Origin of the sequence: Blastococcus tunisiensis (assembly GCF_900112815.1) — a bacterium.
GTDB lineage: Bacteria > Actinomycetota > Actinomycetes > Mycobacteriales > Geodermatophilaceae > Blastococcus_B > Blastococcus_B tunisiensis.
This window is the reverse complement of record NZ_FOND01000006.1, coordinates 66,216-122,728: the sequence shown is the minus strand read 5'-3', so window position 1 is coordinate 122,728 and position 56,513 is coordinate 66,216. Positions and strand designations below refer to the sequence as shown.

Here is a 56,513-nt window from a genome sequence, read left to right as displayed (position 1 = left end):
GCCGGACTCGGCCTGGTGCTGCGCCGGCTGGCCGGGGGCCCGCACGAGCTGCGGGCGGCCTCGCCGGCGCCACCGGGCGTCCTGCTCGGCGCCGGCCTCACCCTGGTCGCCGGCTACGCCGCCACCGGGGTCGTGGTCGCCGGCGAGCTGCTGGCCGGGGCGGTCTGGGCGTTCGACGCCGGCGTCCTCGGGCACGTGGAGATCCCGTCGTCCGTGCTGTTCGAGACCGGCACCGCGTTGATCATCGTCGGGCTCACCCTGGACGTCGTCCGCACCCTGGGCGCCGACGAGCCCGCCGCCGAGGACGCCGAGGAGGACGTGTGAACGCCTCCAACGTGACGCTGGCGCTCGTCGTCGGCGCGTTGTTCGCCGGTGGGAGCTACCTGCTGCTGCAGCGCAGCCTGCTGCGCATCGTGCTGGGGTTCGTGCTGCTCGGGCACGCCGCCAACCTCGTGCTGCTCGTCGCCGGCGGCCCGGCGGGCCCGGCCCCGGTCGCGGGGGAGACCGGCGTCCCGGAGGCGGCCGATCCGCTGCCCCAGGCCATGGCGATCACGGCCGTGGTCATCACCCTGGCGGTGACCGCGCTGCTGCTGGCCCTCGCCGACCGCAGCGTGACCCTCCGGGGGGACGACGACGTGCCGGATGCGGTCGAGGACGCGCTCGCCGACCGGGAGGACACCGGACAGGTGGAGGAGAGCAGATGATGCAGACGGTCCTGCTGCTCTCCGTCCCCGTCGTGCTGCCGCTGCTGGCGGCGGGGGTGTCGCTGCTGCTCAGCCCGTTCCCGATCGCCCAGCGGGTGCTGGGGACGGCCGTCCTGGCCGCCGTCCTGGTGGACGCCGCCGTCCTGCTGTCCCTGGTCGACTCCTCCGGCCGGCAGGTGCTGCAGGCCGGCGGGCACCCGGTGCCCCTGGGGATCACCCTCGTGGCCGACCGGTTCTCCGCGCTGGCGCTGGTCGTCGCCGTGGTGGTGTGCCTGGCGGTGCTGCTCTACGCGATCGGGCAGGGCAGTGCCGAGCGACGGATCGAGAACGTGCCCTCGGTCTTCCACCCGACCTATCTGGTGCTGGTGGCCGGCATCGCCCTGGTGCTCCTGACCGGCGACCTCTTCACGCTCTTCGTCGGGTTCGAGGTCATGCTCATGGCCAGCTACGTGCTGACCACCCTCGGGCCCACCGTCGAGCGGGTGCGGGCCGGCATGATCTACGTCAGCTCCAGCCTGACCGCCACGATCCTGCTGCTCACCACGATCGGGCTGGTCTACGCCGTCACGGGCACGGTCAACCTGGCCCAGCTCAGCGAGCTCGTCCCGCAGCTGTCCCCGGGCCTGCGCGACTTCCTGGCGCTGCTGCTCCTCGCGGTGCTGGGCATCAAGGCGGCGATGGTGCCGCTGCACTGGTGGCTGCCCGACAGCTACCCGGCCGCACCGGCCCCGATCACCGCCGTCTTCGCCGCGCTGCTCACCAAGGTGGCCGTCTACGCGATCGTGCGCACCCAGACGCTGCTGTTCCCGCGGGAGGAGCCCTGGACGCTGCTGCTGGTGCTCGCGGCGGTCACGATGCTCGTCGGCATCCTCGGCGCGCTGGCCCAGCACGACCTCAACCGGGTCCTGTCCTTCACGCTCGTCTCGCACATCGGCTTCATGCTCTTCGGCCTGGCGATGTCCTCCGTGCTCGGGCTCACCGGGACGATCCTCTACTTCGTCCACCACATCACCGTCCAGGCGGCCCTGTTCCTGGTCGCCGGCCTCGTCGAGCAGCGGCGCTCGACCACGGAGCTGTCCCGGCTGGGCGGCCTGGCCACGGCCGCTCCCGTCCTCGGCGCGCTGTTCCTCGTGCCGGCGCTGAGCATCAGCGGCATGCCGCCGCTGGCCGGCTTCCTGGGCAAGCTCGCGCTGCTGCAGGCCGCGGTCGCCGACGGGACGGCGCAGGTGCTCGCGGTGGCCGGGATCGCGCTGCTGACCAGCCTGCTCACGCTCGCGGCCATGGGGCGGGTCTGGGCGGCGGTGTTCTGGGGCCCGCCCCCCGCGCAGCGGGCACCGGCCGGCCAGGAGGAGGACGGCGCGCACGAGGGTGACGAGGCGGAGCCGCACCGTCGGACGACGACCGTCCGGCGGGCCGGCCGGCTCCGGACCGTCGCGGCCGCCCTCGCGGTGTCCAGCGGACTGGCCGTCGCCGCGGGCGCCGGGCCGCTGTCGGCCTTCGCCGAGCGGGCGGCCACCGATCTGGCCGACCGCGCGGGTTACCGCACCGCGGTGCTGGACGAGGGGAGCAACCCGTGATTGACCGGCTGCTGCTGACCGGCTGGCTGTTCGTCGTCTGGGTGCTGCTGTGGGGCAGCCTGACGCCGGCGGTCCTCCTGTCGGGCGTGGTGGTCGCCCCGCTGTGCCTGGCCGCCAGCCGGCTGCCGGCCGTGCGGCTGACCTCCCGGTTGCGCCCGGTGACGATGCTGCGGGCCCTCGCCGGGTTCGTCGTCGACGTCGTGCGGTCCACCGCGGGGGTGGCCTGGACCGTGCTCCGCCGCGGCCGGGCGACCCGGTCGGCGGTCGTGGCGGTGCGCCTGCCCGCCCCGGGCCCCGCGTCGGACCTGGCCGTCGCCCTGGCCGCGAACCGGCTGTCCCTGGTGCCCGGCACGCTGGTCGTCGACATCGACCGCGACCGCGACACCTTCTACGTCTACGTGCTCGACGTCCGGTCCGACGAGGACGTCCAGGCGGCTCGCCGCGACGCCGAGAGGGCGGTGGCCGACGTGCTCGCCGCAGCCGGCCATCCGGCCACCGGCGGCCGGGAGGTTCCGCGATGACCGCCGTGCTGACGATCACGGCCGCGCTGCTGTTCGTGGCCGCGGCGCTCACCCTGATCCGGCTGCTGCGCGGACCGACCACCCACGACCGCCTGGTCGCGCTGGACCTGCTCGTCGTGGTGCTGCTCGGGGGGATCATCGTGGAGGCGGTGGCCCGGGACGCCGGCGCCCACCTGATCCTGCTGGTGGTCCTGGCCCTGCTGGGTTTCCTCAGCACGGTGTCGGTGCTCCGGTTCGGAGTCGAGGAGCCCCGGTGAGCGCGGTCGAGATCGCGGCCTCGGTCCTGCTGCTCTCCGGGAGCCTGCTGGCCGTGCTGGCGGCGGTGGGCCTGCTGCGGCTGCCCGACGTGGCGTCCCGGCTGCAGGCCGCCACGAAGCTCCAGGTGCTGGGGCTGGTCCTGCTGGGCGGTGGCGCCGCACTGCTCGGCACGGCTGCGGACGCCCTGAAGGTGTTGCTCGTGGTCCTGTTCCAGGCCGCGACGGCACCCGTGCTCGCCCAGCTGGTCGGCCGGGCGGCACACCGCGCCCGGATCGGCGACGCGCTCGTGCGCGACGACCTCCAGGCTGCCGTCGAGGGGTCGGGACTGGAGGACCGGAGCGACCGGGACGGCTGAACCGGGGTCCGGAGGCGCTGCCGTCAGCCGGTCGCGGGCGGAGGTGTCGACGTCGCGGCGCGGACGTCCTCGCGCACGCCGGCGACCGCGGCCTCCGGCACGAGCGGCCAGGCGGTGCGCAGCTGCTCCAGCCCCGCGGCGGCGAGGGCGCCGGCCGCACCGGCGTAGACGCCGGTGGCCAGCAACGCCGCGGTGGGCCGGGAGAAGCGCTGCTCCAGGAGCCGCAGCAGCAGCGCGGCCGACGTCCCGGCGGCCAGGGTCCCGAGCAGCGCGGCGGCCCCCAGCAGCGCGCCGGCCTTCCCGGCCTGACGGGCCTTGGCGGCGAGCTCCTGCTGCGCGCTCTGCAGCTCCTGGCGGACCAGCGCGGCGACGTCGGCGCTGACCGACTGCAGGAGGTCGGCGGTGGACTGACCGGGGTTGGGCGAGGCCATGGTGTTTCCTCTCCGACGCGCGGACGGTGCTCTCGGGGCCTACCCGTCCGGCCTCCGGTCAACGCCGGGAAGGCGGGAGCAGCCGCGGCTTCTCCCGGATGCCGAACACCTCGCGCAACGCCACCCGGGCCGCGTTGTCCCCGGCCATCCCGTGGACGGCCGGCCCCGGCGGGGTGGCCGCCGAGGCCAGGAAGACACCCGGCACCGGCGTCCGGTAGGTGTTCCACCGCGGCACCGGCCGGGCGATCATCTGCCACAGCGACGGCCGGCCGTTGGAGATCTCACCTCCGACCTCGTTGGGGTTCCCCTCCGCCATCTGCGGCGCCGTGAAGGTGTGCCGGTCCAGCACGGTGTCCCGGAATCCCGGCGCGAACCGTTCGATCTGCGCCTCGATCCGCCCGGTCATGTCCACGTCCGACCCGTGCGGGACGTGCACGTAGGCCCAGAGCACGTGCCCGCCGGACGGGGCCCGGGTCGGGTCCGCCACCGTGGGCTGGACGGCGAGCACGAACGGCCGCTCGGCGACCCGTCCGGCCGCGGGCGCGGACTCGGCGGCGACCATCTCCTCAAGCGTGCCCCCCACGTGCACCGTGCCGGCCCGGCGCACCTCGGGGTCGACCCAGGGCACCGGGTCCGACAGCGCCCAGTCGACCTTGAACACGCCCGGGCCGTACCGGTACCGGGAGACCCACCGGCGGTAGCCCTCGTGCACCCGGTCGCCGGCCATCTCCACGAACGCCTGGGGGGTGGTGTCCAGGAGGACCGCGCGGACGCCGGCGAACTCCCGCAGGTCGGTGACCTCGTGGCCGGTCACCACCTCGCCGCCCTGCTCCGCCAGGGCCGCCGCCATCCCGTCGGCCAGCCGCTGGGACCCGCCCTCGACCACCGGCCAGCCGACGTGGTGGGCCAGCATGCCCTGCAGGAGCCCCAGGCCGCCGGTGACGGCGCGGGTGAGCGGCATCATGCCGTGCGCCGCGGCGCCGGCCAGCAGGGCCCGGGGAGCCTCGTCGTCGAACCAGCTCCGGGTGAGCCGGCGGATGCTCGGCAGGCCGAGCACCCCGAACCGGGCCACCGCGAGCGGGCTGCGGGTCGGCGGCCGCCGGAAGGAGCTGCCGAGGAAGAAGTCGACGACGTCCTCCCCGTGCTCGAGGAGCGGGCCGAGCAGCCGCCGGTAGGCGCCGGCGTCGGCGCCGAAGGCGGCCGCCGTCTCGTCGAGCGACGGTCGGGCGACCGCGGCGGGCCGGCCCTCGAGCGGATGGGCGTAGGGGAACTCCGGATGCCGGAGCCGGATGCCCCGCGCGGCGAGGTCCCATTCCCGGAAGAACGGGGACGCGGCGGCCATCGGGTGCGCCGTGGCGCAGACGTCGTGCACGAACCCCGGCCGGGTGAGCGCCTGGGACCGCAGCCCGCCGCCGATCTGCCCGTTGCGCTCGACGACCCGGACCCGCAGTCCGGCGGCGGACAGCCGCAGCGCGGCGGCCAGCCCGTTCGGGCCGGCGCCCACGACCACGGCATCCGGGGTCCCGTTCACGCCGATCATGGTGCGCGAGAGGGAGGACGGCGGCCAGCCGGGCGGACGGGCAGCCGGTGCGGTCGGGTTCCGGATGCGGTCCGGCCGCCCTCCTGGTTGAGTCGACCCCGACGGTTGCTGGACAGCAACAGTGGGGGTGGAGGATGCCGACCAGGGACCAGGTCCTCGCCGCTCTGGACGGCGGCACCGACTACCCGGCCGCCGCCCGACGGCTGGGCATCCACCCGGGGCTGGCCTACCTCATCGCGACGGGCTTCCCCGCGGACGGCAGCGACGTCGTCACCGAGGCGGAGAACCGGCGTCCCGGGGTCCTCCCCGGCAGCAGCCAGCACCTGGCCAACCCGCGGCTGCACGAGCCCGATGCGAGCTCCGTGGTGCACCCGTGGCTGCGCCGGCGGGCCGGGGCGGACCCGCAGATGGTCGCCGCCGCCCGCGCCCGGACGGCCACACCCGGCCCCGTGAACGACCCCGGTGCCACCGCCGACGTCGTCACGGTCCTGACCCGGCAGCACGACGCGGTCGTCTCGCTGGTCAAGCAGCTGTCGGCAATCCCGGGCGCGAGCACGGGCGGCACCCCGGCGCAGGCCTCGGAGCGGGAGTCGATCGTCGACATGATCAGCATGGCGCTGGCCTCCCACGAGACCGCCGAGGAGGAGCACCTCTGGCCGGCGGTGCGCCGCGTCCTGCCCGACGGCGACGACTGGGCCGAGCGGGGGATCGCCCAGGAGCAGCAGGCCACCGAGACCTTCCTGGCGCTGTCCCGCGCGGATCCGCAGAGCGAGGAGTTCGACGACCTCGTGGAGGAGGTGACGTCCCAGCTGCACAAGCACGTGGCCCACGAGGACCAGGTCTTCCTCCGCCTGCGCGACGCGCTCTCCGACGACGAGCGGGCGGAGCTGGGCCGGCGCGTCCTCGACGCGCAGGTGCACGCACCCACCCGGCCGCACCCGCACGCCCCGCGCCGGCCCGGGCCGGTCGTGGCGGCGGCAGCGACGTCGGCCGTCCCACTGGACGAGGCCCGGGACGCCACCGGGCGGCCCGCGGACCGTGCCGGCCACCCCGACCCCGAGACGGAGCAGTGAGGAACCGATGGGCCTGAAGACATTCATCGAGTCCTGGCCGGTGTACCGGCAGCTGACCGGGGACGACCCGCTCGGGCGGGGGAGCGCCGCCTACAGCGCGACCACGAGGAACCTGGTTCCCCGGACCGCCACGGCCGACAGGGTGGTCAAGTCGGTGTGCCCGTACTGCGCGGTGGGCTGCGGCCAGAACGTCTACGTGCAGGACGGCCGGGTCACCCAGATCGAGGGCGACCCCGACTCGCCGGTCAGCCGGGGGCGGCTGTGCCCCAAGGGGGCGGCCACCAAGCAGCTGGTGACCAGCTCCGGACGGGAGCACCGGGTCCTCTACCGGCGGCCGCACGGGACGGACTGGGAGCCGTTGGACCTGGACACCGCGATGGAGATGATCGCCGAGCGGGTGCTGAGGAGCCGCCGTCAGGGCTGGCAGGACGAGGACGAGGGCAAGAAGGTCAACCGGACGCTCGGCTTCGCCTCGCTCGGGGGAGCGACCCTCGACAACGAGGAGAACTACCTCATCAAGAAGCTGTTCACCTCGATGGGCGCGGTGCAGATCGAGAACCAGGCACGCATATAGCACTCCTCCACGGTGCCCGGTCTGGGCACCTCGTTCGGTCGCGGCGGGGCCACGACCTACCAGCAGGACCTGCAGAACTCCGACTGCATCGTCATCGAGGGTTCGAACATGGCCGAGTGCCACCCGGTGGGCTTCCAGTGGGTGATGGAGGCCAAGGCGCGGGGGGCCACGGTCATCCACGTCGACCCCCGGTACACCCGTACGTCGGCGCTCGCGGACATCCACGTGCCGCTGCGCGTGGGGACCGACATCGCGTTCCTCGGCGGGATCATCAACCACGTCCTGCAGAACGAGAAGTACTTCCGCGAGTACGTCGTCAACTACACCAACGCGCCGAACATCCTGCGGGAGGGGTTCCAGGACACCGAGGACCTCGACGGCGTCTTCTCGGGCTTCGATCGCGAGGGGCGCACGTACAGCACCGGTTCCTGGCAGTACGAGGGCGCGCAGGTGCAGGCGGCCTCGGGCAAGCGCGACCAGCAGTACGAGAAGCTGCAGGAGAAGCACTCGCGCGGTGAGTCGGCCGGCTCGGGCGGTCCCAGCGGGGCGGAGGGCAGGCCGCAGCGCGACGAGACCCTCCAGCACCCACGCTGCGTCTTCCAGGTGCTGAAGAAGCACTACGCGCGCTACACGCCGGAGATGGTGGAACAGATCTGCGGCATCCCGCAGGAGCTGTTCCTGAAGGTCTGCCGGGCACTGGTGGACAACTCCGGCCGCGACCGGACCAGCGAGTTCGTCTACGCGGTCGGCTGGACCCAGCACACCGTGGGGGTGCAGTACATCCGGGCGGCCGCGGTGCTGCAGCTGCTGCTCGGCAACATGGGCCGGCCCGGTGGCGGGATCATGGCGCTGCGCGGGCACGCCTCGATCCAGGGCAGCACCGACATCCCCACCCTCTTCAACATCCTGCCGGGCTACATCCCGATGCCCCACGCGCACGCCGACGAGGACCTCGACTCCTTCATCGAGGGCGAGCGGGCGGACAAGGGCTTCTGGACCGAGATGCGGGCCTACACGGTCAGCCTGCTCAAGGCCTGGTACGGGGCCGCGGCCACCCCGGAGAACGACTTCTGCTTCGGGCACCTGCCCCGGCTGACCGGGAGCCACAGCACGTACGAGACCGTGCACGCCCAGCGGGAGGGCACCTGCACCGGCTACTTCCTGCTGGGCGAGAACCCCGCGGTCGGGTCGGCCAACGCGGCGATGCAGCGGCTGGGGATGGCCAACCTGGACTGGCTGGTCGTCCGGGACTTCTCCCTCATCGAGAGCGCGACGTGGTGGAAGGACGGACCGGAGATCGAGAGCGGGGAGCTGCGGACCGAGGACATCGGGACGGAGGTCTTCTTCCTCCCGGCGGCCGCGCACACCGAGAAGGACGGCAGCTTCACCAACACCCAGCGGATGCTGCAGTACCACCACCAGGCCGTCGAGCCGCCGGGCGATGCGCGCAGCGAGCTGTGGTTCATGTTCCACCTGGGCCGGATCGTCCGGGAGAAGCTGGCCGGGTCCACCGATCCCCGGGACCGGCCGATCCTCGACCTGACCTGGGACTACCCGACCAAGGGGAGGATCGCGGAGCCCGAGGCCGAGGCCGTCCTCGCCGAGATCAACGGCTACGACGGCGAGGGCCGGCCGCTGGCCAGCTACGAGCAGCTGGAGGAGGACGGCTCCACCGCCTGCGGCTGCTGGATCTATTGCGGGGTCTACGCGGACGGGATCAACCAGGCCGACCGGCGCAAGCCGGCCAAGGAGCAGGACTGGGTGGCCAACCAGTGGGGCTGGGCCTGGCCGGCCAACCGGCGCGTCCTCTACAACCGCGCCTCGGCCGATCCCGACGGCAAGCCGTGGAGCGAGCGCAAGGCCCTGGTCTGGTGGGACGAGGACAGCGCGACGTGGACGGGGCACGACATCCCCGACTTCGACGCGCACATGTCCCCGTGGCACCGGCCACCCGAGGACGCGACCGGCGGTGAGGCCCTGTCGGGCGTCGACCCGTTCATCATGCAGTCCGACGGCAAGGGCTGGCTGTTCGCGGTGGCCGGGCTCGCCGACGGGCCGCTGCCCACCCACTACGAGCCGCAGGAATCGCCGTTCGACAACCTGCTGTACGGGCAGCAGCGCAACCCGGCCCGCCAGGTGCTGCCGCCCGGGGACCACAACAGGTACCACCCGACCGGTAGTGCGCCCGGCTCGGACGTCTTCCCGTTCGCGGTGACGACCTACCGGCTGACCGAGCACCACACGGCGGGCGGGATGAGCCGTGGGCTGCCGTACCTGGCGGAGCTCCAGCCGGAGATGTTCTGCGAGGTCTCCCCGGAGCTGGCGCGGTTGCGCGGTCTGGAGCACTTGGGCTGGGCCACGGTGGTGACCGCCCGGGCGGCGATCGAGGCCCGGGTCCTGGTCACCGAGCGGATGACGCCGCTCACCGTCCAGGGCCGCACCCTGCACCAGGTCGGCCTGCCCTACCACTGGGGCGGCAACGGGCTGACCACGGGCGACGCCGCCAACGAGCTCAGCCACCAGTCGCTCGACCCCAACGTGCACATCCAGGAGGTGAAGGCGCTCACCTGCGACATCCGCCCGGGCCGTCGGCCCCGGGGGCCGGCACGCGGCGCACTGGTCCGCGAGTACCAGGAACGGGCGGGCATCACCGAGCAGACCGGGACGGAGATCTGACATGGCGGTGACCTCGTGACCAGGGTCTTCCTCGACGCCCCCGTGCTGCGCACGGGCCTGGACCGGGCGTTGCGCGGCGACGCGGACCCGGCGACGCTCTCCGGGCACGCCGACCACCCGCCGCGGATGGGCTTCTTCACCGACACGTCGGTGTGCATCGGCTGCAAGGCGTGCGAGGTCGCGTGCAAGGAGTGGAACGCCATCCCGGAGGACGGCATCGCCCTCACCGGGATGTCCTACGACAACACCGCCGGCCTCGGCGCCGACACCTGGCGGCACGTCGCCTTCATCGAGCAGCGCAAGCCGCTGGCCGGCCAGGAACCCGGTGTCGACCACTCGTCGGTGAACGTCCTGGACATGGCGGCGGCGGGGTCGGGAACGGCACCGCAGGCGGCCGCGATGACACCCACCACGGCCGGCCCGGACGGTGCGCCGGCGGGGACGGGGGACCTGCGGTGGCTGATGGCCAGCGACGTGTGCAAGCACTGCACGCACGCCGCCTGCCTGGACGTCTGCCCGACCGGTTCGCTGGTGCGCACCGAGTTCGGCACGGTGATCGTCCAGGAGGACATCTGCAACGGGTGCGGGTACTGCATCCCGGCCTGTCCCTACGGCGTCATCGACCAGCGCAAGGACGACGGCCGGGCGTGGAAGTGCACCCTCTGCTACGACCGGACGTCCGTGGGGCAGGAGCCCGCCTGCGCCAAGGCCTGCCCGACCGACTCCATCCAGTACGGCGTCCTCGACGAGCTGCGGGACCGCGCCGCGGAGCGGGTGGAGCGGCTGCACGGCCAGGGCGTCGCCGATGCCCGCCTCTACGGCCACGATCCCGACGACGGCGTCGGTGGGGACGGCGCGTTCTTCCTGCTGCTGGACGCGCCGGAGGTCTACGGCCTGCCACCGGACCCGGTGGTGACCACCCGCGACCTGCCGGACATGTGGCGGCACGTCGGCCTGGCGGCGCTCTCCCTGGCCGGCATGGTCGTCGGTGCGCTGGTCGGGAGGCGAGGATGAGCGAGTCGGAGGTGACCCGGGAGGGCGTGCAGCCGAAGATCCCCGGCCGCGGCGCGCTGACCGGGGCCAGGGGTGGCCGGCGGCGCCGTGGCGGGGAGCAGCCCGTGGTCCCCGACGCAGCGTTCACGTCCTACTACGGCAAGCCGATCCTCAACTCCCCGGTGTGGGAGACGCCGGACATCCCCGGGTACTTCTTCGCCGGGGGGCTGGCCGGCGCCTCGTCGATGCTGGCGCTGGCGGCGGACGTCACCCGCCGCCCGGGTCTGTCCCGGGTCACCAAGGCCGGCGCCGTGGCCGGCCTCGGCCTCTCCCTGGCCGGCCTGGTCCACGACCTCGGCCGGCCGGGCCGCTTCCTCAACATGCTGCGGGTCATCAAGGTGACCTCGCCGATGAGCGTCGGTTCGTGGTTGCTCGCCGGGTACGGGCCGCTGGCCGCAGCAGCGGCCGGCAGCGCGGTGACGGGTCGGCTGCCGCGGCTGGGGCTGCTCGCCACGGCCGGGTCGGCGCTCCTGGGCGGCGGGGTGGCCACCTACACGGCGGCCCTGGTGTCGGACACGGCGGTGCCGGCCTGGCACGACGCCTACCGGGAGATGCCGTTCGTCTTCGCGGGGTCGAGCGCGGCGTCGGCCGGGGGGCTGGGGCTGCTCGCCGGGCCGGCGGCCGAGGCGGGGCTCCCGCGCAGGCTTGCGGTCGCGGGCGCTGCGACGGAGGTCGCGGCGACCCGTCTCCTGGAGAAGCGGCTGGGGATGGTCGGCGAGCCCTACTCGCACGGCCGCTCCGGCCGGCTGGTGAAGCTGGGGGAGAAGCTGCTGATCGCCGGCAGCGCCGCCGCCCTCGCCGGGGCCCGCAGGCCCTGGCTGGGACGGGCCGGCGGTGCGCTCCTCCTCACCGCATCGGCGCTGACCCGCTGGGGGGTGTTCGAGGCCGGGATGGCCTCGGCGGCCGACCCGCGGTACACCGTGGAGCCGCAACGGGCACGGCTGGCGGCGCAGAGCCCGGCGCACGCGCCGGCGGAGAGCCCGCGATCGCCGGCCTGAGCCGGATCACGGGAGGCGCGGCCGGAGTTCCCACACCGACGTCGCGGTCTCGCCGGGCTCGAGCGTCCGGAGACCGTCGCCGCTGCGGAAGGCGTCCGGGGCCGCGGTCATCGGCTCCACGCCGAGGGATCGCCGGCGCTCCGCGGGGTCGGGCAGCGAATCGCCGGTGAACAGCTCGACGTAGCGGTAGGACCCGTCCAGCCACAGCTCCGCCGCGCGGCCGTCCGGTGCGCAGATCCGTACCGTGCTGCCCCCGTCGGAGTCCCGGTCGAGGTCGGTGAACGCGGTGTCGAGCTGCAGGTCCCCGATCCGCCGCGGCTCCCGCAGGTCGTGCCCGGTGCCCTCGACGGACCGCCGTCCGGTCGGGATGCCGCGGTCGTCGGTCGGGTACCACGTCGCGGCCGGCAGGGTCACCGTGAGGTCGTCGACGCGCTGCACGCCGAGGGAGACGTAGGGGTGCGCGCCGGTGGCGTAGGGGCACGGGCCGGCCCCCTCGTTGGTCGTGCTGGTCTCCACCCGCAGCCCCTGCGGGAGGAGACGGTAGGTGAGCCGGCAGCGCAGCGGGAACGGATAGCCCGGCTGCGCGTGCAGCCGGTGGGTCAGCCGGAGGCTGACGTGGTCGTCGTCCGCGAGCTGCCAGCTCGCCCACCGCGTCAGCCCGTGGATCGCGTTGCCGGCCCCCGGCTCGCTGAGCGGCAGCTGGTGCTCCCCGCCGGCGAACGAGTAGCTGCCGCAGCCGATCCGGTTGGGCCAGGGCACGAAGGTCTGCCCGCGTGCCCCGGTGCACATCCCGTCGGCCGCGAAGCCGTCGAGGACGTCGACGTCGCCGACGGCGTAGCGCCGCAGCGTGCCCCCGGCCTCGGTGACGACCAGGTCCTGGTCGCCGAGGGTGAGGGCGTGCTGCTTGCCCGAGGGGGCGGTGGCGTCCATGGCTCCTCCTGGTCGGGACGGCGCGCTGCCGGTCGGTCGGTGCGATCGCTACGGCAGGACCGCCGCGCACTCCAGCAGGAGCGCGTGCACGAAGGCCTGCGGGAGGTTGCCGCGCAGCTGGCGCTGCCGCACGTCGAACTCCTCGGACAGCAGGCCGGGCGGGCCGCACGCGGCGCGGGTGCGCTCGAAGGCCCGGGCGGCGGCCACCGCGTCACCGGCGGCGTGCTCGGCGAGGGCGAGCGCGAACCCGCAGAGCAGGAAGGCGCCCTCCTGCTCACCCAGCGGCGCCGGGTCGGGACGGAACCGGTACACGTAGCCGTCCTCGGTCAGCTGGTCGCGGACGGCGGCGAGCGTCGCGCGCGTGCGCGGATCACCGGCCGGCAGCGCACCGCGCACCGGAGGTAGCAGCAGGGAGGCGTCCACGTCGCCCGCCGTGGGGCTGCGCTGCCACCAGCCCTGCGGGTGCAGGCACCGCCGGCCGGCCTCGGCGAGGATGCCGTCGGCCAGCGTCTCCGCGCGGCCGGCGTCCCCCGGGCCCGGTGACACCTCGGCGATCCGGCGCAGCCCGGCCACGACGGCGAGGCGGGACTGGGTCCACCAGTCGTCGTGGAGCTCCCAGATGCCGGCCTCCGGCTCGTCCCAGCGTTTCGCCACCACGTCGACGGCCAGCCGTGCGGCGCTCCATCCGTCGGCGTCGAGGCGGTCCAGTGCGGCTGCGGCGGCGAAGAGCTGCAGCAGCTCGCCGACGGAGTCCAGCTGGAACTGGTCGTTGATCCGGTTGCCCGCGACGGCCGTCCCGCCGGGATACCCGGGGAGGTCGAGGTCCCGCACCCCGGGCACGGGGCCGCCGTCGACCCGGTACGCAGGGCAGATGCGGTCGCCGTCCTCGAGCAGCCGTGCCGTGGCGAAGCGGACGGCGTCGTCCACGGCCGGGAGGAGGCCGTGCGCCGCGGCGGCCAGGCCGGCGTAGGCCTGGTCCCGGATCCAGACGTAGCGGTAGTCGTAGCTGTTGTGCCGCTCGGCGCGCTCGGGGAGCCCCGTGGTCGCGGCGGCCACCATCCCCCCGCTGCCGCTGGTGAGCCCGCGGAGCACGGCGTAGGCGTGCTCCGCGTCACGGTTCGCCGAGCCCGTGGACAGCTCCGGCACGCTCTCGGACCAGGAGGTGGTCGTCTCCGACCACAGCCGGTCGGGGTCCGGGGCCCGGCCGGGCTCATCGGGACCGATCTCCAGCACCAGGTCCACCGCGTCGCCCTGGGCCACCTCCAGGTCGGTCCGCAGCACGCCGTCCCCGTCCGGGCGGGCCTGCGGTGCACCGCTCCAGCGCCAGCGCAGCGGCCCGGACCGCCCCGTCCACCAGCGCTCGGCGCGGTGCAGGTCGCGCACGGTCTGACGCCCTGCCCCGGCGCGGACGTCGAGGGCCACCGTGACGCGCGCGGTCCCGGAGACGGCCTGGACCCGGCGCAGCACCACGGCGGTGCGCGGTCCGGCGGGCCGGGCCAGCGCCTCCCGGCACTCGATCACCGCGCCGTCCTCGACGACCCACCGGCTGCGCCAGATCAGCGATCCCTGCTCGTAGTAGCCGCCCCAGACGAACCGGGCCGTGGGCGTGACGGTGTAGGCCCCGGGCCCGCCGAGGAGGTCGCTGAACACGGGGTCGTCGTGCCACCGGGGCAGGCACAGCCAGCTGATGTCCCCACGCGGACCGACCAGCGCGCCTCGCTCGCCGTCGGCGATGAGCGCGTACTCGCGCAGGACGTGCGGCGAGACGGTGATCGGCGCCTCGGCTGCGACGCGGGTCATCGACGCCCCTTCCGGGCCAGCGGCGCTGCCGGCTCCCGGGTCGTCCTCACCGCCTGGCCCACAGCGAGGCCAGACCGGCGAGTCCGACCAGGCCGGTGGCGGCGAGCGCACCGTGGTGCCGGCTGGCCCAGATCTGCGGGTCCCGGGTCCAGGCCCGGTCGCTGTACCGGCCCTCGGCGCCGAAGTCCCGTCCGCCGGCACCGTCCGCAGGCTCCCAGAGGTTGACCGGCGCATCGGCCGGGCGGTCCGTGCCGGACATCTGGCCCTGGTACCCCGACCCCGCCAGGTAGCGGTCCATGAACTGCGGCCAGAGCTCGGCGCCCAGGATCGTGTAGACGGTCGGGATGCCGATCCACCAGGCGCGCCGCCGCGGGTGCTCGCTGGCGTGGACCATCGCCCGGCCCATCAGCTCCGGCTGGTAGACCGGCGCGACCGGCTGGGGGATCTTGGGCAGCTTGTTGAGCACCCACTCGAACTGGGGGGTGTTCACCCCAGGGAAGTAGAGCTGGCTGATGTGCACGTCGCTGCCCTCGTGGCGCAGCTCGGTGAGCACCGACTCGGTGAAGCCCTTGATGGCGTGCTTGGCGCCGCAGTAGGCGCTCTGCAGCGGGATGCCCCGCCGGCCCAGCGCGGAGCCGGCCTGCAGGATGGCCCCGCGGTTGCGCGGTCGCATCCGGCGCAGGGCGGCCATCGTGCCGTGCACGAACCCCAGATAGGTCACCTGCGTGGCCCGGGCGTACTCCTGCGGGGTGATGTCGGTGAACGGGGCGAAGACGGTGCTGAACGCGATGTTGCACCACACGTCGATCGGGCCGAGCTCGCGCTCCACCCGGTCGGCGGCGGCCTCGACCGCCTCGGCGTCGGACACGTCGGTCGGCACGACGAGCGGGGTGCCGCCGGCGGCCCGGACGTCGTCGGCCGCGGCCGCAAGCCCGGTCTCGCCCCGGGCCAGCAGGGCGACGGCGTCCCCGCGCCGGGCGAAGGCGACGGCCGTGGCCCGGCCGATCCCGCCGCTGGCCCCGGTCACGACGACGACCCGCCGGCTGTGCTCCTGCTGTGTCATGGTCATCCCTCCCTCGACCGGCCCTGTTCGGCCGGCCGGTCGATGTGTGTGCCTCAGTGGCGCCGTCGCACGCCGGCGGCGACAGCGCCGGCCAGGCCGGCCAGCCCCATGAGCGGGAGCCCGGTCCGGACCGACCGGACGGCGCCTCCCGGGCGGGGCCGCTGGTCGACGACGCGGTCCTCCGGGCGGGCATCTGCCAGCGCCGTGCGACCGTGGACCTGGGCGAGCCGGATGAGCTGCGCCACGTGCAGCGCGGCCCGCCCGGTTCCGGCGTCGGAGATCTGGGTGGTGCAGGAGAACCCGTCGGCCACCACGGCGGTGCGCCCGTCGGCCGCGCGCACGGCGGGGAGCAGCGCCTGCTCGCCGCAGTCCAGCGAGATGTCGTACTTCCCCTTCTCGAAGCCCCACGACCCGGCCAGCCCGCAGCAGCCGCCGCTCACCGGCTCGACGGTGAGGCCCATCCGCTCCAGGACCCGCTGCTCGGGATCCATGCCCCCGGTGGCCCGGTGGTGGCAGTGGCCCCACATCAGCGCGGTGCCCTCCAGCCGCGGCAGGTCCACGTCGTGGCCGTCGAGGAAGTCGGCGAAGTGGTGGGCGTTGCCGGCCAGCCGCCGCGCGTCGTCGTCGTGGGGGAGGAGGTTGACCAGCTCGTCGGTGAAGACGGCCAGGCAGCTGGGCTCCATGCCCACGACCGGTGTGCCCGCGCGGACCTCCTCGCGGAGCACGTCCAGCGTCCGGTGCAGGTAGCGCTCGGCCAGGTCGAGGAAGCCGTAGTCGTACAGCGGACGGCCGCAGCAGACGTGCCCCTGGGGCATGACCACCTGCCAGCCGGCGCTCTCGAGGGCCTCCACGCAGGCGACCCCGACGTCGGTGCGCAGCCGGTTGGTGAAGGTGTCGGGCCACAGCACCACGCGGGGGCCGTGCGGGTTGGCGGTGCCGCCGCGCTCGGCGAACCACCGCTGGAGGGTCAGCGGGGCGAACCGTGGCAGCGGTCGGCGGCGGTCCAGCCCGGCCGCCACCTGCGCGAGCCGGCGCAGCCCCGGCGTCTGCGTCACCAGGTCGGCCAGCTCGGGGACACGGCTCGCCAGCCGGGACGCCTGGTCGATGAGGCCGAGGGCGTAGGCGTGCCGCCCCCGCCACCGCCGCAAGGACTTGTAGTGGTGGTGACGGAACTCGGCCTTGTAGGTCGGCATGTCGACGTCGACCGGGCAGTCGTTCGTACAGCCCTTGCAGGCCAGGCACAGGTCGAGCGCTTCGGCGACCTCCCGCGACTGCCAGCCGTCGGTGATGACCTCGCCACGGAGCATCTCGAACAGCAACCGGGCCCGCCCGCGGGTGGTGTGCTTCTCCTCGCGGGTGACCTGGTAGCTCGGGCACATGGTCTGCGCCGGCTCGGGGTCGCGGCACTTGCCGACGCCGACGCAGCGCAGCGTGGCGTGCGCGAAGTCGCCGCCGTCCCGGGCGTAGGCGAACCGCACCTCCGGCCGCCACGGGTTGTAGTCGGTGCCCAGCTTCAGGTTCTCGTCGAGGCGGTAGGGCTCCACCACCTTGCCCGGGTTCATCTTCCAGTCCGGGTCCCAGATCAGCTTGAACTCGCGCATGGCCTGCATCAGCCGGGGGCCGTACATCTTCTCCAGGAGCTCGGCCCGCTGCTGCCCGTCGCCGTGCTCGCCGGACAGCGTGCCGCCGTAGGAGACGACCAGGTCGGCGGCCTCCTCCAGGAAAGCCCGGTAGGTCCGCAGGCCGTCGGCGGTGCGCAGGTCGAACCCGATGCGGGAGTGGATGCACCCCTCGCCGAGGTGCCCGTAGATCTGCCCGCGGGTGCCGTACCGGTCGTAGAGAGCCAGCAGGTCGCCGATGTAGTCGGCCGCCCTGCCCGGGGGGACGGCCGAGTCCTCCCAGCCCGGCCAGTGGTCCCTGTCGTCCGGCGGGAAGGCGGTGGACCCGAGGCCGCTCTCGCGGATGGCCCACAGCTGCTCGCTGCCGCCACCCTCCTGGGCGCTGCGGGCGACGGTGACCCGGTCCTCGGCGTAGCCCTGGTCCTCGCGCAGCCAGTGGACGAAGTCCTGGCAGCGGGCCTCGGACTCCTCCGCGGTGTCGGCGCCGAACTGGACCATGAGCCACGCCCCGCCCTGCCCGAACCGGGGCAGTTGCTGCAGGCCCTGCACGTTCAGCGACTTCAGCTGCTGGTCGTGCACCAGCTGGTGGTCGACGGTCTCCAGGCCGATCGGCTTCCATGCCTGGATGTCCTCGATGTGCCGCGCGGCCTCGACGACGTCCGGGTAGTGCACGAGCACCGTGGTGCGCTCGAACATGGCCGGGGTGAGCAGCAGGGTGGCCTGCAGCGCGACCGCGCACGTGCTCTCGGTGCCGACCAGGGCCCGGGCGACGTTGAAGCCCTTTTCCGGCAGCAGCTCGTCGAGGTTGAACCCCGACACCCGCCGGGGGAGGTCCTCCACCGAGGGAAAGCCGGCCCGGATGTCGTCGGCGTACCGGTCGCGCAGGTCCCGGAGCTTCGCGTAGATCTCGCCCTTGCGGCCCCCCGCCGCGACGATCTCGTCGAGCCGGTCCTCCTCGCCGACGCCGACCCAGAACCGCTCGCCGTCGTAGGTGAGCACCTCGAGGGCATGGGTGTTGTCCGAGGTCCGCGGACCCGGACCGTAGTGCCGGGACTGGACCGAGTGGATGCCGCAGGAGTTGTTGCCGATGTTCCCGCCGATCGTGCACCGGGAGTGCGACGACGGGTCCGGGCCGAACACCAGCCCGTGCCGGCCGGTCGCCTCGTTGAGCTGCTCGTTGATCACCCCGGTCTGGCAGGTGACCCGGCGCGCCACGGGATCGATCGCACCGATGCCGGTCAGGTACTTGGAGAAGTCGACGACCACGGCCCGGTTGACCGTCTCGCCCGAGAGGCTCGTCCCGCCGCCGCGGCAGGTCACCGGGGCGCGGTAGGCCGAGCAGGCCTTCATCGTCTGCACGACGTCGCCCAGCGTCCGTGGGAGGACGACGCCGATCGGCACCTGCCGGTAGTTCGACGAGTCGTTCGCGTACATCGCCAGCGATCCCGCGTCGAAGCGCACCTCACCGGTGACGTGCCGGCGCAGGTGCTGCTCCAGGCCACGGACGTTGATCCGCTCGGTGGCCGTCATCCCCGTGGCGAACCGGGGGTCGCCGTGGGCGGGGACGACGGTCTCGGTCCCCGCGGTCATCAGTCCCGGTTCCCCGGCAGGGCGTCCTTCACCGACTCGGTGAACTCGTGCATCTTGCCGCGGGCGCCCTTGGTGATCACCCCGACCTCCTCGGGGTCGCCCTTGAGCATGGCCTTGGCCGACTTCTTGCCCAGCTCGCTCTTGATGTGCGGAGGCATCGGCGGGATCTCCGGGTCGGTCTTGACCTCCAGCACGCAGGGCCGGTCCGCGGCGAGCGCGCGCTCCCAGGCGGCGCCCAGGTCGGCGGGGTCGTCGACGAAGATGCCCTCCAATCCCAGCATCCGGGCCCACTCGGAGTAGCGGACGTCGGGGATGTACTGGGTGGACATGTTCTTCGGGTCCGCCGACTCCGCGCGCTGCTCCCAGGTCACCTGGTTGAGGTCCTGGTTGTTGAAGATGCAGAAGATCAGCGTCGGGTTCCCGCTCGTCAGCCGCTCCCAGTAGCGCTTGATCGTGATCAGCTCCAGCATCCCGTTCATCTGGAAGGCGCCGTCACCGACGAAGGCGATCACCGGCCGGTCGGGGTAGGCGAACTTCGCCCCGATGGCGTACGGGGTGCCACCGCCCATCGTGGCCAGGGTGCCGGGCAGCGAGGCGCGCATGCCCTTGCGCAGCTTCAGGTGGCGGGCCCACCAGTTGGTGCCGGATCCGGAGTCCGCGGTGAGGATGACGTCGTCGGGCAGCCGCGGGGACAGTTCGTGCGCCACCAGGAGCGGGTTGACCGGGTCGGCCGGGTCGTGCGCGCGGTCGTCCAGGACCCGCCACCACGTCTCGACCTCGCTCTCGATCTCCTCGCGCCAGGAACGGTCCTCCTTGCGGTGCAGCAGGGGGATCAGGGCCTTCAGGGTCTCCTTCGCGTCCCCGACGAGGTTGGCCTCCATCGGGTAGCGGACGCCGATGAGCCGCGGGTCGAGATCGATCTCCACGCCCCGCGCCTGCCCCTCCTCGGGCAGCCACTCCGAGTACGGGAAGCTCGTGCCGACCATGAACAGGGTGTCGCAGCCCATCATCAGCTCGTAGCTGGGCCGGGTGCCGAGCAGCCCGATGGACCCGGTGACCCACGGGAGGTCGTCCGGCAGGACGTCCTTGCCGAGGAGCGCCTTGGCCACCCCGGCGCCCAGCAGCTCCGCGGCCTGCACCAGCTCGTCGGCGGCGCCGGCGGCGCCCTGGCCGACCAGCATGGCGACCTTGCGGCCGGAGTTGAGGATCTCCGCGGCCTTGTGCAGCTCGGTCTCCGGCGGGAGAACCCGCGGCTGGGTGAGACCGACACTGGTGAAGACGGCGCCGTGCTCGCGGGGCGGGGACGGCTGCGCGTCGGCCTCCTGCACGTCGACCGGGAAGATCACCGTTGCCACGGTGCGCTGGGAGATCGCCACCTTGAGCGCCCGGTCGATGACCGACCGCGCCTGGGCGGGGTGCATGACCGTCTCCACGAACTCGGAGACGTCGGCGAAGAGCAGCTCCGGCTTGATCTCCTGCTGGTAGGCCGCACCCAGCGAGAAGCGCTTCTGCTGGCCGACGATGGCCAGGACCGGTTGGTGGTCGAGCTTGGCGTCGTAGAGACCGTTGAGCAGGTGGATGGCCCCGCCGCCGGAGGTGGCCATGCAGCAGCCGACCTCGCCGGTGAACTTGGCGTGGGCGGTGGCCATGAAGGCGCCCATCTCCTCGTGCCGGGGCTGGATGATCTCGGGGTCCCCGTCGGCGCGGTCCAGCGCCCCCAGGAAGCCGTTGATCCCGTCACCGGGATAGCCGTAGATGCGGTGGATGCCCCAGTCGGACAGGCGGGACAGGACGTAGTCGGCGACCTTCGGCATCGGTACCTCCCGAGAACGGTGGGTGCGGACGTTCCCGCGCCGTACCCCTGCCTGCGCTCGACACACATTTGCCGTATGGCAACAATGGGGGGATGACCGGGACGAGCAGCCCGCCGGTGGTCGAGGCCGTGGAGGCCGCCGCCTACACGGTCCCCACCGACGCGCCCGAGTCCGACGGCACGCTGCAGTGGGGGTCGACCACGCTGGTCGTCGTCACCGCACGCGCCGCCGGCAGCACCGGTCTCGGCTGGACCTACGCCGGTCCGTCCGCGGTCGGGGTGGTCGGCGGTCACCTGGCGGACGTGGTGCGGGGCAGCGACGCGACCACGCCGGTGGCGTCCTGGGCGGCCATGCACGCCGCCGTCCGCAACCTGGGCCGCCCGGGGCTCGTCGCCGAGGCGATCTCCGCCGTCGACGTGGCGCTGTGGGATCTGGCCGCCCGTCTCGCCGGCCTGCCGCTGAGCGTCGCCGTCGGTGCCGTGCACGACGCCGTGCCCATCTACGGCAGTGGCGGGTTCACCTCCTACGACGACCGCACGCTGGCCGACCAGCTGGCCGGCTGGACGGCCGACGGCATCCCGCGGGTCAAGATCAAGGTCGGACGGGAGCCCGATCGCGACGCGCACCGCATCGAGGTGGCCCGCGCGGCGATCGGGGACGGCGTCGAGCTGTTCGTGGACGCCAACGGCGCGTACTCCCGCAAGCAGGCCCTGGCCTGGGCCGACCGCTTCGCCGCGGCCGGCGTGCGCTGGCTCGAGGAGCCGGTCAGCAGCGACGACCTGGCGGGGCTGCGGCTGCTGCGCGACCGCGGCCCCGCCGGGATGGACATCGCGGCGGGGGAGTACGGCTACGACCTGCCCTACTTCCACCGCATGCTGCAGGAGGAGGCCGTCGACTGCCTGCAGGCGGACGTGACGCGCTGCGGCGGGATCAGTGCGCTGCTCCGGGTCGCCGCGCTCTGCGACGCACGCAGCCTCGACCTGTCGCTGCACTGCGCGCCCCAGCTCTCCGCCCAGGTCGGGACGGCGGTGTGGCACCGGCGCCACCTCGAGTACTTCCACGACCACGTGCGCCTCGAGGGGATGGCCTTCGACGGGGTGCTCTCCCCGGAGCCACCAGGCGTGCTCCGGCCCGATCGCTCCCGGCCGGGCTCGGGCCTCGAGCTCCGGACGGCCGACCTGGCGCGCCACCGCGTCGCGTGAGCCCGCCGGCCCCGGTCAGACGGCCAGCTCCCGGCAGGGTGCGCCGAACAGCCCGTAGCGGATCGTCACGTGGCCCCGCTGGTGCGGGAAACCCCGCACCACGGCCTCCATCGAGCGCCACAACTGCTCCGCGTCCGGTCCGTAGGCGAACAGCGTGACCACCGAACCGTGGGTCTGGTGCCCGTCGAGCTCGCCGGCCCCGGCCGCCAGGATGGCGTCCTCCACCGAGTCGCTCAGCACCGTGACCTCCGGCTGCCCGCGGAGGGTCGAGGGACAGAGCGTGACGAGGACGGCCTGCTCCTCCGACTCCGGCGGCGGCGCTGCGACGTCCGTCGAGCGCACGACCGGGGACAGGTGCACCGTTCCCATGGCAACCCTCTCGCGGGACGAGGCGGGAAACGTGCCGGTGGTTGGACACTCACCCCGAGGATGGCACCTGCGGCCCGATGTGGCGAGCGTGGTCCGCGCGATGTCACCGGACCGACACCGCCCCCGCGCCGCAGGCCCCGAACGGGTGTCCGGCCGGTGCCACCGGGGGCCGTCCGGGATGATGGGCGGGACGGCCGGCATCCCCACCGGCCGCGATCATGGAGGGCGCCGCCGTGGATGACGCCGATGTCGACAGGACGCTGCTCGGCGCCGTCCGGCTGGCCATGGCGGTGTCGGTGCGTGCGGCGGACGCGGTCGGGGACGTCTCTGCGGTGCAGCTACGGGCCCTCGCCGTCCTCCGAGGAGGGCCCGGTGCCAACCTGGGCCGGCTGGCCGAGGGGCTCGGGATCACCATGTCGACCAGCAGCAGGCTGGTCGACCGGCTCGTCGCCGGCGGCCTGGTGGAACGCCGCCCCTCGCCGCAGACCCGTCGCGAGATCAGCCTGTTCCTCACCCAGGTGGGGAGGACGACGCTGGAGAGGTACGACCGGCTCCGGCTGGAGCAGGTGCACGAGTGCCTGCACCGGGTGCCCGACGTCGAGCGCGAGGGCGTCGTCGCGGCCCTCGCCGTGCTGGTCGGTGCCGGGGACGCCGGTCCGGCCCTCGATCCGCCCGGGTGAGCACGTGGTTCAGTCGGGGGAGAGCCCCAGCCGGCGGCGCAGCCGGACCCAGGTGACCTCCTCCAGCTCCTGCCCGGGCCGCAGGGGAGGCCCGATGATCGGCGCACCGGGACCCGGCCGCTCCGGAGGCGTGTCCTCGTCGGGAACCCGGCGGCCCTCGCGCCACAGCCGCACCACGCCGACCACGGTGAGGACGGCGAAGGCCAGCCACTCCAGCGCATAGCTGTAGTTGACCAGGGATCCGCCGGCACGGGCGCGGCCCCACTGCCACGCCGACAGCCGGACCATGACCGCGACGACCGCGACCAGGGCGAGCACCACCAGCGCGGTCCGCAGGGTGCGGCCGAGCCCTGTGGCTGGACGGGCCGGGGGAGTCACGAGCCGCTCCCGCGCGCGTCCGCCCGCCGGCGCGCCCGTGCCGCGACGGCCACTGCGGCGACGGCGAGCAGGACCAGCACCGGCAGGCCGCGCCGGCGGACGGCGACGAGGAGCAGCACCAGCGCCGTGCCGGCCCACCGCACGAGGTGGCTGCGCCCGGCCGTGCCGTCGGCGGTCTCGTCCGAGGGACGGTCGACGACCACGGTCAGGTCGGGGTAGGCGGTCCGCGCGGCCTCGACCGCCTCCTCGCAGGTGGCCTCGGCGGAGTTGCTGAGCAGCTCCAGGAGCTCGCCGCCCTCGTCGGCGACGAAGCGCCAGCGCCAGCCGCCGTCGGGCTGCCGCCACACCTCCACGTGCTCGCTCACGGCACCGGCCCCGCATCCACCCGCACCGGCTCCGACTCCTCCTCCTCGTCCCGGCCTCCCGGGCCGCGGGGGCTCTCCTCCGGCGTCGTCGCCGGGGGCTGCCCGGCGTCCTCCGACGGCTCCGCGGGCTCGGCGGCGACGCGCCGGTGCCGGCGCAGCGATCCCCGCAGGTCCGGCCAGGTCAGCGCCAGCAGCCCGTCGGCGTCGCTGTCGCGCAGCGCGCGGGCGAGTGCGAAGGCGACCGCCCCGGTGACCAGGGGAGCGAGCAGGACCGCCACCCGGAAGACGTACACGAGGGTGAACACGGCGATGCCGGTGTACTGGCTGACGAGGTCGAGGCTGAAGGCGACCAGCAGCAGGGCGTAGAAGGTGAGCGCGGCGACGCCCACGGCGGTCCGTCCCGGGCAGTCCCGTGGCCGCTGGAGCACCTGGTGCTCGCGGCGGTCCCGGGTCACCAGCCGCTCCAGCCACGGCCACAGGTAGAGCACCAGGAAGGTGAGGCCGGGGAGCACCACGGCCGGCAGGAAGACGCTGGGCAGCCGGTGGCCGAACACGGTCGGTTCCCAGGGCGGCATCAGCCGGAGGGCGCCGTCCACCCAGCCGACGTACCAGTCCGGCTGCGCCGGGGCGGTGGCCGCACCCGGCTCGAACGGTCCCCAGTACCAGATCGGGTTGATCTGGACGAGCCCACCGAGGGCCAGGGAGAGCGCGACGACGAAGAACAGCAGCCCCACGCTGCGCACGGCGTAGGCCGGCCACAGCCGGGAACCGACGACGTTGGTGTCGGTGCGGCCCGGACCGGGGAACTGGCTGTGCTTCTGCCGGATCAGGATCACCATGTGCGCGGTGATCAGCGCCACGATGAGCGCCGGGACGACGAGGATGTGCAGCACGTACAGCCGCGCGATCATCGCCTCGCCGGGGAACTCCCCGCCCCAGGCGAGGAACGCCAGCCAGTCGCCCACGACCGGGATGGACAGCAGCACGGCGTTGGCCACCCGCAGCCCGGTACCGGACAGCAGGTCGTCGGGCAGGGAGTAGCCGGCGAACCCGTTGACGATGGCGAGCAGCAGCAGCGTGAGCCCGACGACCCAGTTGATCCCGCGCGGGCGGCGGAACGCACCGGTGAAGAAGATCCGGCAGAGGTGCACGACGATCGCGCCGGTGAACAGCAGCGCCGCCCAGTGGTGGGACTGCCGGATCACCAGCCCCATCCGGACGTCGTGGCTCAGCTGCAGCGCCGACGCGTAGGCCGCCGACGTCTCCGACCCCCGCATGGCGTCGTAGCTGCCCTCGTACACGGTCCGCGCGGTCGAGGCGTCGAAGAACAGGGTGAGGAACACGCCCGAGAGCACGAGGTACACGAAGCTGTACAGCGCGATCTCGCCGATCATGAACGACCAGTGGTCGGGGAAGACCTTGTTCAGGCCGGTCCGTGCGGTCGAGGAGAAGCCCAGCCTCTCGTCGGCCCGCTTCACCGCCCAGCGGGTGATCACGCCGGCCGCCAGAAGGTCGGGCCCACCTGACCGCGGAACTCGCCGCGCGCCACCAGGTAGCCCGCGTCGTCCACGCCCAGCGGCAGCTGCGGCAGCGGGCGCACCGCGGGGCCGGCCGTGGGCTCCGCGCCCCGGAGGACGTCGAAGACCGACTGGTGGCAGGGGCAGAACAGCTGCCGGGTGGCCTGCTCGTAGAGCCCGACGGGACACCCGGCGTGGGTGCACAGCTTGGAGAAGGCCACGATCCCGTCCACGGCGAACCGGGCCGTCTCCTCGGACAGCAGGGGGATGTCCTCGGGTGGGAGCCGCAGCAGCACGGTGGAGGCGTCGTCGGCGCGCAGCTCACCCTCGGGGAACACGGTCAGCTCCGTGCCGCTGGCGAGCTCGTCGGGACGGATCAGGTCACCGGCCCGCGTCATCACGCGGGCGCCACGCTCCCACGGGCTGTGCCGCAGCGCGTATCCCGGCGGCTCGCTCCGGGGCAGGAGCAGGCTCCGCAGCGGGACGACCAGGGCCGCCCCGATCCCGAGCCCGGCCAGGAGCAGCGTCCGGCGGACCACACCGGGCGTACCGCTCCCACCTCGCTCCAGGGTGTCCACGAACGAGTCCTGCGCCGCCGGTGCCGAAGCCATCGGCGGCCGCTCCTCGACGTAGGTGCCCTGCGGGAGCAGGGTCCGCGACCAGACGACCAGGCCGAGGGCGAGGAGCCCGAAGGCGCCGGCGAGCAGGCTCCCCATCCACTGCGGGGAGGAGCCGACGACGTAGGCCGCGATGAACCCGAGCGCGCATGCGGCCGCGCCGAGGAAGGCCCCCGCGATCCAGGCCTCCGCCGGTCCGCGCCTCACGGTGCCCGCTTCCCGAGCAGCCGGACCACGACGACGAGCAGCGCCAGGCCGGCGAACCCGACGACCGTCTCGGCCACCGGCCCGATCCGGCCGATGTCGGCGCCACCGCGGCCGTCGAGGCGCTGCAGCTCCTGCACGTATGCGACCACGGAGTCCAGCTGCTCCCGGTCCAGCGCCTCCTCCGGCCAGACGGGCATGAGGCCCGGTCCCACGCGGACCGCCTCCGCCACCTGCTCCGGGTCGGTCTCCATCAGCGACGGCGCCTGCCGCCCGCCGACCTGGGTGTACCCGGTGCCGCTCGCGGAGTGGCAGGCGGCGCAGTTCTGCAGGTACAGGTGGAGTCCCTCGCCGAGGTCTCCCGGCCCCACGTCGGGAATGCCGGGCCCGCCCGGCCCGAAGGACCCGACGTAGTCGACGAGGGCTTCGATGTCCTCCTCGACGAAGGCCGGCTCCCCGCGCTCGGGGTCGGCGTCCTCCTCGCGGAGCGGCATCCGGCCGGTCTCCAGCTGGAAATCCACCGACGCCTCGCCCACGCCGATCAGCGACGGGCCCCGCTGGCTGCCTTCGCCGTCCTGGCCGTGGCAGGACGCGCAGCTGGCCCGGTAGAGCTCCTGGGCACGCGCGACCGTGCCCTCCGCGCCCGGGTCCGGGCGCGGGGGCGGGGGCGAGGCCGGGACGTCGGCCGGGCCGGCGGCGACCGGCCCGCTCAGGGCGACCCCGGCGAGGAGGAGGGCCAGGAGCAGCAGGACGGTCGGCCAGGGCCGGGCGCGGGAGCGGGTGGCGGTCATTCGAGCGTCAGGAGGTAGGCGGCGATGTCGCGGGCGTCGACCCGGGTGACCCCGAGGTCGGGCATGGCCGTGCCCGGCTCCACCTCCTGGGGCTCCCGGATCCAGTACTGCAGGTTCTCGGCGTTGTTCGGCAGGTTGCCGGCGATGTACATCCGCCGGCCGAAGCTGGTCAGGGGAGGTCCGACGAGGCCGTCGGCCTGCTCCACCCCCGGGACGACGTGGCAGGAGCTGCAGCCGTAGTCGTCGATCAGCACCGCACCGCGGTCGGGATCGCCCAGGTCGGACTCCGCCGGGGGGAGGTCCGCACCGGGGACCGAGCAGGCGGCCACGGCGACGGCGGTGGCCAGACCCGCCAGCCACGCCGCTGCTCCGGACGGGAACCGGTTCACCGCCGCACCTCCGCGTCGATCGGCCTCCCGGACCGCGCCGGGACCGGCAGGGCGTCCAGCGTCGGCGGTGGCAGCGGCACCCCGCCGGGTGCGTCGCGCTCCATCCGGCGCAGCCAGACGAGCACCAGGACCGTGCACAGGAGCAGGTAGGCCATCCCGGCGGGGACCCACATGAGCAGGCCGGCCAGCTGCTGCTCGGCGAGGGCGCCGGTGCCGGTGCCGGTCTGCTCCGGGTACAGCGGTTCGGGAGCGAACACCAGGACAGCGCCCAGCAGGTTCATCGGCAGGCCGCTGGCGACCACGTAGAGCACGGTCCGCCCGTCGAGCTGCTGCCGCGACGACGTGCTCACGGCGGCCCAGAGCCACCACCCGACGGCCAGGAAGCAGGCGTGCTCGGTGACGTGCACGGCGGTCGAGGAGAGTGCCGCGGCGTAGACGGACGGGAGGTGCCAGGCCGCGACGACGGCGGCGTGCACGGCGACCACCACCGCAGGCACCGTGACCGCCGCCCGGACGCGTCGGGCGCTGCGGGACGACCGGACGGCCGCCACCCGCCGGCGCCAGGGGTGCGGGAGGGCCAGCAGCAGGGGAAGACCCGGCTGTCCGGCGGCGAGCAGGGGGCCGGCGACGAGCAGCAGCGCGATGTGCTGGGCCATGTGCGCGGGGAAGCTCTCCTCGACGACGGGCTCGACGACCGGCAGCAGGACGGTCACCAGGACGACGAGACCGAGGTGGAAGGACCAGCGGCGCCACCGCCACGACGGCGGACCGGTGGGGAGCAACCGCCGGACGCCGGCCTCGTAGGCCGCCGCCACGGCGGCTGCCGGACCGACGAGCAGGGCCGTGCCGGCCAGCGTGCCGCCGGCCTCCGCGCCGTGGGCCACCAGGTCGATGGCGGGGCCGCTCACAGCGCGCACACCGGGATGACCAGCACGGCGACCGTGCTCATGACCAGCATGATCGTGAACAGGACGTTCCCGACGAGGCCGACCAGGGCCATGAAGGACGCCCGTTGCCGGCGCAGGGCCGCCCGGTCGCCGTCGGCCGGTGCACCGCGCAGCCGGCGCCACACCACGTGGGACGCCAGGGTGGAGAGGAGCGAGACGGCCAGGAAGAGCACGGCGAGGACGAAGAGCACCGGGCGCAGCGGCAGGCCGAGGACCTCGTCGTGGCCGGACCGGCACACCGTCTCCTCGAGCCCCCAGTCCACGACGGTGTGCAGCGACCAGGCCACCCCGCCGCCCAGGACGCCGAACCACAGCAGCCACGGCGCCGCCCGCAGGCCCATGCGCTCACCGGCGCCCGTCCGGGATCCGGCGCTCACAGCTGCGCCGCCAGGTACAGCGACGCGAAGATGACGATCCAGACCGCGCCGACGGTGTGCCAGTAGAGCCCCGTGATGCGCACGACGGCGTGGTGGTGCCGGGTGATCCGCCCGCTCAGCCCGGCCACGAGGATGAGCAGCAGGGCGAGCAGGCCGAGGATGACGTGCAGCCCGTGGAACCCCGTGATGGCGAAGAACAGCGAGCCGTAGGCGTTCGTCTGGGGGGTGAACTCCTTGGTGAGCTTCTCGTGGTACTCCAGGCCCTGCACTGCCAGGAACGCGGCGCCGAGCAGGAAGGTGAGGCCGACGCCGGCCAGCAGCCGACCGCGCCGGCCCTTCTTGATGCCCAGGTCGGCCACGACCAGCGGCAGGCTGCTGGTGAGCAGCAGGCCGGTCATGATCCAGGCCTTGAGCAGCTTCGGCTCCGGGATCTCGCCGGGTGGCCAGTTGTCCCCGGCCGTCACGAAGCGGATGTAGAAGTAGGCCGCGAGGAGGGCGGCGAACGCGGCCACGTCGGTGGCCAGGGTCAGGACCATGCCCCACCACCCGGGACGGCGACCGGCCGGGACCTCGCGGGCGACGGCGTCCGGGCGCGTCGCCGCGGAGACGGTGCCGCTCATGCCTGCTGCTCCTGACGGGGACCCTCCTGGCGGGCGGCGCGCGGCCAGTGCCACACGACGAGCCCGGCGACCGAGACCGCGACGCCGGCCCAGGCGACGACGGCCAGACCGAACAGCGCGCCGACGGTGAGCACGAACAACCCCGTGGCGACGACGACCGGCAGGACGGACTCCTCCGGGAGGTCCAGGGGGTGCTCGGGGACGCCGTCGAGGTCGCTGGTGCGCATGGCCTGCTTGCCGTCGGTCAGCGTGCGGCCGGGATCCTGGCGGTCCTCCACCATCGTGGCCAGCGTCCGTTCGTCCCACATCGGGTGCAGGCTGTGCACCGTCGGGACGACCGGGAAGTTGTACTCCTTCGGCGGTGAGCTGGTCGCCCACTCCAGGCTGTCCCCGCCCCACGGGTTGTCGGGCGCGGCGGGCCCGCGGCGCAGGGCCCGCACGACGTTGAACAGGGTCAGCGCCAGGCCGACGAGCAGGACGTAGGCCCCGACCGTCTCCAGCAGGTTCCACCCCTCCCAGCCCAGGTCCGGCTCGTAGGTGTAGACCCGGCGCGGCATGCCGAGCAGCCCGAGGACGTGCATGGGGAAGAAGGTCACGTTGAAGCCGGCGAACACCAGCCAGAAGCTCCACCGGCCGAGCCGCTCGCTGAGCATGCGACCGGTGAACTTGCCGAACCAGTAGTAGATGCCGGCGATGATCGGGAACACCGCGCCGCCGAAGAGCACGTAGTGGAAGTGCGCGACGACGAAGTAGGAGTCGTGCGTCTGCTGGTCGAACGGCACGACCGCGAACATCACCCCGGTGACACCGCCGGCGACGAAGACCACCAGGAAGCCGAGGATCCAGAGCATCGGCGTCCGGACGACCAGCCGGCCCAGCATGATCGTGAACAGCCAGGCGAAGATCTGGATGCCCGACGGGATCGTCACGATCAGGCTGGCGGCGCTGAAGAAAGACAACGACAGCTGCGGCAACCCCGTGACGAACATGTGGTGCACCCAGACGCCGAAGCTGATGATCCCGGTCGCGACCGCCGACAGCACCAGCAAGGGGTAGGCCACGATCGGCCGCCGGGAGAACGTCGGCACGATCGAGGAGACGATGCCGAGGGCCGGCAGCACGATGATGTACACGTCGGGGTGTCCGAACAGCCAGAACAGGTGCTGCCAGAGGACCGGGTCACCGCCGTCGTCGGGATCGAAGACGTGGAAGCCGAAGCGCCGGTCGAGGAACAGCAGCAGGTTGTCCACGTTGAGCGGGGCCAGCGCGAACACCACCATGAACGCCGTCACCACGAGCGACCAGACGAACAGCGGCACGCGGTTGAGCGACATGCCCGGCGCCCGCATGGTCAGCGCGGTGACGATGAAGTTGATCGCGCCCGCGGTCGTGGAGACGCCCAGCAGGAGCAGGCTCAGGCAGTAGACGTCCATGCCGATGCCCGGCAGGTACTGCTCCTCGGTCAGCGGCACGTAGGCGAACCACCCGCCGCTGGGCGCCGCGCCGAAGAGCAGGCTGCCGGTGAGCAGCAGCCCGGACGACGCGAACACGTAGTAGGTGAAGGCGTTGAGCCGCGGGAACGCCATGTCCCGCGAGCCGATCATCAGCGGCAGCAGGTAGTTCCCGAAACCGAAGAGCATCGGCGTCGAGAAGAAGAAGATCATCGTGGTGCCGTGCAGCGTGAACAGCTGGTTGTAGAGCTCCGGGGAGACCACGTCCAGGCGCGCGCCGGCCAGCTGGCTGCGCATCACCATCGCCTCGAGCCCCGCGGCGACGAAGAACAGCGCGGCGGTGACCAGGTACCGGCGCCCGATCTTCTTGTGGTCGACGGTGGTGAACCAGCCGCGCAGCCCGCCGCTCTCCTCCCACACCGGCTCCAGCCGCTCGGCCACCGCGGCGTCGGCCGCCTGCTGTTCCTCGACGGTCGTCATCGCCTCACTCCAGCGTCTCGAGGTAGGCGATGAGGGCGTTGAGGTCCTCGGGGGCCAGCGGCTGGGGCGGCATGAGGTTGCCGGGCTTGATGGTCTGCGAGTTGGAGATCCAGCCGCCGAGCCAGCCGGGGTCGTTGGGCGCCACGCCGGCGCCGAGGGTGCGCCGGCTGCCGAAGTGGGTCAGGTCGGGGCCGATGTCGCCGTCGGCCTCGGTGCCGCGGACCGTGTGGCAGGCGGCGCAGGACTGGCTCTCGATCACTTCCCGGCCGCGCAGCGCGAGCGGATCGGTCGGCGTCTCGGCTGGTCGAGCCTGGTCGGCCATCCACTCGTCGAACTCGTCGGCCGGCTGGGCGATCACCAGGAACGCCATACCGGCGTGCTGTGCGCCGCAGAACTCGGCGCACTGCCCGCGGTAGACCCCGACCTCGTCCGCGAGCAGCCAGAGCTCGTTGTCCATGTTCGGGATCAGGTCGGTCTTGCTGGTCAGCGGCGGCACCCAGAAGCTGTGGATCACGTCGGCCGTCCGCAGCTCCACCCGGACCGACCGGTCCACGGGGATGTGGATCTCGTTGGCGGTGACGAAGTCCGGGTAGCGCACCTCCCACCACCACAGGTGCCCGATCACCTCGATGGTGAGGGCCGGCTCGTCGGGCGGCTCGGCCTCGGCGCGCATCACCGACAGGGTGGCGACGAAGGTCCCCACGAGCACGAGGGTCGGGATGATCAGCCCGGCCACGACCACGGCGCGGGTGCCGCCACCGCGCGGCTTCACCTCCTGGCCGCGGCGCCGGACGAGCGCGTAGACGATGCAGAGCAGCACCACGAGCCAGACGACGGCCGACACGGCGAACAGGCCCCACCACAGCGCCTCCAGTCGCCGGGCGCTGGGGCCGGCGGGATCCAGGGCCGACTGCGGGCTGCTGCAGCTGGTCAGGACGGCGACGCCGAGCAGCAGGAGCGCGCCCGGACGACCGCCTCGCAGGGCGCGGGCGGGCCGGGTGGAGGGCGCGGCGGGCACGTCCGGGACGCTAGAGGCCCACCCGGCGCGGGACAACTTGACCCGAGCCAACTGTTGGCACAGGTAAATTTTCTGCACCGAACACCCGTTCCGCGCGGCCGGGCCCCACGGTGCGTGGGATCCTGCCCCAGGTGGGAACCCTGCGCCGGGCGAGATCGCGCCGCACCTCCGGGCGCCGCCGTCGCGTGCTCCTGGGCGTCCTGCCGGCCGCGGTGCTGCTCGCGGTGGCCGGAGCCGCCGTCCTCCCGGGCCGCTCCGGCGAGGGAGCGCCCGCGGGATCGCCGGTGCCCGTCGGGTCCGCCGCCCCGGCGCTGCGGGGGCCCACTCTGGACGGCGGCGAGCTGGACCTGGCCGACCTCCGGGGACACGTCGTCCTGGTCAACGTCTGGGCCGCCTGGTGCGCGCCCTGCCGGGAGGAGATGCCGGCGCTCGTCGCCGCCCAGCGCCGGTGGCACGACCGGGGACTGCGCCTGGTCGGCATCAACAGCCGGGACGGCGTGCGCCAGGCGCGGGAGCTGCTGGCCGAGGTCGGCGGGGACCCGGCCTCCTCCGTGGCCGATCCCGACGGGCTCCTGAGCGCGGCGTGGGGCGTCCCCGGTCTGCCGGCCACCGTCCTCGTGGACGCCGACGGCCGGGTGGCGGCCGGCCACGTCGGCGTGGTGACCGAGGAGTGGATCCGCGCGCACGCCGAGCCGCTGCTCCCGGCCGGTGCCCGGTGACCGCGCCCGGCGATCAGCGGGCGCGCGGCACCCGGCCGACGGACGAGGTGGCGGTGCGCCGCGCGACCCCGCTCCGCCCGCCCGCCACGGACGCCGCGGCCGGCGGCGGGGCCGCTCCGGTGCTGCGGCTGTCCGGCGTCACGCGCAGGCACGCCGGCCGGCCGGTCTGGGTTCCCGTGGACCTGGCCCTCGCGGGCGGCACGCTGACCGTCGTGACCGGCCCGAACGGCTCGGGCAAGACCACCCTGCTGCGGCTGGCCGCCGGACTGCTCGCCCCCAGTTCGGGAACCCGGTCCTGCGCCGGGACGGCGCTCTACCTGCGCGGGGGCGCGGGGCTGCGGACGGCGCAGACCGTGCGCGCCGCCGTCACCGGGACCGCCGCACTCGTGGGCCGGGGGGAGGCGGCCGGCGGTGCGCTGGCCGCCCTGGGGCTGGACGCGCTGGCCGACCGGACGGTGGGCACGCTGTCCGCCGGTGAACGGGTCCGGGCCACCCTCGCCGCGGCGCTGGCCTGCCGCCCCGCCGTCCTGTGCCTCGACGAGCCGACCGCCGCTCTCGACGAGGGGGCGCTCGCCGACCTCGTCACCGTGCTCGACGCCGCGCGGGCCGACGGCGTGGCGCTGCTCGTGGCCACCCACCAGCCGGCAGTGCTGCTGCCGCGCGCCGACGCACAGCTCCGCGTCGAGGCCGGGCGGGTGGTCCGCCGATGAGCGCGCCGGTCCCGCTCCTCGCGCAGGCGGCGGCCGTGCTCCGCCGCGAGATCGCCGTCGAGCGCGCGGGCCGGGAGGCGCTCGTGACCACGGCGCCGTTCGTGGCCGCTTTCGTCGTCCTGGCGGGCCTGGCCTTCGGTCCCGCCCCGCAGCAGCTGGCCGTGGCCGCCGGGGGCACCACGTGGCTGGCCGTGCTGGTCGCCACGGTCCCGCTCGCCCGGACCGTGGCCGGCACCGAGAGGGCCGAGGACAGCTGGGACCTCCTGCGCGGCCTGGTCGCGCCGGGCGCGCTGTTCGCCGGCAAGCTGCTGGCCACCTGGGGCGCCCTGCTGCTCACCGCCGCGCTGGCCGGCGGGCTGGTCGCCGTGCTCTTCGACGTGCCCGTCCTCCCGCAGGCGATCTACGGTGGCGTCCTGGGGACCCTCGCGCTGGCGGCGCTCACCACCGGCTTCGGGGTGCTCGTGGCGACCGGGAGCCGGCGGCGCGGACTGATGGCCGCACTCCTGCTCCCCGCGGGACTGCCTGCGCTGCTGGCGGGCACCCAGCTGTCGACCCCGGGGGTAGCGGTCCTGCCCTGGGCGCTGCTGGTGACGGTGTACGCCACGGCCGTGCTGGTCGCCGCCTGGGCGGTCTTCCCCGTACTGCTGGAGGAGTGAGGACATGAGGACGCACCCGTCGAGAACGGCCGACCGCCTGCTCGTGGTCGCCGCGGCCGGCACCGGGCTGGCCGCCGCGGTGCTGGCCCTCCTCGTCGCCCCCACCGACGCCGTCCAGGGCCAGCCGCAGCGGCTGATGTACGTGCACGTCCCCGCGGCCTGGCTGGCGTACCTCTGCTTCGCCGTCGTCCTCCTCGCCAGCATCGCGTACCTCCTCCGTCGCGACCTGCGGTGGGACCGCGTCGCGCAGGCAGCGGCCGAGCTCGGAGTGGGCATGACCGCGCTCGCGATCGCGCTGGGCAGCGTGTGGGGGCGGCCGGTGTGGGGCGTCTGGTGGGTCTGGGACCCCCGGCTGGTCACCACCGCCGTGCTGCTCCTGGTCTACCTCGGTCACCTCAGCGTGCGCGGACTCGGCGACGACCGCGCCGCCGGGGCCCGCCGCGCGGCGGCGGTCGGGATCATCGGCTTCGTCAACGTGCCGATCGTGCACTTCTCCGTCGTCTGGTGGCGCACGCTGCACCAGCCGGCCAGCGTCCTGTCGCCGGATCCCGCCCCGATGGACCCCCGGATGGCGGCCGCCCTGGGCGTCGCCGTCCTGGCCTTCACGCTGGCGGGGGCGCTCGTCGTCCGCCGCCGGCTCCGGGTGCTTGCCGCGCTCGACGCCGACCACCACCCGTTCCCCGCCCCTCCCGTCGCCGCCGAGCCCCTGGTAGTCCTCCCGCGGAGCCGGCCGTGAACGGCTGGGGCTGGGTCCTGGCCGGGTACCTGCTGACCGGGGGCACGTGGGCCGGGTACTGGGCCTGGACCAGGCCCGGACGGGGACGACGGTGACGCCGACGACGGGGCCCGGTGCGCCGGACCGGGTGCGGGAGCGACGCCGCCTGCCGCTGCGGCTGCTCGCGGTCGCCGGTGTCGTGCTGGTCGGCGTCGGCATCCTGGCCGCCGCCGGCCTGTCGGGCAGCCTCGTGTACTACCGGACCCCGACCGAGCTGGTCACCGACACCTCGCTGCTGGGGGACCGGGTCCGGCTCGGCGGGCTGGTCGTGGAGGGCTCGGTCCAGCGCACCGGCGAAGGAGTGCGGTTCGCGCTCACCGACGGGGTGACCGACGTCGCCGTCGTCAACTCGGGCCAGCCGCGCGGCGTCTTCCAGGAGGGACAGGGCGCGGTGGTCGAGGGCCGGCTGGGTGACGACGGCGTGTTCCGCTCCGACGTCCTCCTGGTCAAGCACGACAACGAGTACCGGGCTCCCGCGGACGGCACCGGCCGGCCGGCGGAGGACAGCGGATGAGGTACCTCCTCGGACCGGGCGGGCTGGCGCTGGCCCTGGTGTGCTCGTCGGCGGCGGCCGTCGCGTGGGCGGCGGCCGGACGCGGCGACGAGCGCGCGGCGCGGATCGCCCGGCCCGCCACGCAGGCGGCGCTGTTCGGGGCCGCGCTGGCCGTGGCCGCCATGGTGACGGCGCTGGTGCAGCACGACTTCTCCATCCGCTACGTCGCCGAGAACGGCGGGCGCGCGGTGCCCACCTACTACACGGTGATCAGCCTGTGGGCCGCGCTGGAGGGCTCGCTGCTGCTGTGGCTGCTCGTGCTCACCGGGTGCACGGTCCTGGCCATGGTGCGGGTGCACCTGCGGGCCGGAGCGCTGCACCCGTGGGCACTGGCGGTGCTCTCGGGCCTGGGCGCCTTCTTCTCCGGGCTGGCCCTGTTCGCCGGCAACGCCTTCGACCGGGTGAGCCCCGTCCCGGTCGACGGGCCCGGGCCCAACCCGCTGCTGCAGGACCACCCGCTCATGGGCATCCACCCACCGCTGCTCTACCTGGGCTTCGTGGGCATGGCGGTGCCCTTCGCCTACGCCGTCGCCGCGCTGATCACCGGCCGGACGGGACCGGCGTGGGTCGCCGTCGTCCGCGGCTGGACCCTGTCGGCCTGGACGTTCCTGACCGTCGGCGTCGTGCTGGGCGGCTGGTGGGCCTACGAGGTCCTCGGCTGGGGCGGGTACTGGGGCTGGGACCCGGTCGAGAACGTCTCCGTCCTGCCGTGGTTCACCGCTACCGCGCTGCTCCACTCGATCATGGTGCAGCGGCGCCGGCCGACGCTCCGGCTGTGGAACCTCACCCTGGCGATCGCCACCTTCGTGCTCGTGGTGTTCGGGACGTTCCTCACCCGCAGCGGGGTGATCGAGAGCGTGCACGCCTTCACGCAGTCGGCCATCGGTCCGGTGCTGCTGGCATTCCTGCTGGCCCTGGTGCTGGGCGCCGGGCTGCTGTTCCTGTGGCGCTCCGACCGGCTCCGCGACGACGAGCCGCTGATGGCCACCCTGTCGCGCGAGACGTCGTTCCTGGCCAACAACCTGCTGCTGGCCGGGCTGGCCTTCACCATCCTGCTGGGTACGACGTTCCCGATCCTGCTCGAGGCGGTGACCGGCGACCGGACCAGCGTCGGACCGCCCTACTTCAACCGGATGACCGTGCCGCTGGCCCTGCTGGTGGTGCTGCTCATGGGCGTGGGCCCGCTGCTGCCGTGGGGGCGCGCCCACGCCGGGCGGCTGCGGCGGGTCCTGCTGCCGGCCGCGCTGGCGGGTGCGGCGACCGTCGGGCTGCTCGGCCTGGCCGGTCTGCCCGGGATCTGGGCGCTGCTCACCTTCGGGCTCGCGGTGTTCGTGACCGTCGCGACCGGCACCCGCGTCGCCCTCGACGTCGCCCGCGACCGCGCGCTGCGTCCCGGCCCGTGGGCTCCGGCGCTGGGTCGCACGCTCCTCGCGCAGCGGCGCGCGTACGGCGGGCTCGTGGTGCACCTGGGTTTCGTGCTGGCCGCCGTCGCGGTCGCGGCGTCGTCCACCTACGGCACGTCGGCGACCCAGCAGCTGACCGTCGGTGACACGCTGCGGGTGGCCGGCTGGACGGCGACGCTGGAGGACCTGCGCATGGTCCGGGACGAGCGGCGGATCTCCGCGGTCGCCGACCTGCGGTTGCGCGAGGACGGCGAGGACGCCGGGGTCCACTCGCCGATGCTCAGCAGCTATCCGACCCTGACCCAGGCGGTGGGGACGCCGTCGGTGCGCACCACCGCCACCGAGGACGCCTACCTGGTGCTCACCGAGATCGACGCCGACGCCGGGACGGCGACGGTGCGGCTGGCGGTGAACCCGATGGTCGTCTGGCTGTGGCTCTCGGTCGGCGTCATGGCGACCGGGGCGCTGGTGGCGGGGTGGCCGCGACACCGGCGGGCGCCGCCGCCGGCCGTTCGTGCGGGGAGCCGGTCCCCGGCCGCCGAGGTGGCGGCGTGAGCGCGCCGGACGCCGTGGCCCAGGGAACGGCACCTCCCGAGGAGTCTCCGCGCCGCCCGCTCCGCCGGCCGGCCGCCGTGGTGCTCGTCGTCCTGGTGGCCCTCACCGGGATCGTGCTCGCCGGCCGGCTGGGGAGCACCGGGCCGCAGGACTCGGCCCTGCTCGACGGACCGGCCCCGGGGCTGACCGGACCGACCCTCGACGGCGGGACCTTCGAGCTGGCCGACTGGGACGGCGAGGTGGTGCTGGTCAACGTGTGGGCCTCCTGGTGCGCCCCCTGCCGCCGCGAGCAGCCGCTGCTCCTCGAGGCGCACTCGGCGCTCGGCCCCCAGGGCCTGCGGATCGTGGGGATCGACGTCCGGGACGACGCCGACGACGCGCGCGCCTTCCTGGCCGAGCACGGCGGGGCGCCCTGGCCCAACGTCGTCGACCCCGACGGCGTGCGAGCCGTCGAGTGGGGCACGTTCGCCCTGCCCGAGACCTACCTCGTCGGCCGGGACGGATCGGTCGTGGCCAAGGCGAGCGGCGAGCTGGACGCGGCGTGGATCGACGAGCACGTGGTCCCGTTGCTGGCCGGGGAGGGCGCACCGTGAGCTCCCTCCGCAGGGTGGCCGGCGGGCTCGCGGTCCTGGCCGTCCTGGCGGTCGCCGTCCTCGGCCTGGTGCGGGCCGCCGGCGACGGTGGCCGGCCGTCCCTGGAGGAACGGGTGGCCGCGGTGGCCGGGACGATCCGCTGCCCGACCTGCCAGGGCCTGTCGGTGGAGGACAGCTCGTCCGTGCTGGCCGGGGGAGCCCGCGCGATCATCGAGCGGCAGCTCGCCGAGGGGCGGACGCCGGACCAGGTCCGGCAGTACTTCGTGGACCGCTACGGCGAGCAGGTGCTGCTCAGCCCCGACCCCGCCGGCCCTGGGCTGGTCGTCTGGCTGGCGCCGGCGCTGGGGGTGCCGCTGGTGGGGGTGCTGGTGTGGGCGAGGCTGCGTCGTTCCCGGCGGCCCGCCGCCGGTGCACCGCTGCCCGCCCCGGCTGCGGCCGGCGACGCGCGGGCCGCGCTCGCCGACTACCGCGAGGGACGGCTGGTCCCGGACGACAGCCCGGCCGGTGATGCGCTGCTCGGCGCCCTGCGGGCCCGGCAGCTCGCCGGGACCGACGAGCTGGTCGACGAGGACGGGGTGCGCCGGGCCGAGCTCCGCCTGGCCGCCGCGCACCGCCGCTACGCGGCCCGGCTGCCGAGCGCTGCCGGGGCCACCGGTCGACAGGCGGTGACGGACGGTGCGGCGCTGCCGCGCCGCGTGCTCACGGTCGGCTCCCTCGTGCTCGTCGCGGGAGCGGCGGTGGTCGCCGTGGTGCTGACCGCGGGGGACGGGACACCCGCCGCGGCCGGGCCCCAAGCTCAGCCTGAGGTCGAGGGTTCCTCCGCGACCGGTCCGGAGGAGCTGCTGGTCGCGACGCAGCAGCGTCCGGACGACCCGGCCGCCTGGGTGGCGCTCGGCCGGGCCTACGACCACGCCGGGGAGTACGCCGACGCCCTCGCCGCCTACGACCGGGCGCTCGCCCTGCGCCCGGCCGACGACGTCGTCCTGCTGCGCGCCGGGTTGCTGGTCCGGGCCGGCAGCCCGGCCGAGGCGCTCCCCGTCCTCGCCGAGCTGGCCGGCCGGTACCCCGACGAGCCCGACGTCCTGCTCCTGCTGGGGCTGGCGCAGGACCGGACCGGCGATGCGCAGGGCGCGACGACGCTGCGGAGGTTCCTCGAGCTCGACCCCGACTCGCCGGCGGCCCCCGGCGTCCGGCGCCTGCTGGAGGGCGGATGAGACGCGCCACCGCGGTCCTGCTGCTGATGGCGCCGGCCCTGCTCACCGCCTGTGGAGCCTCCGGCCCGGCGGCCCCGGTGCCGGAGGGGCCGCCGGTCAGCGAGCTGCGGATCGGCATGCAGGAGTACCGCTACCAGCTCTCGGCGGGCACGCTGCTGCCCGGTCCCGTGGAGGTGACCGTCACCAACGCCGGCAGCAGCGCCCACGACGTCGTGCTCGTGCAGGGCGGATCGACGCTGTGGGCCAGCGATCTGCTCGGGCCCGGGGAGCAGCAGACCGTCGAGGTCGAGGTGACGGCCGGCGAACAGGTGCAGCTGGAGTGCACCGTGGGCGGGCACAGCGCCGCCGGCATGCACACCACGCTGGACGTGGCCCGGGACTGAGTGAGCCACCGGCGCGTCGAGGTTCCTCCGGCGAGCGGTGCGGCGCGGGTCAGCCGGCGAGCGGACCGTCGAGCAGCGGCAGGACGGTACCGGCGGCCAGTCCGAGGCCGAGGACGCAGGCCGCGGCCAGCACCGCGGCCACGGCGGCGTAGCGGCGGGGTCGGCCCTGCCCGGTGCCCTCCTCGGGGCGGCCGAAGGCCGGGGCGATCCAGCGCAGGTAGTAGAAGAGGCTGGCGACGGTGTTCGCGGCGGCCACCACGACCAGCCAGGCCAGCCCGCCGTCCCAGGCCGCGGTGAACACCGACAGCTTGCCCACGAAGACCGCGGTGGGCGGGGTGCCGACGAGGCTGAGCAGGCTGATCACCAGTGCGCCGGCCAGCCACGGCGACCCCGCAGCGAGACCGCGCTGGTCCTCGAGGCTCCTCCGCCCGGGGACGGCCGCCACCACGGCGAACGCGGCGAGGTTGCTGACCGCGTAGCCGGCCAGGTAGAAGAGCAGCGCCGGGAGCGCCTCGTCGCCGCGACCGGCGACGGCGACGGGCATGAGCAGGTAGCCGACCTGGCTGACCGTCGACCAGCCCAGCAGCCGCCGGACGTCGGACTGGGCGAAGGCCGCCAGGTTCCCCAGCGTCATGGTCGCCGCCGCGAGGACGGCGACGAGCAGCGTCCAGTCCGCCGTCGGCGGCAGCACGGTGAGCAGGCGGTAGGCCGCGACCAGGGCGCCGATCTTGGGCACGGTCGTGAGGAAGGCCGCCGCCGGCGTGCCCGCTGCCTGGGTGGCGTCGGGCACCCAGAAGTGCCCCGGAACGCCCCCGGCCTTGAACATCAGCCCACCCAGGACGCCCAGCAGCCCGACGGCGAGCGCGGAAACCGGTACGCCGCCCAGCCCGCCCGCCAGGGCGGTGTAGGCGGTGGCCCCGCCGAGCCCGTAGAGGACGGTGGCGCCCAGCAGGAGCACGATGCCGAAGAACGCACCGAGCAGGTAGGTCTTCAGGGCCGCCTCGGCGGCCCCGGGGGAGCGCAGCATGCCGACCAGCCCGTACAGCGGGATGCTGCCGAGCAGGAAGGCGATCGCCAGCACCAGCAGGTCGGTGGTGCTGCCCATGACCGAGGCCCCCAACGCGCCCAGCAGCAGCAGCGCGTAGGTCTCGCTCTCCCGGCGGGTACCGGCCAGCTCGTCCACGCCGAGCCCGATGACCAGCAGGGTGGATGCGGCCACGACCAGCCGGACCGCGCCGGTGGCCGTGTCGACGGCGAACGTCCCCCCGTAGACGGTGCGCACGGGGTCGGCCAGGGCCAGCGCGGCCGTCACCCCGGCCGCGACCAGGGCGGCGGTGGCGACCAGGCGCGCGACCCACTGCCGCTCGCGGGGGAGGAACGACCCCGCGAGCAGGGTCGCGACGGCCCCGGCGAGCAGGCAGATCTCCGGGAGCAGGGCCAGCGGTTCCTTGTGCACGGGCGGCTACCGGCTGACCAGGCCGACGACGGTCTCCGCCGCCGGGGCGATGAGGTCCAGCAGCGGCCAGGGCAGCACGCCGATCAGGAGCGACAGCAGCAGCAGCACGCCGACGGGCACCAGCTCGCGGGGGCGGAGGTCGGGAAAGCCCTCCGCGCGCCCGGTCGTCGGCCCGGTGAACAGCCGCTGGTACGCCCGCAGGAACAGCGCCGCGGTGACCAGGATCCCCGGCACGGCGAGGACGGCGAACCAGGTGGCGCCGATGCTGCCGGCGAAGATCTGGAACTCGGCGACGAAACCGCTGAAGCCGGGCAGGCCAAGCGAGGCGAACGCGGCGACCGCGAAGAACCCCGCGTACCGGGGGGCGGGCGCGGCGAGGCCGCCGTAGTCGGCCATGGCGTAGCTGCCGGTGCGGTCGTGCAGCACCCCGGCCAGCAGGAACAGCGCCGCGGTGATCAGCCCGTGGCTGACCATCTGGGTCACCGCGCCGGTCACCGCCAGCTCGCGCGCCTCGGCGCCCTCGGCGACCAGGCCGGCGGCCCCGACCGCGACCAGCACGTAGCCCATGTGGTTGACCGAGGTGTAGGCGATCATCCGCTTGACGTCGCTCTGGGCGAGCGCGACCAGGGCGCCGTACAGCACGGAGACGACGCCGACGGTGAGGATCACCCACGCCCAGGCCTGCCAGGCCTCGGGCATGGCCGGCATCGCGATCCGGACGAACCCGTAGGTGCCCATCTTCAGCAGGATCCCGGCCAGCACCGCCGACCCGATCGCCGAGGCGTCGGTGTGGGCCGGCGGCAGCCAGGTGTGGAAGGGGACGGTCGGCGTCTTCACCGCCAGCCCCAGGAGGACGGCGCCCAGCACCCACGCGCCGGCGACCGCGTCGTCGGCGAGCGGGGCCGCCGCGACCAGCTGGGGGATGTCGAAGGTGTGCGGGTCGGCGGCGAGGTACAGGCCGATGAAGCCGACGAGCAGCGCCAGGCTGCCCAGGAAGGTGTAGAGGAAGAACTTGAGCGCCGAGCGGGCGGCACCGCCGTGGCCCCACCCCGCGATGGCGAAGTACATGCCGACGATCGACAGGTCGAAGAACAGGAAGAACAGGATCAGGTCCTGCGCGGCGAACAGCCCCATGCAGGTCGACTGCAGGAACAGGAACAGCGCGGCCAGGGCACGCGGGCGGCGGCCCTCCTTCAGCGAGTAGCCGGCGCAGGCGCAGAACACGACGGCCGTCAGCGCGACCAGCGGCAGCGACAGCCCGTCGACCCCGACGTGGTAGCTGCTGTTCACCGACGGGATCCAGCGCAGCCGCTCCTCCCACGCGAGCCCCCCGTCGGCGGGGGTGTCGTAGCCGGCGACGAGCACGCCGACCAGCACCAGCTCGGCCCCGGTCACCCCGAGCCACGCCCAGCGGGCCACCGCGTCGGGCAGGCCGCGCGCGGCCGCCAGCGCGACGGCGGCGGCCAGGGGCAGGAAGACGATCAGGCTGAGCACGGTCACCTCGTCAGGAGCAGGAGCGCCAGCGCGGCGGCGAGCACCACGGCGGCCTGGACGTAGTACTGGTGCAGCTGGCCGGTCTGGGTCCGCCGGAGCAGGTCGCCGAGCCGACGCGCGGCACCGGCCACCCCCTCCGCGGCCCCGTCGAACCCGGCCGAATCGGCGATCGCGGCGCCACGCGCCACGCGGACGCTGCCGGCCGCGGTCGATTCGACACCGCGGTCGAGCACGCGGTCGTCGAACCGGGCGAAGCCGCTCGCCATGCCGCGCACGGCGACGGCCGCCCCCGTCACGGACCGGTCGAGCACCCGGTCGTCGAACCTCGCCAGGGCCTCGGCGAGCCGCAGCACCGGTCGCACCACCAGCGCCTGCGTGGCCGCACCCAGCCCCAGCCAGTGGATGGCCCAGGCCGGCTCGGGGTGCGGCCACCGGCGCACCGCAAGGACGACGCCCACCGCCAGGACCGACGAGACGACGAGCTCGACGACGCCCGGGCGCGGCGCGCCGACCTCCCCCAGCGCCCGGCGGATCGCCTCGCCGACGGGCGGCCAGACGAGCAGCCCGAGGACGGCGGCACCGGCGGCCAGGACGACCATGGGCGCCGTCTGGACCAGCTCGATCCGCCGGGTGCCCTGCCGCTCGGTGTCGTAGCCCCGCTCGGCGTCGGCCGGGAGTGGCCCCCACATCTGCCAGAGCACCTTGGCCGCGTAGGCGGCCGACAGCGCCGCACCGACCAGGCCGACGACGTACAGCGCCACCGACGAGTGCTTGGCGACGGCCAGCACGTCGTCCTTGGTGGCCCACAGCGACAGCGGCACCACCCCGGCCAGCGACAGGGTTCCCACGGTCGCCAGGACGCCGACCAGCGGCCACCGGCGCGCCGCTCCCCGCAGGGCGGTCAGCTGCTTGGTGCCCAGGGCCGAGAGCCATGCCCCGGCCACCAGGAACAGCAGCGCCTTGGTCGCGGCGTGGGCCACCAGGTGCGCCGCGCCGCCCGAGACGCCGCCCACCCCGGCGCCGAGCACCACGTACCCGAGCTGGGCCGAGGTGGAGGCCGCGAGGGTCTGCTTGAGGTCGTGCTGGGCGAGCGCCACCGCGCCCAGCGCCACGGCGGTGAGCGCACCCACCCAGGCCGCGGTCGTCGCCGCCCACCCGGACGCCTCGAGCAGCGGCGCCGTGCGCAGCAGCAGGTAGCCGCCCATGGCCACCATGGCCGCCGAGTGCAGCAGCGCGCTGACCGGGCTGGGTCCCTCCATGGCCCGCGACAGCCAGAACGAGAACGGCAGCTGCGCCGCCTTGCCCAGGGCGGCGACCAGCACGCCCGCCGCCACGACGTCCAGCCACGGCCCCTCGGCGTCCTGCAGCTCGGCGAGCCCCAGCCCGGCGCCGCCGGCCAGGGCCGCGCCGGCGGCCACGTACAGGCCGACGTCGGCGGCCCGCGTGGTGAGGAACGCCGTCGTCCCCGCACCGACCCGGTCGGGATCCCGCCAGGAGAACGCGATCAGCGCATAGGAGGTGGCGCCCATGATCTCCCACGCGAACAGCAGGGCGGGCAGCGTCGTGGCCGTCACCGTGAGGGCCACCGCGGCGGCGAACAGCAGCATCAGGCCGAAGAAGCGGCCCCGGGCGTCGGCGATCTCACCGGCGGAGAAGACCAGCACGAGCAGGGTCACGGCTGCGACGGCCGGGAGCACCACGGCCGAGAGCGCGTCCACCGCCAGGCCGAGGTCCGCACCCGGCAGGAAGGGGACCGAGACCTCCGGGCGCTGCACGGCGACCGCGACCGCCGCGCCCAGCAGCAGCACGGCGGTGCCGACGGCCACGGCCGGCGCCGCCCGGTCGGCCCGCCGGCCGGCCGCGCACAGCAGTGCGCCGACCACGGCGGGCAGCCCGACCAGGGACCACAGCAGGGCGGCGCTCACCGGGACAGGTCCGTGGCCATGTCGGTCATGTCGGAGCCGCGGGAGCGGTGCAGCAGGGTGGCGACGGCGAAGCCCATGGCCATCTCCACGGTCATCGCCGTGATCACGACGAGGAGGAGGACCTGGCCGTCGGGCGCGGGGGAGAGGAACCACCAGAAGGCGCCGGCCGCGAGGATCACGCCGTTGAGCATCAGCTCCAGGCCCATCATCACCATGACGACGACCTGCTGGGAGATGGCCCCGTAGAGGCCGACGCAGAAGAGCGCGGCGGCCACCAGGAGGACGGTCTGCAGGGTCATGATGGCGCCTCGCCGGAGGCTCGGTCGCCGTCGTCGGCACCGTCGGTGTCGTAACGACCGCGGGGCAGCGCCAGCACGAGCGCCGAGACGATCGTGGCGAAGAGGACCGCGCTCACGGTGATCATCACCAGCATCTTCGAGCCCATGACGGCGTGCCCGAGGGAGAGGGTGAGGTCGGCGGCGGGCGCACCGCGACGTTCCGGCCAGTCGACGAGGAGGATGCCGGCGGCCAGCACCGCGAAGGTCAGCCCCGCGACGGTGACCGCCGTCCGCTTGCCGTGGACCATGCTCATCGGCATGAGCGCGGGGTTCATCCCCATGAACATGATCATGTAGATGGCCATGATGGCCATCTCCATCACCATCATCAGGACGACCACGATCCCCAGGTAGTCCAGCCCGAACAGCAGCAGGACCAGCCCGACGGTGACGAACGAGACGGCGAGGGCGTACGTCGCCCGCGCCATCGAGTCCACCCGGAACACGGCGACGCCGGAGGCGACGGAGACGACCGCTAGGCCCCAGAACACGATGTCGTCGACCACCTCAGCTCCCTCCCACGACGACGACGACGGCGACGACCAGCAACTGCAGCAGCACCAGCGGGAGGACCACCACCCAGCCGAACGGCAGCAGCCGGTCGGGCCGCACGGTCGGCAGCCGCCGCCGGACCCACACCAGGACCGCGAGCAGCGCTCCGGTCTTGACCAGCGACCACAGCCACGCGGGCAGCAGCGGACCGTGGCCGCCACCCAGGAAGACGGCCACGGCGAAGGCCGACCCCGCGGCCATCAGCGCCCAGCGGCCGGCGAGCAGCAGCCAGCGGTCGATCCCGGAGGAGTCGGCGAGCACGCCGCCCGCGAGATCGGCACCGGCCGGGGCCGAGAACGGGGCGCGGACGGAGAAGGCCAGCACCGCGCCGCAGAACACCAGGAAGGCGACCGGCATCCAGACGGCGAACCACAGCCCCTCCTGCGCGGCGACCACGTCGCCCACAGCGAGGCTCCCGGCGGCCACGGCCGGCGCCGTGATCGCGAACATCAGCGGCAGCTCGTAGGCCAGCGCCTGCGCGAGGAACCGGTAGCCGCCGACCAGGGAATGCGCGCTGTTGGGCCCCCAGCCGGCCAGCCAGACCAGCGCCCACACCACGACGTCCATGGCGTTGAACCAGACGACGCCCACCGGCAGGTCGCTCAGCGTCCACCGGCCCAGCGGCACCACCACGACCATGAGCAGCGCCACGACGAGGAGTCCGCCGGTACCGATGAGCCACAGCGGCCGGTCGGCCGCGACCGTCCGGCGCCGTCGCTGGCGCAGCAGCCGGGCGGTCTCGGCCATCGGCAGACCGAGCCCGCTGCCCCAGTGCCGCCCCTGGGCCCGCGCGGCGAGCGCCCCGTCGACGGTGGCCCCCAGGGCCGCGAGGGCGAGCAGCAGGACGGCGGCCAGCGGCACCCAGCCGGCCGGAACCTGGGTGAGGGCGCCGGTCACGACAGCCCCGCCCCGCTGCGGACCAGCGTCGCGGGAGAGAGGTCGGCGGCCGCCACGAGCAGCCGCACCGCGGCCAGCTCCTGCCCGGCGACGAGGTCGGGCAGCCGGTCGAGCGGCACGGTGGCCACCGGGGTGGGCACCCCGCCCTCGCGCGGGTGCCGGGCCTGGTCCAGGTGGCGCAGGAGCTGGTCGTGCACGTCCCCGGCCGGCGGGTTCCCCGCCGCGGCGGGCACCCCGCGCAACGACCGGCGCAGCGTCCACGACCGGCGCACCCGGCGGTCCAGCCGGTCGAGCGCGGGCCGGCTGCTCCCGGGCCCGTCCGCGTCCAGCAGCTCGTCCCGCAGCCGGGCGGCGGCCGCCGCCGCATCCGCCCAGCCGGCGACCGTGAGGATGCGGGCGGCGCGGTCGCAGCGGTCGGCCGGCGAGCCCTGGACCAGGTCCCCGTCGGGCTCGGCGTCCGGACCGGGCGGCAGGACCTCGGCGCGCGCCTCCTGCACGACGTCGCCCTGCACGGTGCAGTGCAGGACGAGCCCGGGGGGCCAGGCGGGCAGCACCGGGCCCAGCGGCACGTGCAGCAGGTCCATCTCCAGCCCGTCCCGGGCCTCGCCGCCGCCGGCCAGCGGGATCCCCGCGGGCATCGGCATGTCCATGTCCATCTCGTCGGAGTCGTCGGAGTCGTCGGCGTCGTCCTCACCGGACTCGTCCTCACCGGACTCGTCGTCCTCGGCCCCGTCATCGTCGGATCCGTCGCCCGAGTCGCCCGAGTCCCCGTCGCCCGAGTCCCCGTCGCCCGAGTCCCCGTCGTCCGAGTCCCCGTCGTCCGAGTCCCCGTCGTCCGAGTCCCCGTCGTCCGAGTCCCCGTCGTCCGAGTCCCCGTCGTCCGAGTCCTCGTCGGACGTCTCGTGTCCCGAGCCGGCGTCGTCCCCGTCCGGGTCCTCGTCGGCGCCGATCCCCATGGCCGGGTCGCCGGGGCGGGCGGCGGCGTCCGCCCGCTGGCCGTCGTCATCGGCGAGCCCGTCCAGGGCCCGGTCGAGGGCCGCGGACGCGCCCGACGGGGTCAGCACCTCCGCCCGGGCCCGCGGGCCGGGGAGCTGCTCCCAGGCGAGGTCGACGGCGGCCGCGAGCCGGGCGCCGGGCCGGCCGCACACCAGCAGCACGTCGGCGTCCGCCGGGGACGCCGCCGGACGCCAGCCGCGGTCCCGGATCTCCCGCTCGACGGCGCAGCGGGTCCGTCCCCAGCCGGGCACCTCCACCACGAGGACGGTCGCGCGCCGGACGGCGGCCGCGGTCAGGCGTCGCCTCAGACCCATCGCAGCGCACCCTCGCGCCAGGCCCAGAGCACCCCGACCATGAGGACGCCGAGGAAGACGAACATCTCCACCACGGCGGAGATGCCCACCTCGGCCACCACGACGGCCCACGGGTACATGTAGAGCATCTCCACGTCGAAGGCGAGGAAGAGCAGGGTGACCGGGTAGTAGCGGGCGTGGAACCGCGACAGCGCGTGCTCCTCCGGGCGCCAACCGGAGAGGAACGGCAGCGTGGCCACCGGCGCGGCGGCCACGCTGGTGGCCCGGTGCAGCAGCACGGCGGCCACCGCGCCGCCCACGCCGAGCAGCAGCATCACCGCGGCGCCCAGGTACATCTCCCTGCCTTTCGTCTCGCCCCGTCGATCCGGGGACCGCTACCCGCACCGTCGGGTGCCATTCATGACAGTCGGGAGACACGTCCGTGGTGCCGGTGGCCTGACCTGGCCGTCCACGGTGGCCGACGTGGCCGCACGTCCACCGAGGTCCTCGCCGCGCTCGCACGGTCACCGGGGCAGGACGGGTCAGACGGGGCGCTGGAACGCCGCCCGGGAGTCGGCGAGGAAGGTGCCCAGCGTCCGGGCCGGCCGCCCGGTCAGCTCCTCGACGGTGCCGGTCACCCCGGCGAAGACGCCGGCCCGGACCCGCTCGACGGTCAGTGCGGTGAGCTCGCGCTCGAACCCCTCGGTGCCGGCCGCTGCCTCCTCGACCGTCACCTGCCGGTGGACGACCGGGCGCCCGACGGCGCGGGAGAGCAGCTCCGCCGTCCGTGGCAGCGAGAGGGACTCCGGCCCGGACAGCTCGAGCACCCGGCCGGCGTGGCCCTCGTCGAGCAGCGCCCGCTCGGCCACCGCGGCGATGTCCCGGGCGTCGATCCAGGCCACCCGCGCGCCGCCGTCGGCGAACGGCAGCTCCCCGGTGCCGGTGAGCTGGTCGCGGTAGAAGCGCGGGTCGGTGAAGACCTGCATGAACCAGCTCGGCCGCAGGATCGTCCAGCTCTGGCCGCTGTCACGGACCGCCCGCTCGGCCCGCATCGCCCAGCCGCCGGTCCCGACCTGGTCGGCGTCGCGCTCGGAGAGCAGGACGACGTGGGGGCCCGCTGGGGTGGCGTCCAGGAACGCGCCGATCAGCTCGGGCGCGTCGGCGCGGTCGGGCCGGACGAGGTAGACGGCTTCGACGCCCTCGGTCGCCGCCGCCCAGCCGGCCGGGCGGTCCCACGAGAGGTCGACCGGCCGCACACCCGCGACGGCGACCGTGCCCGGATCGCTGCTGCCGCCGAGCACCTCGACCCCCGCCCGGACGGCCAGCAGGTCCGCCAGCGCGACGCCGGTCTTCCCCCGGACCCCCGTCACCAGGATGCGGCTCACGGCAGCTCCTCGATCCTCGAACGCTCCACGCGCGATGCTCCAGTCCTCCGGCGGCCCGTGGTCACGCGGGGCACCGCAGGACCACGTCCGCGGTCGCCGCGGCCGGAGGTCCGCAGTCCTCGACGACGGCGTCCATCCTGTCCGGAGCTCATCCGTCCGGGGGAGTGCGCCGCTCGCTGGATCGGGACGATCATGGCCCCCGGACGGGGCAGGGCCGGCAGGGGGCCGACAGGGGTGGCAGGTGGCCGTGAGCGACGACCGGAGCGCTGCGCTGGTCATCCGCGTCTGGCTCGAGGACGACGACCGGTTCCGCGCCCGGCTCACCGCGGTCGACGCCGACGGAGCGGGGGAGGACCTCACCGTCGCGGTGGCATCGTCACCAGGTGACGCTGTCGATGCGCTGCGTCAGTGGCTCGATGAATTCGTGCGTCACGGAACCAACACCGGTTGACAGCGCGCCGTGATGCTCGAAGCATCGCGGCTCCGACGTCCTGAACCCCGCTTCCTGCAGTGCAGGTGCCCGAGGGGGTGCCCTACGTGACCGTCGAGCCGCGTACCCGCATCACGCTGATCGACGGGTTCGCCCTGTCCGGTGCGCAGGACGGTCCGGGACCCGGCGGGAGCGAGCTGCCGCGGGGGGTCCAGCGGCTCGTGGCCCACCTCTGCCTGTCCGGTCGGCCGCCGCGTGCGGCGATCGCCGGGCGGCTGTGGCCCGACGTACCGGAGGACCACGCGAACGGCAGCCTCCGGTCGGCGCTGTGGCGGCTGCAGAAGGTCGCGCCCGGGCTGATCGAGGTGTGCGGCGGCTCGCTCTGCCTGGCCCAGGGCGTCCGGGTGGATGTGCGCGAACTCCACGCCTGGGCACGGCGGGTGCGCGATCCGGCCGTGGGCCTGGAGGAGGTGGAGATCTCCGGCGCCGGGCTCTGCGGAGAGCTCCTGCCGGGCTGGTACGACGACTGGGTGCTCCTGGAGCGCGAACGCCTCTGCCAGGTGCGTCTGCACGCGCTCGAGTGCCTGGCCGACCGGCTGGCGACGGCCGGCCGCTACGGGGATGCCCTGGAAGCGGCTTACGCAGCGGTACGGGCGGAGCCACTGCGCGAGAGCGCGCACCGCACCGTCGTGCGCGTCCACCTCGCCGAGGGCAACACGTCCCAGGCACTGCGCGCGTACGAGGCACTGCGCGCGATGCTGGCGGACGAGCTCGGCGTCCTGCCCAGCGAGCACATGACCCGACTGCTCCACCGGATCCCGCGGCCGGCGCACAACGGGCACGCGATCGGCACCGTCACGAGGCAGTGACGCCCCGGTGACGTCGGGCCGGTAGAGCTGCGGGCAGCAGTCGTCGTCACCCGGGGAGGACCGTCATGGCTGAGCCGGAGCCCACCGAGGTCCGCGATGTCACGGACTCGATCAGCGCTGCCACCACGCATCGGCACGAGGGCACGGAGGCCGAGCGCGCCCGCTTCGCCCTCGTGCTGGGCCCCGGGGAGGACCCCGTGGCGGCCCGGGCACGGGTCACCGCCGGTCTCACCGGGCTGCCCGCCTCCATCGAGCCGTTGTCCTCGCTCGACCCCCACGTCCTCGTCGTGGAGCTCGCCGACCGCACGTTCACCGACGACTCGGCGGCCGCGTTCTCCGCCGCCCACGCGCTGGAGGCCGCCTTCGGTCTCGAGGTCGCCGAACCGGACCTGCCCACACCCACGCACCCGGAGCCCACCGCGCGGTTCGTGGACAGCGGGATGACCGAGGAGGACCTCGGCAGCTTCCCGCCCTGGTGCTGGGCGCCCAGGGACCCCGGCCTGGACCGGAACCCCCGGTGGGCGCTGGACGCCATCCGGGCACCGTCGGCGTGGGCGCTCTCCGAGGCCCGGCAGCGGCCGGACCGCGGGGCGGGCACCGTCGTCGCCCAGCCCGACACGGGCATCACCGGCCACCCGGAGCTCGCGGGCGTCGACCTGGTCGCGGGCTTCGACGTGCTCGACGGCGACCCGGACGCCACTGACCCCTTGGACGGCAGCAACCCCGGGCACGGCACCGGCACCGCCAGCGTCCTCCTCTCACCCGCGTCGGACGTGGTGCTCGGCGCTGCACCCCGCGCCACGCTGATGCCCATCCGGGCGATCAACAGCGTCGTCCGCATCCGGCAGGTGTCCGTGGCCAGGGCGATCGACTGGGCCGTCGAGCACGGCGCGCACGTGATCACCATGAGCCTCGGCGGCATCTTCTCCTTCGCCCTGCACCGGGCGCTCCGGCGGGCGGTCGGGGCCGACGTCATCGTGCTGGCCGCCGCGGGCAACTGCGTGGGCCAGGTCGTCTGGCCGGCGCGGTACGACGAGTGCATCGCCGTCGCCGGGGTGGACGTCGACGACCGCCCGTGGCGGGGCACCTGCCGGGGCGCGGCGGTCGACCTCTCCGCCCCCGGGGAGAACGTGTACCGCGCCACCGTCCCGGACGGCTCCGGGCAGGGCCAGGGGACGAGCTTCGCCGTGGCCCTCGCCGCCGGCGTCGCGGCGCAGTGGCTGTCCCACCACGGCCGCGCCAACCTCGTCGCCGCCGCCCGGGTCCGGGGCGAGACGCTCCAGGGCATGTTCCGCCGGCTGGCGGGGGCCACGGCCCGGCGACCGGCGGGCTGGGACGCATTCGACATGGGCGCGGGCATCGTCGACGCGCACGCCCTGCTGGAGGCCGCCGACCTCGACCTCGGCCGTGACCGCGAGACGGTCGAGCCGCCCGCGGACCCGCGCGAGGCCGCCGCCGTGACCGTCGAGTCCCTGGTCACCGACGTCCTCGGCCACGCGGCCACCCAGGACGAGGCCGTGGACTGGTACCGCCACGGCCCCGAGATCTCCTGGCTGCTGCTGCACCGGGAGCTCGTGACGCCGCCCCCGGGTTCCGAGCACGAGGAGGCCGGGAGGCACACCCTCCCGGCGTCGGCCGAGCTCGGGGCCGTCGCGGGCAACCCGGTCCTCCGCGAGGGGCTCGGGCTCGGCACCGCTCTGGTCCGCGAGGAGGTCCGGTCCTGATGCACGCGGACGAGCACCTGCAGTGGCTGGCCGTCTCCGGCGTCCGGGACGACCTGGACCCGAGGGACGAGGCGAGCACGAGCCTCGAGGCGGCCGGGGGCCCGGGCGCCGCGGACGCCGTCGGGAAGGTCGAGGCGATCCTCCAGGCGATGCCGGACGACGAGATCGTCGACGTCGGCGAGTTCCGGCGGGCCCTCGACGTCCTGCTCCGCAACGTCGACCGCACCGCCCGCAAGCTGGACGCGGACCCCGTCGCCCCCCTGGACCCCGACGACTCCCAGGCCCTCGAGGCCATCGTCCGCACCGACGGCACGCGCCCCTCGCTGCCGGTGCGGGAGGACACCGTCGACCCCGGCCACCCGCTGGCGGGCCAGTGGCAGCACACCCTCACCGAACGCGCCGGAGAGCTCACCCCGGCGATCCGGGCGGTGGGCCGGATCGAGCCGGCCGGCGCGACGTCCCGGAACTTCTTCGGGACGGGCTGGGTCGTGGACGCCGGGCGGGGCCTCGTGGTGACGAACCTGCACGTCGTGCACGCCCTGTGGCGACGGCTTCCGCACCTCATCGCCCGCACCGCGACGGGACTGCGGGTGTTCGACGGCGCCTACATCGACTTCGTCGGCGAGACGGGCAGCAGCCGCTCGCACCGCTTCCGCATCGTCGAGGCGACCCCCTCGGGGATCGACGGGCCCGGCTTCGCCCGCCTCGACGTCGCCGTCCTGAGGATCGAACCGCTGGCCACCGACGACGGCGTCGTCCCGGCGGCCATCCCGGTGCTGGCCGACCCCGACGGCCCGCGGGGCAACCTGGAGTCCTTCTGCGTGGTCGGCTTTCCCGGGCCTCCCCGGGTGACGTCGGGCTTCGCCGAGGGCGTGGACTGGGGGTGGGTCAACGCCACCCTCTTCGGGCACCGGTACGGCGTGAAGCGGCTCGCGCCGGGCAACACGCACCAGCCGCTCGGCACCCTGCCCGAGGACCCGCGGGAGTGGGTCTTCGGCCACGACGCGACGACGCTCGGGGGCAACTCCGGCTCCCCGACGCTGGCCTGGGGCGAGGGCTCGTTCGGGCTGCACTTCGCGGGGGCGTCCGTGCTGCGGAACTGCGCGCACGCCGTGTCGGCGTGCGCCGACCAGTTGCGCACACTCTCCGTGCCGGTCCCCTGAGCGAGCCACCGGGGCTCGTGCGCCGCGGTGACGGCGCGGCGACGCCGCGGTGACGGTGGCACCCGATCCTCGACGTGGGCCGACCGGGGGCCCGGGGAGGCGGATCGACGATGAGCCGGACGCGCGTGGGGCTGGGCGCCTCGGGCCCCGATGTCGAGCTGGCTCAGCGCCTGCTGGGTGTGGCCGCGGAACAGGGGGCGTCGCCGGGTCCGACGGGCCGGTTCGACGTGGCCACCCTCGCCGCCGTCGTCTCCTTCCAGCTGCAGCACGGGCTCCCGGCCAGCGGTGTCGTCGACGACCGGGTCTGGGAGGTGCTCACCGCGGGAGTCGCCGGCGGGAGCCACGACGAGGTCTACGAGCACGCGGCCGCGGCGCTGGCCGAGGGCCGGGTGCCGACATTCGCCGGCCTGTCCGGCGAGCAGGTGGCACGGGCCTTCCTCGCGGCCTTCCCGGGCCTCAACCCCGCGCCGGCCTGGCTCGAGGAGTTCACCGACCGGGTGCACAGGCTCAGCGGCGGCACCAGCAGCCTGCGCGAGGGCGATCCTGCGGAGTTCGAGTTCCGCCCCAAGGGCCCGGCGGCGCTGCTCGTGCTCGAGCGCCCGGGCGAGCAGCGCCGGGTCGTGATCATGCCCGCCGCCCAGCCGATCGTCTTCGACGAGTGAGGGACAGGGGAGCTGCCATGACCGAGACGGGAACGCGCCGCAGGCCCACGGAGGGGCTCGGGGTGGACGCCATGCTGGCGGAGATCCGACGGCGGGAACTGAAGGCACTCCCCGACGGTGCGGACGGACCGCTCGCCGCGATCCCGACCGGCGAACTCGTCGCCGCCGTGCTCGACGAGCAGAAGGTGGTCTACGGGGTCGACGACCGCCGGGACCTCTTCGAGGTCACCGATCCGGCCGTGCAGCGGGACGCCGACGCCGTGGTGGCGCTGCTCCGCGAGTCGCACGTCCGGGAGAACGGTGACGGCACCTGCACGATCGTCGCGCAGCGGTTCGCCGATGCCGAGGGCCTGTGCGCCGGCGAGCGCTTCGGCGACCAGCCGGTGGCGGCGTTCTGCTCCGGCGTGCTCGTCGCCCCGGACGTCGTCGCTACCGCAGGGCACTGCCTCGACGACACGACCGTCGGGAGCACGCGGTTCGTCTTCGGCTTCCGGATGGCGACCGCCACGTCGGCGCCCGGGACCGTGCCGAGCCGGGACGTCTACCGCGGCGCCGCCCTCCTGGGCCGTGCGCTCACCGGCGACGGCGCCGACTGGGCGCTGGTCCGGCTCGACCGGGCCGTGACCGACCACGCGGTCGCGCCCGTGCGGCGTGCCGGCCGGATCGCCGACCACCAGGCGGTGCACGTCATCGGCCACCCCTCGGGCCTGCCGGCGAAGTTCGCGCCGGGTGCCACCGTGCGCGACAACGGCCCCGCGGACTTCTTCGTGGCCGACCTCGACACCTACGGGGGGAACTCCGGGTCGCCGGTCTACAACGCGACGTCGCACGAGGTCGAGGGACTGCTCGTCCGCGGCGAGACCGACTTCGTCGACACCGGGGGGTGCCGGGTGTCGCTGGTGTGCCCGACCTCGGGCTGCCGCGGGGAGGACGTGACCCGTGCGCCCGTCTTCGCGGCTCTCCTGAGCGGTCTCGGCGGGGCACAGCCGTTGCTGACGCGGGGCAGCCGCGGGCCGGAGGTCACCGCCTGGCAGTCACTGCTCAACCGGGTCCAGGACCCGGACGTCGCCGTCGACGGGATCTTCGGCCAGGCCACGCAACGCGCCACCCGGCAGTTCCAGCGGGCCTCCGGTCTGACCGCCGACGGCGTGGTCGGGCCGGACACGCGGGCCGCGATGGCGCAGCTGCTCGGTCTGCCCAAGGCGCCGTCGAGCGGGGAGCTCCCCGACGGGTTCGTCCGGGCGCTCACCGCCGTCCTCGCCCCCGTCCTCCCGCTGCTCTCCGCCGCCGCGCAGGAGCCGGTCGATGCCGAGGCCCTGCGCGCCCTGGGCCGGCAGCTGGGTGGGGTCGTCGCGACGCTGCTGCGCGTGCTCGCGACGCAGCACTCCTCACCGGCCCCGTGACGGTCCCGTGACGCGAGCGTGATGCCCCAGGGCGCAGGGTCGCCCCAGGCAGTGCGTCGGTCCGGCGGCCGGTGCAGCCCGACAGGAAGAGAACAGTTAGAGAAGAGGTACCGCTGATGGCTCTCCGAGCACTCCTCGTCGGGATCGACGACTACGCAGACCCCCGCAACAACCTGAACAGCTGCCTCGCCGACGTGGCTGACCTGAAGAGCCGCCTGGAGCAGCGCTACGGCTTCCCGGCGGACGGCATCCGGACCCTGCAGGACGCCGAGGCGACGATCCAGAACGTCCGCACCGAGCTCGACCGGCTGTTCCAGGGCGCGACGAGCGACGACCGGCTCGTCTTCATGTACAGCGGCCACGGGTTCCAGATGCCCGAGAACGGTTCGCTCACCGAGGTGCTGGTCCTCCGGGACGGCTTCTTCAAGGACGACGAGCTCAGCGACCGGGCGCGGTCGGTCCCGCCCGGCATCCTCACCGTCGTCCTCGACTCCTGCTTCTCCGGTGGCATGCAGAAGTTCTTCATCACCGGCCAGGGCGCCGAGGTGGTCCGGGGCAAGGTGTGGGCGCCCGACGACAGCCAGGCGGCAGCGGTGAACAAGGCCCTCCTCGAGGGCGCCCTGGCCCGGATGGAGCCGTTCGGTTCCGCAGCCATCACCGACTCCGTGGCCGCGGCCGAGGAGAAGGGCTTCGTCGACACCTCCGACGCCGCCGGGAAGACCAAGGCGGCGGGCGACGAGCAGGGTCAGCTTCAGCTCAACGGCCTGCTGATGAGCGCCTGCCGGGAGAACGAGACCGCCTCCGCCAAGCGCAGCGACACCGACGGGCTCTCGGCCTTCAGCTTCGCCCTCCGGGAGGCCACCTCCCTCCTGGGCTCCGGTGGTACCCCCGCGCAGCTGCACGAGCAGGCGGGCAAGCGCCTGGAGCAGATGGGATTCCAGCAGCGACCGCTGCTGTTCGATCCGCCCAGCGCGCCCGGCATGTCCGCGCGGTCGATCTTCCTCGGCGAGGGCGGCGCCTCCTCCACCCCGGCGGCCGGCACGACCGGCGGCGGGGATCTCTCCTCCGTGATCGCCGATGCCATCCGGCGAGCAATGGCCACCATGGGAAAGGACAAGACCATGACCGCACCGACCGCCACCGCACCCGCCACGGCCACGCCCGGCGCCGGCGACCAGGCCGACGAGAAGTTCGTGAGCGCTCTCGGCAGCGTGCTCGAGGGGCTCATCCCGATGATCACCCCGACCATCCGGGAGCTGATCGGCGACGGGCAGCAGAAGAGCGGCGGGGCCGGGACGGCGCCGGCGGGTGAGGTCGACGAGAAGATCTGGGGTGCCCTGGGCAGCATCCTGTCGTCGGTGGCCGTGCCGCTGATCCAGCAGGT

At 74.5% G+C, this 56,513-nt stretch carries 57 protein-coding genes (1 of these 57 only partly in view); 29 read left to right on the top strand and 28 right to left on the bottom strand.

Annotated elements, in window-relative coordinates:
- The 6 genes in view from BM142_RS09755 to BM142_RS09730 are tightly spaced (each overlapping or abutting the next) and all read left to right on the top strand, a layout consistent with a single transcriptional unit that may run on beyond the window.
- A protein-coding gene (locus BM142_RS09755; protein ID WP_092196788.1) for an MnhB domain-containing protein crosses the window boundary here: on the top strand, positions 1-324 show its 3' portion. It extends 201 nt beyond the left edge of the window; 324 of the gene's 525 nt are visible here — the last part of the coding sequence; the start codon falls outside the window, past its left edge; it ends in the stop codon at positions 322-324.
- A complete protein-coding gene (locus BM142_RS09750; RefSeq protein WP_092196785.1) occupies positions 321-704 on the top strand; it encodes an NADH-quinone oxidoreductase subunit K in 384 nt (127 codons plus the stop codon). The genes BM142_RS09755 and BM142_RS09750 overlap by 4 nt, the downstream gene beginning before the upstream one ends.
- Positions 701-2,281 (top strand): Na+/H+ antiporter subunit D, encoded by a 1,581-nt coding sequence (locus BM142_RS09745; protein ID WP_254790728.1) that lies wholly within the window; start codon positions 701-703, stop codon positions 2,279-2,281. The genes BM142_RS09750 and BM142_RS09745 overlap by 4 nt, the downstream gene beginning before the upstream one ends.
- Entirely contained in the window at positions 2,278-2,802 is a 525-nt protein-coding gene (locus BM142_RS09740; RefSeq protein ID WP_092196782.1) for a Na+/H+ antiporter subunit E, read from the top strand. Before BM142_RS09745 ends, BM142_RS09740 begins: the two co-directional genes overlap by 4 nt.
- A complete protein-coding gene (locus BM142_RS09735) occupies positions 2,799-3,059 on the top strand; it encodes a monovalent cation/H+ antiporter complex subunit F (protein WP_092196779.1) in 261 nt (86 codons plus the stop codon). Before BM142_RS09740 ends, BM142_RS09735 begins: the two co-directional genes overlap by 4 nt.
- Positions 3,056-3,415 (top strand): cation:proton antiporter, encoded by a 360-nt coding sequence (locus tag BM142_RS09730; protein WP_092196776.1) that lies wholly within the window; start codon positions 3,056-3,058, stop codon positions 3,413-3,415. The genes BM142_RS09735 and BM142_RS09730 overlap by 4 nt, the downstream gene beginning before the upstream one ends.
- A gap of 23 nt (positions 3,416-3,438) precedes the next feature.
- Here BM142_RS09730 and BM142_RS09725 read toward each other — a convergent pair whose 3' ends face one another.
- A complete protein-coding gene (locus BM142_RS09725) occupies positions 3,439-3,846 on the bottom strand; it encodes a phage holin family protein (protein ID WP_092196773.1) in 408 nt (135 codons plus the stop codon).
- A 58-nt stretch (positions 3,847-3,904) separates the two neighbouring features.
- Complete coding sequence (locus tag BM142_RS09720; RefSeq protein WP_092196770.1) at positions 3,905-5,386, bottom strand: phytoene desaturase family protein; 1,482 nt, start codon at positions 5,384-5,386, stop codon at positions 3,905-3,907.
- A 134-nt stretch (positions 5,387-5,520) separates the two neighbouring features.
- Between BM142_RS09720 and BM142_RS09715 the strand changes: the two genes are divergently transcribed.
- From BM142_RS09715 to nrfD, 5 genes are read left to right on the top strand one after another with little or no spacing between them, the layout of a single operon-like run.
- A complete protein-coding gene (locus BM142_RS09715) occupies positions 5,521-6,459 on the top strand; it encodes a hemerythrin domain-containing protein (protein ID WP_092196767.1) in 939 nt (312 codons plus the stop codon).
- 7 nt (positions 6,460-6,466) lie between these two features.
- Positions 6,467-7,033, top strand: a complete 567-nt coding sequence (locus BM142_RS25770; RefSeq protein ID WP_092196764.1) for a dehydrogenase — start codon at positions 6,467-6,469, stop codon at positions 7,031-7,033.
- Positions 7,034-7,045: 12 nt separating this feature from the next.
- Complete coding sequence (gene fdh, locus BM142_RS09705) at positions 7,046-9,709, top strand: formate dehydrogenase (RefSeq protein WP_470278389.1); 2,664 nt, start codon at positions 7,046-7,048, stop codon at positions 9,707-9,709.
- Between the two features lie 15 nt (positions 9,710-9,724).
- A complete protein-coding gene (locus BM142_RS09700) occupies positions 9,725-10,723 on the top strand; it encodes a 4Fe-4S dicluster domain-containing protein (protein WP_254790726.1) in 999 nt (332 codons plus the stop codon).
- Complete coding sequence (nrfD, locus tag BM142_RS09695) at positions 10,720-11,760, top strand: NrfD/PsrC family molybdoenzyme membrane anchor subunit (protein ID WP_092196761.1); 1,041 nt, start codon at positions 10,720-10,722, stop codon at positions 11,758-11,760. Before BM142_RS09700 ends, nrfD begins: the two co-directional genes overlap by 4 nt.
- A gap of 6 nt (positions 11,761-11,766) precedes the next feature.
- On the opposite strand, the gene BM142_RS09690 is transcribed toward nrfD, so the two are convergent.
- Genes BM142_RS09690 through BM142_RS09670 form a run of 5 tightly spaced genes read right to left on the bottom strand, consistent with a single transcriptional unit; the run spans position 11,767 to position 20,576 of the window.
- Entirely contained in the window at positions 11,767-12,690 is a 924-nt protein-coding gene (locus BM142_RS09690; protein ID WP_092196758.1) for an aldose 1-epimerase family protein, read from the bottom strand.
- A gap of 48 nt (positions 12,691-12,738) precedes the next feature.
- Positions 12,739-14,490 (bottom strand): glycoside hydrolase family 15 protein, encoded by a 1,752-nt coding sequence (locus BM142_RS09685; protein ID WP_092196755.1) that lies wholly within the window; start codon positions 14,488-14,490, stop codon positions 12,739-12,741.
- A gap of 46 nt (positions 14,491-14,536) precedes the next feature.
- Positions 14,537-15,553, bottom strand: coding sequence for an SDR family oxidoreductase (locus BM142_RS09680; protein WP_175527200.1), 1,017 nt, complete (start codon positions 15,551-15,553; stop codon positions 14,537-14,539).
- A 53-nt stretch (positions 15,554-15,606) separates the two neighbouring features.
- Entirely contained in the window at positions 15,607-18,762 is a 3,156-nt protein-coding gene (locus BM142_RS09675) for an FAD-binding and (Fe-S)-binding domain-containing protein (RefSeq protein WP_092196749.1), read from the bottom strand.
- Positions 18,762-20,576: a thiamine pyrophosphate-requiring protein gene (locus BM142_RS09670; RefSeq protein WP_092196746.1), complete on the bottom strand. Its 1,815-nt coding sequence runs from the start codon at positions 20,574-20,576 to the stop codon at positions 18,762-18,764. Before BM142_RS09670 ends, BM142_RS09675 begins: the two co-directional genes overlap by 1 nt.
- A gap of 92 nt (positions 20,577-20,668) precedes the next feature.
- On the opposite strand from BM142_RS09670, the gene BM142_RS09665 reads away from it, so the two are divergent.
- Positions 20,669-21,778 carry an enolase C-terminal domain-like protein gene (locus BM142_RS09665; RefSeq protein ID WP_092196743.1) on the top strand — a complete coding sequence of 370 codons (1,110 nt, stop codon included), beginning with the start codon at positions 20,669-20,671 and terminating at the stop codon, positions 21,776-21,778.
- Positions 21,779-21,793: 15 nt separating this feature from the next.
- On the opposite strand, the gene BM142_RS09660 is transcribed toward BM142_RS09665, so the two are convergent.
- Complete coding sequence (locus BM142_RS09660) at positions 21,794-22,147, bottom strand: hypothetical protein (protein ID WP_092196740.1); 354 nt, start codon at positions 22,145-22,147, stop codon at positions 21,794-21,796.
- A gap of 233 nt (positions 22,148-22,380) precedes the next feature.
- On the opposite strand from BM142_RS09660, the gene BM142_RS09655 reads away from it, so the two are divergent.
- A complete protein-coding gene (locus tag BM142_RS09655; RefSeq protein WP_175527199.1) occupies positions 22,381-22,827 on the top strand; it encodes a MarR family winged helix-turn-helix transcriptional regulator in 447 nt (148 codons plus the stop codon).
- Between the two features lie 9 nt (positions 22,828-22,836).
- Here BM142_RS09655 and BM142_RS09650 read toward each other — a convergent pair whose 3' ends face one another.
- The 11 genes from BM142_RS09650 to coxB are packed head-to-tail and all read right to left on the bottom strand — an operon-like array spanning position 22,837 to position 31,981.
- Complete coding sequence (locus BM142_RS09650) at positions 22,837-23,205, bottom strand: hypothetical protein (protein WP_139228823.1); 369 nt, start codon at positions 23,203-23,205, stop codon at positions 22,837-22,839.
- The gene (locus tag BM142_RS09645; protein WP_092196730.1) at positions 23,202-23,570 is read right to left on the bottom strand and encodes a YegP family protein; all 369 of its coding nucleotides are present in this window, start codon (positions 23,568-23,570) and stop codon (positions 23,202-23,204) included. Before BM142_RS09645 ends, BM142_RS09650 begins: the two co-directional genes overlap by 4 nt.
- Positions 23,567-25,066: a cytochrome bc1 complex cytochrome b subunit gene (gene qcrB / locus BM142_RS09635; protein WP_217640657.1), complete on the bottom strand. Its 1,500-nt coding sequence runs from the start codon at positions 25,064-25,066 to the stop codon at positions 23,567-23,569. The genes BM142_RS09645 and qcrB overlap by 4 nt, the downstream gene beginning before the upstream one ends.
- Positions 25,063-25,911, bottom strand: coding sequence for a ubiquinol-cytochrome c reductase iron-sulfur subunit (locus BM142_RS09630; protein WP_092196724.1), 849 nt, complete (start codon positions 25,909-25,911; stop codon positions 25,063-25,065). Before BM142_RS09630 ends, qcrB begins: the two co-directional genes overlap by 4 nt.
- Complete coding sequence (gene qcrC, locus BM142_RS09625; RefSeq protein WP_092196721.1) at positions 25,908-26,699, bottom strand: cytochrome bc1 complex diheme cytochrome c subunit; 792 nt, start codon at positions 26,697-26,699, stop codon at positions 25,908-25,910. Before qcrC ends, BM142_RS09630 begins: the two co-directional genes overlap by 4 nt.
- On the bottom strand, positions 26,696-27,088 hold the full coding sequence (locus BM142_RS09620) for a c-type cytochrome (protein WP_217640656.1): 393 nt from the start codon (positions 27,086-27,088) through the stop codon (positions 26,696-26,698). The genes qcrC and BM142_RS09620 overlap by 4 nt, the downstream gene beginning before the upstream one ends.
- Complete coding sequence (locus BM142_RS09615) at positions 27,085-27,996, bottom strand: cytochrome c oxidase assembly protein (RefSeq protein WP_175527198.1); 912 nt, start codon at positions 27,994-27,996, stop codon at positions 27,085-27,087. Before BM142_RS09615 ends, BM142_RS09620 begins: the two co-directional genes overlap by 4 nt.
- Positions 27,993-28,412: a hypothetical protein gene (locus tag BM142_RS24480; RefSeq protein ID WP_175527197.1), complete on the bottom strand. Its 420-nt coding sequence runs from the start codon at positions 28,410-28,412 to the stop codon at positions 27,993-27,995. Before BM142_RS24480 ends, BM142_RS09615 begins: the two co-directional genes overlap by 4 nt.
- Positions 28,409-29,032: a cytochrome c oxidase subunit 3 gene (locus BM142_RS09610; RefSeq protein WP_092196715.1), complete on the bottom strand. Its 624-nt coding sequence runs from the start codon at positions 29,030-29,032 to the stop codon at positions 28,409-28,411. Before BM142_RS09610 ends, BM142_RS24480 begins: the two co-directional genes overlap by 4 nt.
- The gene (gene ctaD, locus BM142_RS09605; RefSeq protein WP_092196712.1) at positions 29,029-30,963 is read right to left on the bottom strand and encodes a cytochrome c oxidase subunit I; all 1,935 of its coding nucleotides are present in this window, start codon (positions 30,961-30,963) and stop codon (positions 29,029-29,031) included. Before ctaD ends, BM142_RS09610 begins: the two co-directional genes overlap by 4 nt.
- Positions 30,964-30,967: 4 nt before the next feature.
- Positions 30,968-31,981: a cytochrome c oxidase subunit II gene (gene coxB / locus BM142_RS09600; protein WP_139228821.1), complete on the bottom strand. Its 1,014-nt coding sequence runs from the start codon at positions 31,979-31,981 to the stop codon at positions 30,968-30,970.
- 131 nt (positions 31,982-32,112) lie between these two features.
- Here coxB and BM142_RS09595 point away from each other — a divergent pair, with 131 nt between their 5' ends.
- Genes BM142_RS09595 through BM142_RS09555 form a run of 9 tightly spaced genes read left to right on the top strand, consistent with a single transcriptional unit; the run spans position 32,113 to position 39,542 of the window.
- Positions 32,113-32,700 (top strand): TlpA family protein disulfide reductase, encoded by a 588-nt coding sequence (locus tag BM142_RS09595; RefSeq protein ID WP_175527196.1) that lies wholly within the window; start codon positions 32,113-32,115, stop codon positions 32,698-32,700.
- Positions 32,697-33,410, top strand: a complete 714-nt coding sequence (locus BM142_RS09590; RefSeq protein ID WP_175527195.1) for an ABC transporter ATP-binding protein — start codon at positions 32,697-32,699, stop codon at positions 33,408-33,410. The genes BM142_RS09595 and BM142_RS09590 overlap by 4 nt, the downstream gene beginning before the upstream one ends.
- Positions 33,407-34,066, top strand: a complete 660-nt coding sequence (locus BM142_RS09585; protein WP_092196700.1) for a heme exporter protein CcmB — start codon at positions 33,407-33,409, stop codon at positions 34,064-34,066. Before BM142_RS09590 ends, BM142_RS09585 begins: the two co-directional genes overlap by 4 nt.
- 4 nt (positions 34,067-34,070) lie before the next feature.
- Positions 34,071-34,802, top strand: a complete 732-nt coding sequence (ccsA, locus tag BM142_RS09580; RefSeq protein ID WP_092196697.1) for a cytochrome c biogenesis protein CcsA — start codon at positions 34,071-34,073, stop codon at positions 34,800-34,802.
- 46 nt (positions 34,803-34,848) lie between these two features.
- Positions 34,849-35,355, top strand: a complete 507-nt coding sequence (locus BM142_RS09575) for a cytochrome c maturation protein CcmE (protein ID WP_175527194.1) — start codon at positions 34,849-34,851, stop codon at positions 35,353-35,355.
- Positions 35,352-37,352, top strand: a complete 2,001-nt coding sequence (locus tag BM142_RS09570) for a heme lyase CcmF/NrfE family subunit (protein ID WP_092196692.1) — start codon at positions 35,352-35,354, stop codon at positions 37,350-37,352. The genes BM142_RS09575 and BM142_RS09570 overlap by 4 nt, the downstream gene beginning before the upstream one ends.
- A complete protein-coding gene (locus BM142_RS09565) occupies positions 37,349-37,945 on the top strand; it encodes a TlpA family protein disulfide reductase (protein ID WP_175527193.1) in 597 nt (198 codons plus the stop codon). Before BM142_RS09570 ends, BM142_RS09565 begins: the two co-directional genes overlap by 4 nt.
- Positions 37,942-39,159: a cytochrome c-type biogenesis protein CcmH gene (locus tag BM142_RS09560; protein WP_175527192.1), complete on the top strand. Its 1,218-nt coding sequence runs from the start codon at positions 37,942-37,944 to the stop codon at positions 39,157-39,159. The genes BM142_RS09565 and BM142_RS09560 overlap by 4 nt, the downstream gene beginning before the upstream one ends.
- Complete coding sequence (locus BM142_RS09555) at positions 39,156-39,542, top strand: hypothetical protein (RefSeq protein WP_092196683.1); 387 nt, start codon at positions 39,156-39,158, stop codon at positions 39,540-39,542. The genes BM142_RS09560 and BM142_RS09555 overlap by 4 nt, the downstream gene beginning before the upstream one ends.
- Positions 39,543-39,591: 49 nt before the next feature.
- Here the strand turns inward: BM142_RS09555 and BM142_RS09550 are convergent, their stop codons facing one another.
- The 9 genes from BM142_RS09550 to BM142_RS09510 all read right to left on the bottom strand — a co-directional run bounded on the left by BM142_RS09550 (position 39,592) and on the right by BM142_RS09510 (position 48,878).
- Positions 39,592-40,998: an NADH-quinone oxidoreductase subunit N gene (locus tag BM142_RS09550; protein WP_092196680.1), complete on the bottom strand. Its 1,407-nt coding sequence runs from the start codon at positions 40,996-40,998 to the stop codon at positions 39,592-39,594.
- A 6-nt stretch (positions 40,999-41,004) separates the two neighbouring features.
- Positions 41,005-42,492, bottom strand: coding sequence for a complex I subunit 4 family protein (locus tag BM142_RS09545; RefSeq protein ID WP_092196677.1), 1,488 nt, complete (start codon positions 42,490-42,492; stop codon positions 41,005-41,007).
- Between the two features lie 2 nt (positions 42,493-42,494).
- Positions 42,495-44,417, bottom strand: coding sequence for a proton-conducting transporter transmembrane domain-containing protein (locus tag BM142_RS09540; RefSeq protein WP_092196674.1), 1,923 nt, complete (start codon positions 44,415-44,417; stop codon positions 42,495-42,497).
- Entirely contained in the window at positions 44,414-44,716 is a 303-nt protein-coding gene (locus BM142_RS09535; protein WP_091929773.1) for an NADH-quinone oxidoreductase subunit NuoK, read from the bottom strand. The genes BM142_RS09540 and BM142_RS09535 overlap by 4 nt, the downstream gene beginning before the upstream one ends.
- Positions 44,713-45,261, bottom strand: coding sequence for an NADH-quinone oxidoreductase subunit J (locus BM142_RS09530; protein ID WP_092196671.1), 549 nt, complete (start codon positions 45,259-45,261; stop codon positions 44,713-44,715). Before BM142_RS09530 ends, BM142_RS09535 begins: the two co-directional genes overlap by 4 nt.
- Before the next feature lies 1 nt (position 45,262).
- Positions 45,263-46,204: a complex I subunit 1 family protein gene (locus tag BM142_RS09525; protein WP_092196668.1), complete on the bottom strand. Its 942-nt coding sequence runs from the start codon at positions 46,202-46,204 to the stop codon at positions 45,263-45,265.
- Positions 46,201-47,514: a hypothetical protein gene (locus BM142_RS09520; protein WP_092196665.1), complete on the bottom strand. Its 1,314-nt coding sequence runs from the start codon at positions 47,512-47,514 to the stop codon at positions 46,201-46,203. Before BM142_RS09520 ends, BM142_RS09525 begins: the two co-directional genes overlap by 4 nt.
- Positions 47,505-47,849 carry an NADH-quinone oxidoreductase subunit A gene (locus BM142_RS09515; protein WP_092196662.1) on the bottom strand — a complete coding sequence of 115 codons (345 nt, stop codon included), beginning with the start codon at positions 47,847-47,849 and terminating at the stop codon, positions 47,505-47,507. The genes BM142_RS09520 and BM142_RS09515 overlap by 10 nt, the downstream gene beginning before the upstream one ends.
- A 186-nt stretch (positions 47,850-48,035) precedes the next feature.
- Positions 48,036-48,878 carry an NmrA family NAD(P)-binding protein gene (locus BM142_RS09510; RefSeq protein WP_092196659.1) on the bottom strand — a complete coding sequence of 281 codons (843 nt, stop codon included), beginning with the start codon at positions 48,876-48,878 and terminating at the stop codon, positions 48,036-48,038.
- A gap of 247 nt (positions 48,879-49,125) precedes the next feature.
- Between BM142_RS09510 and BM142_RS09505 the strand changes: the two genes are divergently transcribed.
- The 7 genes from BM142_RS09505 to BM142_RS09475 form a co-directional block, all read left to right on the top strand.
- The gene (locus tag BM142_RS09505) at positions 49,126-49,329 is read left to right on the top strand and encodes a hypothetical protein (protein ID WP_092197078.1); all 204 of its coding nucleotides are present in this window, start codon (positions 49,126-49,128) and stop codon (positions 49,327-49,329) included.
- A gap of 59 nt (positions 49,330-49,388) precedes the next feature.
- On the top strand, positions 49,389-50,177 hold the full coding sequence (locus BM142_RS09500) for an AfsR/SARP family transcriptional regulator (protein WP_254790724.1): 789 nt from the start codon (positions 49,389-49,391) through the stop codon (positions 50,175-50,177).
- Positions 50,178-50,242: 65 nt separating this feature from the next.
- Positions 50,243-51,901: a S8 family serine peptidase gene (locus BM142_RS09495; RefSeq protein WP_092196655.1), complete on the top strand. Its 1,659-nt coding sequence runs from the start codon at positions 50,243-50,245 to the stop codon at positions 51,899-51,901.
- The gene (locus BM142_RS09490) at positions 51,901-53,064 is read left to right on the top strand and encodes a trypsin-like serine peptidase (protein WP_092196652.1); all 1,164 of its coding nucleotides are present in this window, start codon (positions 51,901-51,903) and stop codon (positions 53,062-53,064) included. The genes BM142_RS09495 and BM142_RS09490 overlap by 1 nt, the downstream gene beginning before the upstream one ends.
- 110 nt (positions 53,065-53,174) lie before the next feature.
- A complete protein-coding gene (locus tag BM142_RS09485) occupies positions 53,175-53,726 on the top strand; it encodes a peptidoglycan-binding domain-containing protein (protein ID WP_092196649.1) in 552 nt (183 codons plus the stop codon).
- Positions 53,727-53,743: 17 nt separating this feature from the next.
- Positions 53,744-55,129, top strand: a complete 1,386-nt coding sequence (locus tag BM142_RS25150; protein ID WP_254790722.1) for a trypsin-like peptidase domain-containing protein — start codon at positions 53,744-53,746, stop codon at positions 55,127-55,129.
- A gap of 116 nt (positions 55,130-55,245) precedes the next feature.
- The coding region (locus BM142_RS09475) for a caspase family protein (protein ID WP_139228837.1) at positions 55,246-56,513 on the top strand (1,268 nt) is incomplete at its 3' end.

Bases quoted from the DNA above. Each gene is read 5' to 3' on its own strand.
- BM142_RS09745 (WP_254790728.1), top strand. From the start codon at position 701: ATGATGCAGACGGTCCTGCTGCTCTCCGTCCCCGTCGTGCTGCCGCTG.
- BM142_RS09735 (WP_092196779.1), top strand. From the start codon at position 2,799: ATGACCGCCGTGCTGACGATCACGGCCGCGCTGCTGTTCGTGGCCGCG.
- BM142_RS09725 (WP_092196773.1), bottom strand. From the start codon at position 3,846: ATGGCCTCGCCCAACCCCGGTCAGTCCACCGCCGACCTCCTGCAGTCG.
- BM142_RS09720 (WP_092196770.1), bottom strand. From the start codon at position 5,386: ATGATCGGCGTGAACGGGACCCCGGATGCCGTGGTCGTGGGCGCCGGC.
- BM142_RS09715 (WP_092196767.1), top strand. From the start codon at position 5,521: ATGCCGACCAGGGACCAGGTCCTCGCCGCTCTGGACGGCGGCACCGAC.
- BM142_RS25770 (WP_092196764.1), top strand. From the start codon at position 6,467: ATGGGCCTGAAGACATTCATCGAGTCCTGGCCGGTGTACCGGCAGCTG.
- nrfD (WP_092196761.1), top strand. From the start codon at position 10,720: ATGAGCGAGTCGGAGGTGACCCGGGAGGGCGTGCAGCCGAAGATCCCC.
- BM142_RS09690 (WP_092196758.1), bottom strand. From the start codon at position 12,690: ATGGACGCCACCGCCCCCTCGGGCAAGCAGCACGCCCTCACCCTCGGC.
- BM142_RS09685 (WP_092196755.1), bottom strand. From the start codon at position 14,490: ATGACCCGCGTCGCAGCCGAGGCGCCGATCACCGTCTCGCCGCACGTC.
- BM142_RS09680 (WP_175527200.1), bottom strand. From the start codon at position 15,553: ATGACACAGCAGGAGCACAGCCGGCGGGTCGTCGTCGTGACCGGGGCC.
- BM142_RS09675 (WP_092196749.1), bottom strand. From the start codon at position 18,762: ATGACCGCGGGGACCGAGACCGTCGTCCCCGCCCACGGCGACCCCCGG.
- BM142_RS09670 (WP_092196746.1), bottom strand. From the start codon at position 20,576: ATGCCGAAGGTCGCCGACTACGTCCTGTCCCGCCTGTCCGACTGGGGC.
- BM142_RS09665 (WP_092196743.1), top strand. From the start codon at position 20,669: ATGACCGGGACGAGCAGCCCGCCGGTGGTCGAGGCCGTGGAGGCCGCC.
- BM142_RS09660 (WP_092196740.1), bottom strand. From the start codon at position 22,147: ATGGGAACGGTGCACCTGTCCCCGGTCGTGCGCTCGACGGACGTCGCA.
- qcrC (WP_092196721.1), bottom strand. From the start codon at position 26,699: ATGACCGCCACCCGCTCCCGCGCCCGGCCCTGGCCGACCGTCCTGCTG.
- BM142_RS09610 (WP_092196715.1), bottom strand. From the start codon at position 29,032: ATGAGCGGCACCGTCTCCGCGGCGACGCGCCCGGACGCCGTCGCCCGC.
- ctaD (WP_092196712.1), bottom strand. From the start codon at position 30,963: ATGACGACCGTCGAGGAACAGCAGGCGGCCGACGCCGCGGTGGCCGAG.
- BM142_RS09585 (WP_092196700.1), top strand. From the start codon at position 33,407: ATGAGCGCGCCGGTCCCGCTCCTCGCGCAGGCGGCGGCCGTGCTCCGC.
- ccsA (WP_092196697.1), top strand. From the start codon at position 34,071: ATGAGGACGCACCCGTCGAGAACGGCCGACCGCCTGCTCGTGGTCGCC.
- BM142_RS09570 (WP_092196692.1), top strand. From the start codon at position 35,352: ATGAGGTACCTCCTCGGACCGGGCGGGCTGGCGCTGGCCCTGGTGTGC.
- BM142_RS09555 (WP_092196683.1), top strand. From the start codon at position 39,156: ATGAGACGCGCCACCGCGGTCCTGCTGCTGATGGCGCCGGCCCTGCTC.
- BM142_RS09535 (WP_091929773.1), bottom strand. From the start codon at position 44,716: ATGACCCTGCAGACCGTCCTCCTGGTGGCCGCCGCGCTCTTCTGCGTC.
- BM142_RS09520 (WP_092196665.1), bottom strand. From the start codon at position 47,514: ATGGGTCTGAGGCGACGCCTGACCGCGGCCGCCGTCCGGCGCGCGACC.
- BM142_RS09515 (WP_092196662.1), bottom strand. From the start codon at position 47,849: ATGTACCTGGGCGCCGCGGTGATGCTGCTGCTCGGCGTGGGCGGCGCG.
- BM142_RS09495 (WP_092196655.1), top strand. From the start codon at position 50,243: ATGGCTGAGCCGGAGCCCACCGAGGTCCGCGATGTCACGGACTCGATC.
- BM142_RS09490 (WP_092196652.1), top strand. From the start codon at position 51,901: ATGCACGCGGACGAGCACCTGCAGTGGCTGGCCGTCTCCGGCGTCCGG.
- BM142_RS09485 (WP_092196649.1), top strand. From the start codon at position 53,175: ATGAGCCGGACGCGCGTGGGGCTGGGCGCCTCGGGCCCCGATGTCGAG.
- BM142_RS25150 (WP_254790722.1), top strand. From the start codon at position 53,744: ATGACCGAGACGGGAACGCGCCGCAGGCCCACGGAGGGGCTCGGGGTG.